Annotated in this window: 59 protein-coding genes and 1 tRNA gene (1 of these 60 cut by a window edge); 37 read left to right on the top strand and 23 right to left on the bottom strand. The window is 69.5% G+C overall.

Features of this window, described 5'->3' with window-relative positions; translation table 11 throughout:
• A protein-coding gene (locus ACWDUD_RS21535; protein ID WP_197252470.1) for an alpha/beta hydrolase crosses the window boundary here: on the bottom strand, positions 1-848 show its 5' portion. It extends 112 nt beyond the left edge of the window; only the first 848 of its 960 coding nucleotides appear in the window; it begins with the start codon at positions 846-848; its stop codon lies beyond the left edge, outside the window.
• 142 nt (positions 849-990) lie between these two features.
• Entirely contained in the window at positions 991-1,581 is a 591-nt protein-coding gene (locus ACWDUD_RS21530) for a DUF4126 domain-containing protein (RefSeq protein WP_197252469.1), read from the bottom strand.
• Between the two features lie 100 nt (positions 1,582-1,681).
• On the opposite strand from ACWDUD_RS21530, the gene ACWDUD_RS21525 reads away from it, so the two are divergent.
• Together ACWDUD_RS21525 and ACWDUD_RS21520 are read left to right on the top strand one after the other, a co-directional pair.
• Positions 1,682-3,070: an ATP-binding protein gene (locus tag ACWDUD_RS21525; RefSeq protein ID WP_248675957.1), complete on the top strand. Its 1,389-nt coding sequence runs from the start codon at positions 1,682-1,684 to the stop codon at positions 3,068-3,070.
• A complete protein-coding gene (locus ACWDUD_RS21520) occupies positions 3,067-5,004 on the top strand; it encodes a vWA domain-containing protein (protein WP_248675958.1) in 1,938 nt (645 codons plus the stop codon). Before ACWDUD_RS21525 ends, ACWDUD_RS21520 begins: the two co-directional genes overlap by 4 nt.
• 24 nt (positions 5,005-5,028) lie before the next feature.
• On the opposite strand, the gene ACWDUD_RS21515 is transcribed toward ACWDUD_RS21520, so the two are convergent.
• From ACWDUD_RS21515 to rpmB, 8 genes are all read right to left on the bottom strand, one after another.
• The gene (locus ACWDUD_RS21515) at positions 5,029-6,222 is read right to left on the bottom strand and encodes an MFS transporter (RefSeq protein WP_197252466.1); all 1,194 of its coding nucleotides are present in this window, start codon (positions 6,220-6,222) and stop codon (positions 5,029-5,031) included.
• Positions 6,223-6,225: 3 nt separating this feature from the next.
• On the bottom strand, positions 6,226-6,615 hold the full coding sequence (locus ACWDUD_RS21510; RefSeq protein WP_197252465.1) for a hypothetical protein: 390 nt from the start codon (positions 6,613-6,615) through the stop codon (positions 6,226-6,228).
• A gap of 20 nt (positions 6,616-6,635) precedes the next feature.
• Positions 6,636-7,562, bottom strand: a complete 927-nt coding sequence (locus tag ACWDUD_RS21505; protein ID WP_450110597.1) for an AEC family transporter — start codon at positions 7,560-7,562, stop codon at positions 6,636-6,638.
• 62 nt (positions 7,563-7,624) lie between these two features.
• Complete coding sequence (locus tag ACWDUD_RS21500; RefSeq protein WP_197252463.1) at positions 7,625-8,815, bottom strand: RtcB family protein; 1,191 nt, start codon at positions 8,813-8,815, stop codon at positions 7,625-7,627.
• 223 nt (positions 8,816-9,038) lie between these two features.
• Entirely contained in the window at positions 9,039-9,296 is a 258-nt protein-coding gene (gene rpsR / locus ACWDUD_RS21495; protein ID WP_068161411.1) for a 30S ribosomal protein S18, read from the bottom strand.
• A 10-nt stretch (positions 9,297-9,306) separates the two neighbouring features.
• Positions 9,307-9,612 carry a 30S ribosomal protein S14 gene (gene rpsN / locus ACWDUD_RS21490; RefSeq protein WP_450110596.1) on the bottom strand — a complete coding sequence of 102 codons (306 nt, stop codon included), beginning with the start codon at positions 9,610-9,612 and terminating at the stop codon, positions 9,307-9,309.
• A 3-nt stretch (positions 9,613-9,615) separates the two neighbouring features.
• Positions 9,616-9,780 (bottom strand): 50S ribosomal protein L33, encoded by a 165-nt coding sequence (rpmG, locus tag ACWDUD_RS21485; protein ID WP_197252461.1) that lies wholly within the window; start codon positions 9,778-9,780, stop codon positions 9,616-9,618.
• Positions 9,780-10,016, bottom strand: a complete 237-nt coding sequence (gene rpmB, locus ACWDUD_RS21480) for a 50S ribosomal protein L28 (RefSeq protein WP_197252460.1) — start codon at positions 10,014-10,016, stop codon at positions 9,780-9,782. Before rpmB ends, rpmG begins: the two co-directional genes overlap by 1 nt.
• A 116-nt stretch (positions 10,017-10,132) precedes the next feature.
• On the opposite strand from rpmB, the gene mrf reads away from it, so the two are divergent.
• The 11 genes from mrf to ACWDUD_RS21425 all read left to right on the top strand — a co-directional run bounded on the left by mrf (position 10,133) and on the right by ACWDUD_RS21425 (position 18,921).
• Entirely contained in the window at positions 10,133-11,350 is a 1,218-nt protein-coding gene (mrf, locus tag ACWDUD_RS21475) for a ribosome hibernation factor-recruiting GTPase MRF (protein WP_450110595.1), read from the top strand.
• On the top strand, positions 11,347-11,604 hold the full coding sequence (locus tag ACWDUD_RS21470) for a type B 50S ribosomal protein L31 (protein ID WP_450110594.1): 258 nt from the start codon (positions 11,347-11,349) through the stop codon (positions 11,602-11,604). Before mrf ends, ACWDUD_RS21470 begins: the two co-directional genes overlap by 4 nt.
• A gap of 13 nt (positions 11,605-11,617) precedes the next feature.
• A complete protein-coding gene (rpmF, locus tag ACWDUD_RS21465; RefSeq protein ID WP_450110593.1) occupies positions 11,618-11,791 on the top strand; it encodes a 50S ribosomal protein L32 in 174 nt (57 codons plus the stop codon).
• Between the two features lie 76 nt (positions 11,792-11,867).
• Complete coding sequence (locus ACWDUD_RS21460) at positions 11,868-12,482, top strand: trimeric intracellular cation channel family protein (RefSeq protein WP_450110592.1); 615 nt, start codon at positions 11,868-11,870, stop codon at positions 12,480-12,482.
• A 45-nt stretch (positions 12,483-12,527) separates the two neighbouring features.
• On the top strand, positions 12,528-13,217 hold the full coding sequence (locus ACWDUD_RS21455) for a response regulator transcription factor (RefSeq protein ID WP_231610610.1): 690 nt from the start codon (positions 12,528-12,530) through the stop codon (positions 13,215-13,217).
• A gap of 52 nt (positions 13,218-13,269) precedes the next feature.
• On the top strand, positions 13,270-14,679 hold the full coding sequence (locus tag ACWDUD_RS21450; RefSeq protein WP_197252454.1) for a HAMP domain-containing sensor histidine kinase: 1,410 nt from the start codon (positions 13,270-13,272) through the stop codon (positions 14,677-14,679).
• A 94-nt stretch (positions 14,680-14,773) separates the two neighbouring features.
• Positions 14,774-16,045 (top strand): trypsin-like peptidase domain-containing protein, encoded by a 1,272-nt coding sequence (locus ACWDUD_RS21445; protein ID WP_450110591.1) that lies wholly within the window; start codon positions 14,774-14,776, stop codon positions 16,043-16,045.
• 68 nt (positions 16,046-16,113) lie between these two features.
• Complete coding sequence (locus ACWDUD_RS21440) at positions 16,114-16,611, top strand: MogA/MoaB family molybdenum cofactor biosynthesis protein (RefSeq protein ID WP_197252453.1); 498 nt, start codon at positions 16,114-16,116, stop codon at positions 16,609-16,611.
• Between the two features lie 5 nt (positions 16,612-16,616).
• Positions 16,617-16,844, top strand: a complete 228-nt coding sequence (locus tag ACWDUD_RS21435; RefSeq protein ID WP_450110590.1) for a hypothetical protein — start codon at positions 16,617-16,619, stop codon at positions 16,842-16,844.
• A 580-nt stretch (positions 16,845-17,424) separates the two neighbouring features.
• Positions 17,425-18,207 carry an MspA family porin gene (locus ACWDUD_RS21430; protein ID WP_450110589.1) on the top strand — a complete coding sequence of 261 codons (783 nt, stop codon included), beginning with the start codon at positions 17,425-17,427 and terminating at the stop codon, positions 18,205-18,207.
• Positions 18,208-18,261: 54 nt separating this feature from the next.
• The gene (locus ACWDUD_RS21425; RefSeq protein WP_450110588.1) at positions 18,262-18,921 is read left to right on the top strand and encodes an MspA family porin; all 660 of its coding nucleotides are present in this window, start codon (positions 18,262-18,264) and stop codon (positions 18,919-18,921) included.
• 96 nt (positions 18,922-19,017) lie between these two features.
• Here ACWDUD_RS21425 and mscL (ACWDUD_RS21420) read toward each other — a convergent pair whose 3' ends face one another.
• From mscL (ACWDUD_RS21420) to ACWDUD_RS21405, 4 genes are all read right to left on the bottom strand, one after another.
• Entirely contained in the window at positions 19,018-19,440 is a 423-nt protein-coding gene (gene mscL, locus ACWDUD_RS21420) for a large conductance mechanosensitive channel protein MscL (RefSeq protein ID WP_420750863.1), read from the bottom strand.
• A 129-nt stretch (positions 19,441-19,569) separates the two neighbouring features.
• Positions 19,570-20,292, bottom strand: coding sequence for an SAF domain-containing protein (locus ACWDUD_RS21415; protein ID WP_450110587.1), 723 nt, complete (start codon positions 20,290-20,292; stop codon positions 19,570-19,572).
• Between the two features lie 97 nt (positions 20,293-20,389).
• Positions 20,390-20,653: an FmdB family zinc ribbon protein gene (locus ACWDUD_RS21410; RefSeq protein ID WP_197252449.1), complete on the bottom strand. Its 264-nt coding sequence runs from the start codon at positions 20,651-20,653 to the stop codon at positions 20,390-20,392.
• Positions 20,654-20,735: 82 nt separating this feature from the next.
• Positions 20,736-21,311: a 5-formyltetrahydrofolate cyclo-ligase gene (locus ACWDUD_RS21405; RefSeq protein ID WP_450110586.1), complete on the bottom strand. Its 576-nt coding sequence runs from the start codon at positions 21,309-21,311 to the stop codon at positions 20,736-20,738.
• 61 nt (positions 21,312-21,372) lie between these two features.
• Here ACWDUD_RS21405 and ACWDUD_RS21400 point away from each other — a divergent pair, with 61 nt between their 5' ends.
• The 4 genes from ACWDUD_RS21400 to sepX all read left to right on the top strand — a co-directional run bounded on the left by ACWDUD_RS21400 (position 21,373) and on the right by sepX (position 25,280).
• On the top strand, positions 21,373-22,284 hold the full coding sequence (locus ACWDUD_RS21400) for a UTP--glucose-1-phosphate uridylyltransferase (RefSeq protein WP_450110585.1): 912 nt from the start codon (positions 21,373-21,375) through the stop codon (positions 22,282-22,284).
• A gap of 36 nt (positions 22,285-22,320) precedes the next feature.
• Complete coding sequence (gene glp, locus ACWDUD_RS21395; RefSeq protein WP_450110584.1) at positions 22,321-23,583, top strand: molybdotransferase-like divisome protein Glp; 1,263 nt, start codon at positions 22,321-22,323, stop codon at positions 23,581-23,583.
• On the top strand, positions 23,583-24,218 hold the full coding sequence (locus ACWDUD_RS21390) for a GNAT family N-acetyltransferase (protein WP_248675979.1): 636 nt from the start codon (positions 23,583-23,585) through the stop codon (positions 24,216-24,218). The genes glp and ACWDUD_RS21390 overlap by 1 nt, the downstream gene beginning before the upstream one ends.
• Positions 24,219-24,464: 246 nt before the next feature.
• Entirely contained in the window at positions 24,465-25,280 is an 816-nt protein-coding gene (gene sepX / locus ACWDUD_RS21385; protein ID WP_450110583.1) for a divisome protein SepX/GlpR, read from the top strand.
• Here sepX and ACWDUD_RS21380 read toward each other — a convergent pair.
• The gene (locus tag ACWDUD_RS21380; protein WP_450110582.1) at positions 25,274-26,068 is read right to left on the bottom strand and encodes a methyltransferase domain-containing protein; all 795 of its coding nucleotides are present in this window, start codon (positions 26,066-26,068) and stop codon (positions 25,274-25,276) included. The genes sepX and ACWDUD_RS21380 overlap by 7 nt on opposite strands.
• A 99-nt stretch (positions 26,069-26,167) precedes the next feature.
• Here ACWDUD_RS21380 and ACWDUD_RS21375 point away from each other — a divergent pair.
• The 3 genes from ACWDUD_RS21375 (at position 26,168) to ACWDUD_RS21365 (ending at position 27,092) form a co-directional block, all read left to right on the top strand.
• A tRNA-Ala gene (locus ACWDUD_RS21375) sits at positions 26,168-26,243 on the top strand.
• A 168-nt stretch (positions 26,244-26,411) separates the two neighbouring features.
• Positions 26,412-26,828, top strand: a complete 417-nt coding sequence (locus tag ACWDUD_RS21370; protein WP_450110581.1) for a VOC family protein — start codon at positions 26,412-26,414, stop codon at positions 26,826-26,828.
• 120 nt (positions 26,829-26,948) lie between these two features.
• Positions 26,949-27,092 (top strand): hypothetical protein, encoded by a 144-nt coding sequence (locus ACWDUD_RS21365; RefSeq protein ID WP_197252478.1) that lies wholly within the window; start codon positions 26,949-26,951, stop codon positions 27,090-27,092.
• 15 nt (positions 27,093-27,107) lie between these two features.
• On the opposite strand, the gene ACWDUD_RS21360 is transcribed toward ACWDUD_RS21365, so the two are convergent.
• Both ACWDUD_RS21360 and ACWDUD_RS21355 read right to left on the bottom strand, forming a co-directional pair.
• Complete coding sequence (locus ACWDUD_RS21360) at positions 27,108-27,860, bottom strand: glycosyltransferase (RefSeq protein WP_450110580.1); 753 nt, start codon at positions 27,858-27,860, stop codon at positions 27,108-27,110.
• Positions 27,861-27,919: 59 nt separating this feature from the next.
• Positions 27,920-28,675, bottom strand: a complete 756-nt coding sequence (locus tag ACWDUD_RS21355; protein ID WP_450110579.1) for a glycosyltransferase — start codon at positions 28,673-28,675, stop codon at positions 27,920-27,922.
• A gap of 156 nt (positions 28,676-28,831) precedes the next feature.
• On the opposite strand from ACWDUD_RS21355, the gene ACWDUD_RS21350 reads away from it, so the two are divergent.
• Both ACWDUD_RS21350 and ACWDUD_RS21345 read left to right on the top strand, forming a co-directional pair.
• The gene (locus ACWDUD_RS21350) at positions 28,832-30,235 is read left to right on the top strand and encodes a cytochrome P450 (protein ID WP_450110578.1); all 1,404 of its coding nucleotides are present in this window, start codon (positions 28,832-28,834) and stop codon (positions 30,233-30,235) included.
• 55 nt (positions 30,236-30,290) lie between these two features.
• Positions 30,291-31,142 (top strand): SDR family oxidoreductase, encoded by an 852-nt coding sequence (locus ACWDUD_RS21345; RefSeq protein WP_197251647.1) that lies wholly within the window; start codon positions 30,291-30,293, stop codon positions 31,140-31,142.
• Between the two features lie 67 nt (positions 31,143-31,209).
• Here ACWDUD_RS21345 and ACWDUD_RS21340 read toward each other — a convergent pair whose 3' ends face one another.
• Positions 31,210-31,683, bottom strand: coding sequence for an FABP family protein (locus ACWDUD_RS21340; RefSeq protein WP_450110577.1), 474 nt, complete (start codon positions 31,681-31,683; stop codon positions 31,210-31,212).
• A 73-nt stretch (positions 31,684-31,756) separates the two neighbouring features.
• Between ACWDUD_RS21340 and arcA the strand changes: the two genes are divergently transcribed.
• A complete protein-coding gene (gene arcA, locus ACWDUD_RS21335) occupies positions 31,757-32,968 on the top strand; it encodes an arginine deiminase (RefSeq protein WP_450110576.1) in 1,212 nt (403 codons plus the stop codon).
• A 184-nt stretch (positions 32,969-33,152) separates the two neighbouring features.
• A complete protein-coding gene (locus ACWDUD_RS21330) occupies positions 33,153-33,806 on the top strand; it encodes a phosphodiesterase (protein ID WP_450110575.1) in 654 nt (217 codons plus the stop codon).
• A gap of 60 nt (positions 33,807-33,866) precedes the next feature.
• Here ACWDUD_RS21330 and arsC read toward each other — a convergent pair whose 3' ends face one another.
• Entirely contained in the window at positions 33,867-34,214 is a 348-nt protein-coding gene (arsC, locus tag ACWDUD_RS21325) for an arsenate reductase (glutaredoxin) (protein ID WP_197250007.1), read from the bottom strand.
• 156 nt (positions 34,215-34,370) lie between these two features.
• Between arsC and mscL (ACWDUD_RS21320) the strand changes: the two genes are divergently transcribed.
• The 6 genes from mscL (ACWDUD_RS21320) to ACWDUD_RS21295 all read left to right on the top strand — a co-directional run bounded on the left by mscL (ACWDUD_RS21320) (position 34,371) and on the right by ACWDUD_RS21295 (position 39,737).
• Positions 34,371-34,802, top strand: a complete 432-nt coding sequence (gene mscL, locus ACWDUD_RS21320; RefSeq protein ID WP_197250008.1) for a large conductance mechanosensitive channel protein MscL — start codon at positions 34,371-34,373, stop codon at positions 34,800-34,802.
• 83 nt (positions 34,803-34,885) lie between these two features.
• Positions 34,886-35,254, top strand: a complete 369-nt coding sequence (locus tag ACWDUD_RS21315) for a GntR family transcriptional regulator (RefSeq protein WP_197250009.1) — start codon at positions 34,886-34,888, stop codon at positions 35,252-35,254.
• Between the two features lie 110 nt (positions 35,255-35,364).
• Complete coding sequence (locus tag ACWDUD_RS21310) at positions 35,365-36,996, top strand: BCCT family transporter (protein ID WP_450110574.1); 1,632 nt, start codon at positions 35,365-35,367, stop codon at positions 36,994-36,996.
• Entirely contained in the window at positions 36,993-37,505 is a 513-nt protein-coding gene (locus tag ACWDUD_RS21305; protein ID WP_197250011.1) for a class I SAM-dependent methyltransferase, read from the top strand. Before ACWDUD_RS21310 ends, ACWDUD_RS21305 begins: the two co-directional genes overlap by 4 nt.
• Positions 37,506-37,550: 45 nt before the next feature.
• Complete coding sequence (locus tag ACWDUD_RS21300; protein WP_374068474.1) at positions 37,551-38,855, top strand: class I SAM-dependent methyltransferase; 1,305 nt, start codon at positions 37,551-37,553, stop codon at positions 38,853-38,855.
• A 60-nt stretch (positions 38,856-38,915) separates the two neighbouring features.
• Entirely contained in the window at positions 38,916-39,737 is an 822-nt protein-coding gene (locus ACWDUD_RS21295) for a T3SS (YopN, CesT) and YbjN peptide-binding chaperone 1 (protein ID WP_450110573.1), read from the top strand.
• Positions 39,738-39,758: 21 nt separating this feature from the next.
• Here ACWDUD_RS21295 and ACWDUD_RS21290 read toward each other — a convergent pair whose 3' ends face one another.
• Positions 39,759-41,312 (bottom strand): dolichyl-phosphate-mannose--protein mannosyltransferase, encoded by a 1,554-nt coding sequence (locus ACWDUD_RS21290; RefSeq protein WP_197250014.1) that lies wholly within the window; start codon positions 41,310-41,312, stop codon positions 39,759-39,761.
• 23 nt (positions 41,313-41,335) lie between these two features.
• On the opposite strand from ACWDUD_RS21290, the gene rsmI reads away from it, so the two are divergent.
• From rsmI to ACWDUD_RS21270, 4 genes are all read left to right on the top strand, one after another.
• Positions 41,336-42,184, top strand: a complete 849-nt coding sequence (gene rsmI, locus ACWDUD_RS21285; RefSeq protein WP_197250015.1) for a 16S rRNA (cytidine(1402)-2'-O)-methyltransferase — start codon at positions 41,336-41,338, stop codon at positions 42,182-42,184.
• A gap of 22 nt (positions 42,185-42,206) precedes the next feature.
• Positions 42,207-43,664, top strand: a complete 1,458-nt coding sequence (cycA, locus tag ACWDUD_RS21280) for a D-serine/D-alanine/glycine transporter (protein WP_450110572.1) — start codon at positions 42,207-42,209, stop codon at positions 43,662-43,664.
• Positions 43,665-43,879: 215 nt separating this feature from the next.
• Entirely contained in the window at positions 43,880-44,335 is a 456-nt protein-coding gene (locus ACWDUD_RS21275) for an SPW repeat protein (RefSeq protein WP_450110571.1), read from the top strand.
• 464 nt (positions 44,336-44,799) lie between these two features.
• Positions 44,800-48,774, top strand: coding sequence for an nSTAND1 domain-containing NTPase (locus ACWDUD_RS21270; RefSeq protein WP_450110570.1), 3,975 nt, complete (start codon positions 44,800-44,802; stop codon positions 48,772-48,774).
• Here ACWDUD_RS21270 and ACWDUD_RS21265 read toward each other — a convergent pair.
• A complete protein-coding gene (locus ACWDUD_RS21265; protein ID WP_450110569.1) occupies positions 48,716-49,996 on the bottom strand; it encodes an aminodeoxychorismate synthase component I in 1,281 nt (426 codons plus the stop codon). The genes ACWDUD_RS21270 and ACWDUD_RS21265 overlap by 59 nt on opposite strands.
• A gap of 64 nt (positions 49,997-50,060) precedes the next feature.
• On the opposite strand from ACWDUD_RS21265, the gene ACWDUD_RS21260 reads away from it, so the two are divergent.
• Together ACWDUD_RS21260 and ACWDUD_RS21255 are read left to right on the top strand one after the other, a co-directional pair.
• Positions 50,061-51,851: a dynamin family protein gene (locus tag ACWDUD_RS21260; protein ID WP_450110568.1), complete on the top strand. Its 1,791-nt coding sequence runs from the start codon at positions 50,061-50,063 to the stop codon at positions 51,849-51,851.
• A complete protein-coding gene (locus tag ACWDUD_RS21255) occupies positions 51,848-53,281 on the top strand; it encodes a GTPase (RefSeq protein ID WP_450110567.1) in 1,434 nt (477 codons plus the stop codon). Before ACWDUD_RS21260 ends, ACWDUD_RS21255 begins: the two co-directional genes overlap by 4 nt.
• A gap of 24 nt (positions 53,282-53,305) precedes the next feature.
• On the opposite strand, the gene ACWDUD_RS21250 is transcribed toward ACWDUD_RS21255, so the two are convergent.
• Together ACWDUD_RS21250 and ACWDUD_RS21245 are read right to left on the bottom strand one after the other, a co-directional pair.
• On the bottom strand, positions 53,306-53,662 hold the full coding sequence (locus ACWDUD_RS21250; protein ID WP_450110566.1) for a hypothetical protein: 357 nt from the start codon (positions 53,660-53,662) through the stop codon (positions 53,306-53,308).
• A gap of 166 nt (positions 53,663-53,828) precedes the next feature.
• Positions 53,829-54,371, bottom strand: a complete 543-nt coding sequence (locus tag ACWDUD_RS21245) for an RNA polymerase sigma factor (protein WP_420750894.1) — start codon at positions 54,369-54,371, stop codon at positions 53,829-53,831.
• Positions 54,372-54,638: 267 nt separating this feature from the next.
• On the opposite strand from ACWDUD_RS21245, the gene ACWDUD_RS21240 reads away from it, so the two are divergent.
• On the top strand, positions 54,639-55,388 hold the full coding sequence (locus ACWDUD_RS21240) for a hypothetical protein (protein WP_450110565.1): 750 nt from the start codon (positions 54,639-54,641) through the stop codon (positions 55,386-55,388).
• The last annotated feature ends 233 nt before the right edge of the window (positions 55,389-55,621 follow it).

Below are 55,621 nucleotides of genomic sequence, written 5' to 3'. Positions count from 1 at the left end.
TGGTTGGCGTTGCGCAGCCGCAGCGACGTCAGCTTGGTGTGCACGAGCGCTTCGTCGAGGGCGTCGACGTCCTCGACGCGCAGCTGGATGTCCTTGTCGGAGACGCTGGTGAGCACCGGTAGTGCGCTGTCGATCTGCGCGGCGAGCATGCGCGGATCCAGCGAGTCCTCCTCGGCGAGCGCCTTCGCGTTCGTCGGGACCAGGCCCGCGTTGCGCAGCGGCTCGGGCAGGCGGTCGCTGAGGGTGCCGTCGGCGCGCAGCGACTCCACCGCCCCGGTGAGCGCGACACGCAGTTCGTCGGCGACCTGGACGGCCAGCTGACCGGCCGCGACGACCGCGTCGAGCTGCGCGTCGATCTGGGCGGTCAGCAGGTCCAGCAGACGGACCGCCAGCGGTTCGAGCAGGGCCAGACCCGCGACCCGCTCACCGGCGTGCGCGAGCGACAGGGCGATGAGCGCGCCCTCGCTGTGCCCGACGACGTACACGCGCTCGGGGTCGACGCCGGGCTGGTCCGCGAGGAACTGCAGGCCGTCGCGGGCGGCGTCGATGAACGTGGAGAAGCCGAGGTCGGCGACGTCCTCGACCGCGTACGGGCCGAGCCCGGTCAGGCCGCTGCCGAGCTTGTCGTAGCGCAGGCTCGCGAATCCGTTGATCTCGAGGATGTCCGCGAGGTGGCGGAGGGTGCCGATCGGGCCGGGCAGCAGCGCGCTGTCGCCGTTGCGGTCGGTCGGGCCGCTGCCGGCCAGCAGCAGCACGGCCGGAACCGGGGTGTCACCGAGAGCGGGTACTCGCAGGCTGCCGTACAGCGTCACGTCGCCGCTGGTGAAGGTGATCTCGGTTTCCGACATGACATGTGTCTATCAGAAGTTCCGGACGTCGCGGCCACCGGAGGGCTGTGTCGCCGGCGTGTTCGATGTGCATGCGGTGTTCGACGTGCATGCGGTGTTCGATGTGCATGCGGTGTTCGATGTGCATGCGATGGGCGCGGATCTACGCGGCCGGCCTCGTGAACGCTCCGCGGACGCGGCGGAAGCGGCGGTAGCCGCGGTATCCGAACCACGTGAGCAGCGCGAGCAACGGGATGACCAGCAGCGGCAGCACCATCGAGATCAGCGACGTCACGAACGAGGTGACGCTGTCGATCACCGACATCACCGGGTTCCCGAGACCCGCCGTCGTCGCCGTACTCACCGCGCGGGTGCCCGTCTGCGCGGTGCTCACCGCCAGCGCGGTCGGGGCCCCGATGACGATGCCCGCGATCGCCGCCATCGCCGGATCGAGGTTGGCGAACGCGGCCCACGCCGCGACCGCACCCGCGACCGGCCGGGTGACGGTGCCGATCGCCGACATCGCGTTGTCGACCAGCGGGACGAGATCCGCGACGACCTCCACGACGGTCGCGATCGCCAGCGCGATCAGAGCGGCGGACGAGCCGATCCACTGCATCGACTCGTTCAGGACGATCCCGAACCATCCGAAGTGGACGGCGGCGCTGAGCATCAGCAGCGGCAGGAAGGTGCGCAGGCCGGTGGCGGCCGCCAGGCCGAGGCCGAGCAACGCCGCGAGGATCCAGATCTCCACGGCCCGAGTGTAGGGCGGTGCGGACGGGAAACGGTTGCGCACGCGAGAGGCTCGCCGCGAGCAGATGCCGAATCCGGCGGATCCTCGTACCTTGGGTGAGGTGACGTCAACCACAACCAGGCCGTCCACCCTCGGTGAGCTGCGCGCGTCCGGGCACGTGCAGCGATCGGTCAAGGACGAGATCCGGCAGAACCTCCTCGCCGCCCTGCGCGACGGCATCGACCCGTGGCCCGGCATCGTCGGATTCGACGACACCGTCGTCCCGCAACTCGAACGGGCCCTGCTCGCCGGCCACGACGTGGTTCTGCTCGGCGAGCGCGGACAGGGCAAGACCCGGCTGCTGCGGACGCTGCCGTTGCTGCTCGACGAATGGACCCCCGTGATCGCCGGGTCCGAACTGGGTGAACATCCCTACGAACCCATCACCCCGGCGTCGATCCGTCGAGCCGCCGAACTGGGCGACGACCTGCCCGTCGACTGGCGGCACCGGTCGCTGCGGTACGCCGAGAAGCTCGCGACCCCGGACACGTCCGTCGCCGACCTCGTCGGCGACGTGGACCCGGTGAAGGTCGCGGAAGGCCGCAGTCTCGGCGACCCCGAAACGATCCACTTCGGGCTGGTGCCGCGCGCGCACCGCGGCATCGTCGCGATCAACGAACTGCCCGACCTGGCCGAACGCATCCAGGTGTCGTTGCTGAACGTCATGGAGGAGCGCGACATCCAGGTTCGCGGCTACACGCTGCGGCTGCCGCTGGACGTGCTGCTCGTCGCCAGCGCCAACCCGGAGGACTACACCAACCGCGGTCGCATCATCACCCCGCTCAAGGACCGGTTCGGCGCGGAGATCCGCACCCACTACCCGGTCGAACTCGACGACGAGATCGCGGTGATCGAGCAGGAAGCCGTACTGCAGGCGCGGGTTCCGGATTTCCTGCTCGAGGTGCTGGCCCGCTTCACCCGGCTGCTGCGCGAGTCGACGTCGATCGACCAGCGGTCCGGGGTGTCCGCGCGCTTCGCGGTCGCGGGGGCGGAGACGGTCGCGGCCGCGGCCATGCACCGCGGCGCCGTTCTCGGGGAGGACGACCCGGTCGCCCGGCCCGTGGACCTCGGCACGGTGGTGGAGGTGCTGCGCGGCAAGGTCGAATTCGAATCCGGTGAGGAGGGACGCGAATTCGAGGTGCTCGAACACCTGCTTCGCCGCGCGACCGCGGACACCGCGCGGGAGCGGCTCGCCGGTGTCGACCTGGCGACCCTCGTCGAGGCGATCGAGCACGGGCGCCCGGTCACGACCGGGGACCGGATCACGGCGAAGGTGCTGCTCGACGAACTGCCGGAGCTTCCGGTGCTCGACGTCGTCGCCGACCGGCTCGGCGCCGACGATATCGGAACCCGCGCTGCCGCAGTCGAGTTCGCTCTGGAAGGTCTCTATCTGGCCCGGCGCATCGCCAAGCACGACGCCGACGACGGAACCGCGGTGTACTCGCGATGAGCAGAGGCGCGCAGTACGGGCCGTACGACGGCGGTGATCCGCTGGCGGCGCCGGTGGATCTGCGCGACGCGCTCGCCGCGATCGGTGACGACGTGCTCGCGGGCAGTTCACCGCGGCGGGCGCTCCGGGAGTTGCTGCGCCGCGGGCGTGGCAACATCCGAGGTCTGGATCAGCTTGCGGCGCAGGCGAACCGGCGCAAGCGGGAGTTGTTGAACCGCACCAATCTCGACGGCACCCTGAGGGAGGTGCGCGAGTTGCTCGATCGCGCGGTGCTCGCCGAACGCAAGGAACTCGCGCGTGCCCTCGACGACGATGCGCGGTTCGCGGAGATGCGGATCGAGGAACTCCCGTCGTCGACCGCGCAGGCCGTGCAGGAACTCGCCGACTACGACTGGCGCAGTTCCGAGGCGCGGGAGGACTACGAGAAGATCCGCGACCTGCTCGGGCGGGAGGTCCTCGATCAGCGCTTCGCCGGGATGAAACAGGCGCTCGAGGGTGCCACCGACGAGGACCGGCGCCGCGTCAACGAGATGCTGGAGGACCTGAACGACCTGCTGGACAAGCACTCTCGCGGCGAGGACACGCCCGAGGACTTCGAGCAGTTCATGGCCGAGCACGGCGACTTCTTCCCGGAGAACCCGCGCAACGTCGAGGAACTGCTCGATTCGCTGGCGCAGCGTGCGGCGGCGGCGCAGCGGCTGCGCAACTCGATGACGCAGGAGCAGCGCGACGAACTGGATGCGCTCGCGCAGCAGGCGTTCGGGACGCCGTCGCTGATGCAGCAGCTGAACCGGCTCGACGCGCACCTGCAGGCCGCGCGGCCCGGCGAGGACTGGTCCGGGTCCGAACGGTTCCGCGGCGACCAGGGGATGGGTCTGGGCGAAGCCACCGGGGCGTTGCAGGACATCGCCGAACTCGACGCGCTCGCCGAACAACTGTCGCAGCAGTATGCGGGTGCCGCCCTCGACGACATCGATCTGGACATGCTCGCACGGCAGCTCGGCGACGAGGCCGCCGCCGACGCGCGCACCCTCGCCGATCTGGAGAAGGAACTGCAACGGCAGGGTTTCTTCGACCGCGGCGCGGACGGGCAGTGGCGGCTGTCGCCGAAGGCGATGCGTCAGCTCGGGCAGACCGCGCTGCGGGACGTGATGAACCGGTTGTCGTCGCGGGGCGGGCAGCGCGAGACGCGTCGCGCCGGTGCGATGGGTGAACCGACCGGGGCGTCGCGGCCGTGGGAATTCGGGGACACCGAATCCTGGGACGTGGTACGCACACTCACCAACGCGACGTTGCGCGATCCCGGCCGGGTACCGGTGCGGATGGCGGTCACGGATGTGGAGGTCGTCGAAACCGAGCAGCGGGCGCAGGCGGCGGTCGCTTTGCTGGTGGACACGTCGTTCTCGATGGTGATGGACGGTCGCTGGGTGCCGATGAAACGCACCGCGCTGGCCCTGAACCACCTGGTGTCGACGCGGTTCCGCGGAGATGCGCTGCAGCTGATCGCGTTCGGGCGGCACGCGCGTGTGGTCACCCCGACGGAGCTGGCGGGCCTGGACGGTGTGTACGAGCAGGGCACCAATCTGCATCATGCGCTGATGCTCGCCGGCCGGCACCTGCGTCGGCATTCGAACGCGCAACCGGTGGTGCTCGTGGTCACCGACGGGGAACCGACCGCGCACATCGAACCCGAGGGATACGCGATGTTCGACTACCCGCCGAGCCCCCGCACCCTGGGGCTGACCGTCCGGGAACTGGACCATCTGGCGCGGCTGGGTGCGCAGATCACGATCTTCCGGCTCGGCGACGATCCCGGCCTGGCCCGGATCGTGGACCGGATGGCGCGCCGCGTCGGCGGTCGCGTCGTCGCCCCCGATCTCGACGGGCTGGGCGCGGCGGTCGTCGGCGACTACGTGCGGTCGCGGAGGCGCTGACGCGCCGGTGTGCCTTTGTGGCGGTCAGGGCCGCCGGAAAGGCACACGGGCGCGGGTCGCGCGCCACGTGCTGGTGGCGGCGGCGGACAGCAGGGCGGCGGTCACCAGGAACACCGACGCCGTGCCCGCCACCCCCGCGACCGCGCCGGCCGCGAGCGGGACCGCGACCTGACCGAGGCGGTTGCCGGTCAGGCGGACCGCGAGGGCGGAGGCGCGGTCCTGCTCCGAGACCAACTGGACCACCCACGTCATCGTCAGGGGCTGGCCGACACCCCAGAACATGCCGCAGATCGCGAGGAGCGCACCGATCACCCACGGGTTCGGAACGAGTGGGATCAGCGCGACGGGGACGATCGTCGCGGCGGTCGCGGAGATCAGCAGCGCCCGACGCGATACCCGGCGCAACGCCCACGGCAAGAACGCGCGCGACGCGATGGACGCGACCGTGCGGGCGGTGAGCAGAGCTGACACGAGCAGCACCCCGAACCCGAATTCGGCGCCGAGCAGCGGCAGGTATGCGACCACCAGATCCACGGCCGCGAGCACCACGAGACTCGACAGCATCGCCGGTTTCATGCCGGGGGTGCGCAGCATCGACAGCACCGACTGCGGTGCGTCGTCGCCGCTGCGGCGTCCGGACTCGGGGGGTTCGCGCAGTCCGACGACGAACGGCAGCGCCACCGCGGAGATCGCGGTCATCACCAGCAGCGCCGGGGTGGTGTTCACGGCCGTCGGATCGTCCCCGCCCGCCGCGGCGATCGCCCCGGCGAGGGGCACGCCCGCGGCCTGCCCGACCGACACCCCGAGGGTGAGCCAGGCGAAGCCGCGGTCGAGGCGGTCCGGTGGCGACAGGATCGACACGAAAGCTTGTCCCGACACGGTGACCAGCAGCTGGCCCAGCCCGAGTACGACGTTGCCGACGCCGAGCACCGGCAGGTTCGGGCTCAGGGCGATCACCGCGACACCGGCCGTCGTCAGGACGACACCCGAACGCAGGATGCCCGCGGCGTGATGTCGATCCACCGCCCGTCCGAACTGGACGGCCGCGACGAGCGGCACGATCGCGTACAGCGCGGTGATCGCGCCGATGGTGGTGGCGTCCCCGCCGAGCGCGAGCACCCGATAGGACACCAGCACGCGGACGGACTGGAACGCGGCGTGCAGCAGCGCGGTCGCGGTGCACAGGTGGATCAGCCAGTGGCGGGATACGGAAGGCACGGCTCAACCGGCCGTCACGGTGCGGCCGGCGAGCGGTGCCCGCAGCGGCAGTTCGAGGACGCCGGTCACGGCGATCTGGATGCACATGCGGTCCGCGGCCTCCGGGAGCGTTCCGCCTTCCAGCGTGACCGCGACCGCGCTGTCGGTTTCGGTCAGGGTCGCGTCGACGCCGTAGCACTCGGGCGTTCCGGTTTCGAAGTGCACGGCGATGCCGTCGCCCGCCGGAGACCACGACGTGATCGCCAGGGGATGCGGGTCGAGCAGGTCGGGGCGTGCGGTGAACACGGTCGCCCCGGCGGGTGTCGGCGCCTGCGGCAGCGGCGGCGCGTCGGCGTCGCCGGCAGCGCACGCGGCAATCGTCAGGGCGCAGGCGAGGATCGACGGCAGACGCACGGACCCCACGTTATTCGCCCTCATGCGAGCAGGAGGGCGACGAGGCCGATGGCGGGGATCGATGCGAGGGTGGTCACGAGTGCTGCGTCGCGGGCCAGCACCATCCCGCGGCCGTAGCGGCTCGCGTAGACGAACACGTTCTGCGCGGTCGGCAGGGTCGCGACCACGACGATCGCGAACAACTCGTGACCGTCGAGCCCGAGCAGGCAGCGCGCCATGAGATACGCGAGCACCGGCTGCACACCGATCTTGAGGACCGAGGCGAGCGCGACGTCGCGGCGAGGGCTCTGGCCCTTCTCGAGGACCTTCACTCCCTGCAGGGACAACCCGAACGCGAGCAGCGCCCCCGGGACGGACGCGCCGCCGAGCAGGTGGAACGGTTGCTGCACAGCGGCGGGCAGCGTCACCCCGGTGACCGCGACGATCAGGCCCGCTGCGCCGGCCAGCACGATCGGGTTCTTGAACGGCGCGGTCACGGTCTCCATGCGGGACGCACCGGCCCGCATCGTCGACAGGTCCAGGATCGTGAGCGCGATCGGGGAGAACAGCACGATCTGGAACAGCAGCAGCGGCGCGACGAACGACGCGTCGCCGAGGACGAACACCGCGATCGGAATGCCCAGATTCGCGGAGTTCACGTACGACGCGGCGAGCGCCCCGATGGTGAGTTCCGGCAGCGGTCGCCGCAGCCACAGTTTCGCGATCACCAGGTACAACGCGGCGATCGCGAACGCGGTAGCTGCGGCGACGTACAGCGTGGGGGAAAAGATGACCGAAAGATCGGAGGTGGCGAGTGCGTCGAACAGCAGCGCCGGGGTCGCGACGAAGAACACCAGGCGGCTGAGCACCACCTGACCCTCGGGACCGAGCGTTCCGGTGCGGCCGAGGACGAATCCGATCGCGATGATCACGAAGATGACACTGAACCCCGCAACCACGCCAGACACGACGGCCGAGTCTAGAGATCACACCCCGATGACCCAGGTCACACCCGGTGTCCGCCCGGATTTCAGCCCTTCACACACAGAACCGTACGCAGGTGGGTCACCACCTCGACGAGGTTGTCCTGCGCCGCGATCACCTCGTTCAGGTCCTTGTAGGCACCCGGGATCTCGTCGACCACACCGGAATCCTTACGGCATTCGACTCCGGCGGTCTGGGCACGCAGATCGTCGACGGTGAAGGCGCGCTTCGCGGCGCCCCGGCTCATCCGGCGGCCTGCCCCGTGCGACGCCGAGTACAGCGACCGCGGGTTGCCGAGGCCGCGCACCACGTACGAGCCGGTCCCCATCGATCCGGGAATCAGCGCCAGGTCGCCGGAGCCGGCCCGGATCGCGCCCTTGCGGGTGACGACGTACTCGACTCCGTCGACGGTCTCGGTCCCGACATAGTTGTGGTGGACGTTGATCTCGTCGGTGAACCGCACCTGCGGAAACGCCTCGGTCACCACGTCGCGGAACAGCGCGACCATCACCGCGCGGGACAGGGCCGCGTAGTCCTGGGCCCAGCGCAGATCGAACAGGTACGCGTCCATCTCGGGGGACCCGGCGAGAAAGTAGGCCAGGTCGCGGTCGGGAAGGTCACGGTTGTGCGGCAGGTGCTTGGCGACGCTGATGTGGCGTTCGGCCAGTTCCTTGCCGATGTTGCGCGACCCGGAGTGCAGCGTCAGCCACACCGCGTCGTCGGCGTCGAGGCACAACTCGATGAAGTGGTTGCCGCCGCCGAGGGTGCCGACCGCGCACGGTGCCTTGGCCAGTGCACGCGCAACCGGGGCGCGCAGTTCCTTCGAGCGCTCCCACAGCCGGGCGGACCGGCTCTCGATCGTCCCGCCGAGCCGTCGGGTCTCGACCGGGCTCTTGTGGACGGAGAAGCCGACGGGGATGGCCTTCTCGATCGCCGCGCGCAGGGGACCGAGATCGCCGGGCAGGTCGGCCGCGGTCAGCGATGTCTTCACCGCGGCGACCCCGCAGCCGATGTCCACGCCGACCGCCGACGGCGCCACCGCGTCGTGCATGGCGATGACCGAGCCGACGGTGGCGCCCTTGCCGAGGTGCACGTCGGGCATGACCGCGACAATGCGCACCGGGTCGAGCCGCGCGATGTTGCGCAGCTGGGCCAGGGCCTGCGGTTCGATCTCGTGCTCGTGCGCCCACAGCCGGACGATGGGCTGACCGCTCAGTGAGAGCGGGAACTCGGACATGACTGCTGCTTCCTCCTCGGTCGTCGGTGTACCGCGACGGACCGTAGACGGCGCCCACCCCTATTGTCGTCCGATTTTTCGTGCCCGAATTCGGTGTGAGTGTGCACAAATGGTGGTCGGTTGCCAGGCGGATTCAGGAGGTCGACGACAACTGCACACTCGTGCCCGGGAACGACGACGCCGCCCCGTCCGAATGTGGACGGGGCGGCGTCGGAATGCTGTCCTACTTGCTGCTGACGTAGGGGAGCAGTGCCATCTCGCGGGCGTTCTTCACCGCGACGGCAACCTGACGCTGCTGCTGCGGGGTCAGGCCGGTGACGCGACGGCTGCGGATCTTGCCGCGGTCGGAGATGAACGTGCGGAGCAGGTTCACATCCTTGTAGTCGACGTACTCGATCTTCGCCGCGAAGAGCGGGTTCTTCTTGGGGCGGCGGCTTTCCTGCGCGCGTGCCTTCTTGGACGGTCCTCGCCTGACTGCCATTCGGTGCTCCTCACCAGCTCGACTTGTGGACGCCGGGTAATTCCCCGCGGTGGGCGAGCTCGCGCACACGCACGCGTGAGAGCCCGAACTTTCGCAGGTGGCCGCGCGGGCGGCCGTCCGCAGCGTCTCGATTGCGCAATCTTACCGGACTCGCGTCCCGGGGCAGTCTCTGCAGTGCGGCCTGCGCGGCGCGGCGTTCGTCGTCGGTGCTCGACGGCCGCCTGACGACGTCCTTCAGTTCGGCGCGGCGCTGCGCGTAGCGGGCGACGACGAGCTTGCGCTGCTCGTTGCGAGCGATCTTCGATTTCTTGGCCACGCGCTATTTCTCCTCGCGGAAGTCGACGTGCCGGCGCAGCACCGGGTCGTATTTGCGCAGGACGAGACGGTCGGGGTCGTTACGGCGGTTCTTGCGGGTGACGTAGGTGTATCCGGTGCCGCCGGTGGAGCGGAGTTTGACGATGGGGCGGATCTCGTTGCGGGCCATCAGAGCCGCACTCCCCGTGCTCGCAGCCGGGCGACGACTGCGTCGATGCCGTCGCGGTCGATGGTCTTGATGCCCTTCGCGGAGACGGTGAGGGTGACGCGCCGGCCTTCCGAGGGCACGAAGTACGTCTTGCGCTGGATGTTCGGGTTCCAGCGGCGGTTCGTTCGGACGTGGGAGTGGGAGACGGTCTTCCCGAAGCCGGGAGCGCGTCCGGTGACCTGGCAGTGCGCCGACACGATATGTCCTTCCTCGCCGACACGCTGAGCGTAACGACAATCATTTTCGACAAATGGCCTATCCGACTGTACGCTGCCGTCCAGCTAATGACAATCGTTATCGAAAGGTGGATTCGGTGGACACCAGGACACCGCTGATCGTCGTGTCCGGCCTGCGCGGTCCGACCCACCGCGCCGCACGAGCACTGCTGCGGCCCGGCACCGTCGTCGTGCACCACGACCTCGATCACCTCGGCGAAGGCGTCCTGCGGCGCACCCTCACGACCGTCGACAGCGAACAACTCGACGTTCTCGAACTCGCCCACGGATGCGTCTCCTGCACCCTGCGCGAAGATCTCCTGCCGTTGCTACGCCGCCTCCACACCCGCAGCACCGTCGACAGGATCGTCCTGCACCTCGATCCGCAGCTCGAACCCGAGGCGCTGTGCTGGGCCGTCGAACACGTCGTGGTCGCCGGGGTGGTCGGGCAGATCGACGGGCCGGCCGCCCGCGACGTGCGCGTCGAGGCCGTCGTGACCTGCATCGACGGGCGGACCTGGCTCGACGACGCCACCGGCGACGTCGACCTGCGGCCCGGCACCGACGACGACCGCACGGTCGCGCAGGTCGTCGTGGGTCAGGTCGAGTTCGCCGACGCACTCGTAGTGGCACCCGGCGCAGACGACCGGCAGCAGGCCCGGCTGAAGGCCGTGCTCGCCCGCCTCGCACCCGGTGCGCCCATCGCTTGGACGGACCGGCCCGACGTCGAAGCCCTGCTTGCGCAGGTCCCGGCGACCGCGCGTCGCGGGCGCGTGGACGACGCACACGCCCCACTGCTGCGCGGGCAACCGCCGCTCGGGGAGGAGTGGGGAGTGCGACTCCTCGAATTCACCGCGGCCCGGCCGTTCCATCCGCAGCGGCTGCACGAGGCGATCGACGTGCTCCTCGACGGGGTCGTACGGGCGCGAGGTCGCGCATGGGTTGCCACCCAACCGGGCAACGCGCTGTTGCTCGAGTCCGCCGGTGGCGGCCTGCGGGTCGCGCATGCCGGGCCGTGGCTCGTGTCGATGACCCCGGACCAGCAGGAACGCGTGCCCGCGACGCGACGGGCCATGGCCGCGCTGCGCTGGGACGACAACTACGGCGACCGCGACAGCTCACTCGTCGTCCTCGTTCACGACGCCGACCCCGACGAGATTCTGGGTGCGCTGCATGCGGCACTGCTCACGGATGCCGAGTTCGCCGACCCCGCGAGCTGGGCCACCTGGGAAGACCCGTTCGGCGACTACCACCGCGAGCCCTGCGAGGACTTCGCGATCGAACCGTCAGCACCGAGGAAAGAAGGACAGGCATGAAAACCGGCCTCCACCCCGACTACCACCCGGTCGTGTTCCAGGACGCGAATACCGGATCGATGTTCCTGACGCGCTCGACTCTCACCTCGGACCGGACCGTCGAATGGTCCGACGGCAACACCTACCCGCTGGTGGTCGTCGACGTCACGAGCGAGTCGCACCCGTTCTGGACGGGAACCGCGCGGGTGCTCGACGCCGCGGGAAGGGTCGAGAAGTTCGAACGCAAGTACGGCAAGCGGCAGCGCCGCGCCTGAGACGGAGGAAGACATGGCAGTTCCGAAGCGCCGGATGTCCCGGTCGAATACCCGCGCCCGGCGGTCCCGGTGGAACGCGCAGGCACCCGAGCTGGTCCCGGTCAGCGTCGGCGGGGTGACCCACCGCGTGCCCCGACGGCTGGTGCGCGCGGTGGCCCGCGGCCTCCTCGATCCGCGCGACCTCTGATCGACCCCGCGCCCCCGGGTGACGGCACCCGCGTCGACCTGATCCCGGAGGTGCGGGGGGATGGGATGGTTACCGGGTGCTTCTGAAAATCCTCGAGCTCGTGGGCATCGTGGCGTTCGCGATGTCGGGTGCGCTCGTCGGCGTCGTCAAGCGGCTCGATCTGTTCGGGGTGTGCCTGGTCGGGGTGTTCACGGCGGTCGGCGGCGGTATCGTCCGCGACCTGCTGCTCGACATCCACCCGCCGTCGTCGCTGAGCAACTGGCGGTACCTGGGGTCGGCACTCGCCGCGTCGGTCCTCGTGTTCTACCTGCACACGGTGGTGTCGAAGCTGAACCGGGAGATCCTCGTGCTCGACGCGCTGGGCATGGGCCTGTTCGCGACGACCGGCGCGACCATCGCCATCGAGGCCGGAGCGCAACCCCTCGCGGCTGCGCTGATCGGCGCGACCTCCGCGATCGGCGGTGGCATCCTGCGCGACGTCCTCGTCAACGAGGTGCCGCTGCTGCTGCATCGCGACCTCTACGCGATCCCGGCGCTGCTCGGCTCCGCGGCTCTCGTCGCTGCCCGCGAGCTGGGCTTCGGACAGAACATCGCGCTGGTGCTCGGTACCGTCCTCGCGACCGGTCTGCGACTGCTCGCCCTGTGGCGCGGCTGGAGCCTGCCGCAGGCGCGGGTGCCACGCGAGGACTGACACCTCTCAGCGAGTTCTCAGCCGGTTCGGGCCACACTGGTGGGCATGCGGATTCTGGTGGTCGACGACGATCGAGCAGTGCGGGAGTCGCTGCGTCGATCCCTCAGTTTCAACGGCTACACCGTCGACCTGGCCACCGACGGGCAGGACGCCCTCGATCAGGTCATGGTGAGCCGGCCCGACGCGATGGTGCTGGACGTGATGATGCCGCGCGTCGACGGGCTCGAGGTGTGCCGTCGACTGCGCAGCACCGGCGACGACCTGCCGATCCTCGTGCTCACCGCCCGGGACTCGGTGTCCGAGCGGGTCGCCGGGCTCGACGCGGGCGCCGACGACTACCTGCCGAAACCGTTCGCGCTCGAGGAACTGCTCGCGCGACTGCGCGCGCTGCTGCGGCGTGCGGGGCCCGACCCGAGCCGCACCACCGAGGAGACGCTGAGCTTCGAGGACCTGACGCTGAACCCGGAGACCCGCGAGGTCACCCGCGGCAACCGATCGATCAGCCTGACCCGTACCGAGTTCGCCCTGATGGAGATGCTCATGGCGAACCCGCGCCGGGTCCTCACCCGCAGCCGCATCCTCGAGGAGGTGTGGGGCTACGACTTCCCGACCTCCGGCAACGCCCTCGAGGTGTACGTCGGGTATCTGCGTCGCAAGACGGAGGCCGAGGGTGAGCCGCGTCTGATCCACACGGTTCGCGGGGTCGGCTACGTCCTGCGCGAGACGCCGCCGTGATCGGGCGCGACGCCACCGTGATCTGCGACGGACGGTCGCGGTGAAGCGACCCATGCGCCCTCCGATGCTGCTGACCAGCTCGGTGCCCCTGCGCGTCCGGGTGACGCTGCTGGCAGCGGGCGCGGTCGCGCTCGCGGTGGCCGTGACGTCCATCGCCGCGTACGCGGTCGTCGCGCGGGCGTTGTATTCGGACGTGGACCAGCAGTTGCGGGCGCGTGCGTCCGCCCTCGTCGAGTCCAGCACCCTCATCACCTACGACCCCCGCTACATCGGCGGCGCCAAGCTCTACAGCTCCGTCATCAGCGTCGCGCTCATCTATCCGGATCTCGGCCGGTACGTGCCGCCGGGTTCGACGGTGCCGATCGGCGAACCCGAACTCGCGGTCGCGGAAGGCAAGGCCGAATCGTCGCTGCGGACGGTGTCGCAGCAGCGGGTGCTCGCGCAGCGCATCCCCGACGGCAGCACCGTCGTCATCGCCCAACGCCTCGAACCGACCGCGCAGATCCTCAATCGCCTGGCCAGCGTGCTGTTCGTCGTCGGCGGCTGCGGGGTCGTGCTGGCCGCCGCGGGTGGCGCGACCGTGGGCCGCACCGGCCTGAGACCGGTCGCGCGGCTCACGGCCGCCGCCGAACGCGTCGCCCGCACCGACGACCTGCGACCCATCCGGGTGACCGGTCACGACGAACTCGCCCGCCTGACGGAGAGCTTCAACACGATGTTGCGGGCGCTGGCCGAGTCCCGGGAACGGCAGAGCCGCCTCGTCGCCGACGCCGGGCACGAACTGAAGACCCCGTTGACGTCGCTGCGCACCAACATGGAACTGCTCATCGCGGCGAGCCGGCCCGGGGCGCCGCAGCTGCCGGACGAGGACATGGCCGAACTGCGTGAAGACGTGATCGCGCAGATCGAGGAACTGTCGACACTGGTCGGCGACCTGGTGGACCTGGCCCGCGAGGACGCCCCGGAGACGGTGTTCGAGCCCGTCGACATCGCCGACGTCGTCGAACGCAGCCTGGAACGGGCCCGGCGTCGCCGCACCGAGATCGACTTCACCGCGACCACCGAACCGTGGTTCGTGTACGGCGATCATGCGACGTTGTCGCGCGCCGTCCTCAACGTCCTCGACAATGCCGCGAAGTGGAGCCCGTCGGGCGCCGAGGTGCTCGTGGGGATGCGTCAGATCGGCACGGGCCTGATGGAACTGACCGTCGACGACGCCGGCCCGGGCATCCCCGAGGAGGAACGCGAGCTCGTGTTCGAACGGTTCTACCGGGCGACCACCGCGCGTTCGATGCCCGGCTCCGGGCTGGGCCTGGCGATCGTGCGACAGGTGGTGATGAAACACGGGGGCACGATCGCGGTCGACCGGTCCTCGCGCGGCGGTGCGCTGATCCGCATCGTGCTGCCGGGAACCCCCGAACTGTCGGACGAGGTTCCTGACAGCTATTCCGCAGGGGACTGACAGCAAATTCCTTTGCGTCTTCTAAGTGACTTCTCAGCGATCGGGTCCAATCTGGAATATGTAGGAATCCGGAAGTTGGACGAACGGGGACGAGATGAGCGACGACCAGAACCCTGGACAGCCGTACCAGCCGCCGACCACCCCATACCAGGGATACGGTCGGACCGAACCCTTCGGCGCGACCCCGCAGCAGGGACCGCACCAGCCGGGCACGCCACACCCCGGTATTCCGCAGTCCGGGTTCACAGCCCAGCCTCCCCATCAGACGGGGCACCAGCAGCCCGCTCGACCCGGCCGGGGTGTACTGGCCGCGGGCGCGATTGCGTTGGCCCTGCTCAGCGGCGGTGTCGGCGGGGTCGTCGGTGCGCTGGCGGTGGGCAACAACGACGCACCGGCGGTCGTCAACTCGCTCGACGCATCGAAACCGGAAACCACGACGATCGCGAACGCGCCGGCCGGATCGGTGCAGGCGGTCGCGCAGAAGGTCGTGCCCAGCGTCGTTCGGATCGGAATCGTCGGACGCACCACGCAGGGGGAGGGCTCGGGCGTGATCCTCTCGTCCGACGGGCTCATCCTCACCAACAACCACGTCGCCGCCGGGGGCGGCCCGGGCGCGCAACTGACCGTGTATTTCGCGGACGGCAGTTCCGCGCCGGCCACGGTCGTCGGTGCCGATCCCATCTCGGACCTCGCGGTCGTACGCGCCGAGGGTCGCACGGACCTGACCCCGATCGAGCTCGGCTCGTCCGACGGGCTGCAGGTCGGACAGGCCGTCGTCGCGGTGGGTTCGCCGCTCGGCCTCGAGAGCACTGTGACCTCCGGCATTGTGTCCGCCCTGGACCGGCCGGTGTCCACCAGCGGGGAGACGGGTAACCAGAACACCGTGATCGACGCCATCCAGACCGACGCCGCCATCAACCCCGGTAACTCCGGCGGTGCCCTCGTGAACATGGACGGTCAGCTGGTCGGTATCAACACGGCCATCGCCACATCCGGAGGGCAGTCCGGATCCATCGGTCTGGGCTTTGCCATCCCCATCGATCAGGCTCGCCGGATCGCGCAGGAACTCATCGACAACGGTTCGGCGACCCACGCCATCATCGGTGTGCAGGTGCCGTCGCAGGACAACGCGCGCGGCGCGACCGTCATGGAGGTCACCGCGGGTGGCCCGGCGGAGAAGGCCGGCATCCCGCGGGGCTCGATCATCACGAAGGTCGACGACCGGCTCGTCACCGACGGGGATTCACTCATCGCGGCGATCCGGTCCCATGCGCCCGGCGACACCGTCCGCATCACCTACACCGATGCCCAGGGCAAGAACGAGAAGAGCGTCGACGTGCAGCTCGTCGCCGCCGAGGAGCGCTGACGGTGTACGACAGGCCGCCGGTGACCGATACCGCTCTTCTCCTCGACTTGGGAACTACCGTGGGATCCATGGAACTCGAAGCGCCCAGGACCGGCCGTGCACTCGTCGTGATCGTCGACGATCGTGTTGCGCACGGAGACAATCCCGATTCCGCAGGCCCGCTGGTGACGGAGCTGCTGCAGGAAGGGGGCTTCGTCGTCGACGGCGTCGTGACGGTCGCGGCCGACGAGGTCGAGATCCGCAACGCGCTCAACACCGCGGTGATCGGTGGCGTCGACCTGGTGGTGTCGGTCGGCGGTACCGGGGTGTCGCCGCGCGACGTGACGCCCGACGCGACGGAGGAAGTCCTCGATCACGAACTGAAGGGCATCAGCGAGGCGCTGCGGTCGTCGGGACTGTCGGCCGGCGCCCTCGATGCCGGACTGTCGCGGGGGTTGGTCGGTGTGTCCGGCTCGACGCTCGTCGCGAACCTCGCGTCGTCGCGTGCCGCGATCCGCGACGGCATGGCGACCCTGACGCCGCTGGCCGCGCACGTCATCCAGGAACTGTCCCGGCTGGAGGAGTGACCGCTGTGGCCGACGAAGTCGAGGGTGCCGACACCGGTAAGGACACCGCCCGGGGTGAAACGAAGGGTGAAACCCCAGGTAGGAAGGGTCGGATCGACCGGGCCCGGCTCGCGCGCATCTTCGGCGAGGTGCTCCCGGAGACGACGCGAGACGAGCGGGAGCCGGGTGAAGAGCGGTCGGAATCCGACGAATGGCTCCGCAGACAGGTCCCTCCACACCACGGCAGAGTGTGATCTCGGACACTCGTCCACATCGGGTCCGCTTCGGACTTCAGCTCGGATTCGCCTTTGCGAAACCTTTCCGAAACATTCGCAAATGCCACATGGTGGGAATCGTGCGCGCGTACGCAAGGAATGCGATCCTGCCCGGCTGTCACGCCCGGGCCCTCCGGCCTCCCGCCGATAGGGCCCGACCAGCGCCTATGTCTGAATTGCCCCGACTGTGAAGGACCTGCGACCCGATCCCCTGTCGTGACGGATGTCATACCATGACCTGATCGTTATCGTTCACGTCCACGAAACGTTGCCCGAATGGCCCCGCACCGCCTCCTGCCAGGGCATGTGAGGGTAGCCATTGCCCGCGTTTAGGTCACCGTCTAATCTCTGCACAGGTTCGAAAGAGTAAAGACCCGGGCATCAATTCCGGGTCTTTTATCACGAATCGGTAACACAGCTACCGTGCGGATGATGTGCGCATCGGCATCGACGGGGGATCTGCCTCGGCGGCGCTCGGTGTGACACGCCTCGCGGGCGACACGACAACTTGTCGGACGCGGGTGCTGAACCCGGCACGCAGAGAATGGATGAGGCATTCATGAAGATTCAGACGCGACGCGGCCTGAAGGCTGCCCGCAACGCCGTGGTGGCCGGGGCCGCCGTGGCTGGTCTGGTCCTCGGATCGTCGGGTGTGGCCAGCGCCGACGTCGACGACCAGAACCGGATCGTGTCCGCCGGTAACGAGGTGATCGTTACGCAGAAGGACACGTTCATTCAGGGTGTGCCTCCGATCGGCGGCAGCCCGCTGAGCCGTCAGTGGTTCCACAACGGCATCGGTGTGGCCAACATCGTCGGCCCCGACGCGGCCGATTTCGAGGGCTCGACCTTCCAGTTCGGCTACCAGTTCGCGTGGGCCGGCAGCATCGACGGCTCGGTCGGCGTCAGCTGGACCTCGCCGGGCCTGGGTGCCGATACAACGAGCGAACGTACCCCGCGTTTTGTGCCTGTCTACGAGAAGGACGAAGCCGGGAACATCGTCAAGGATGCCGCTGGCAAGCCGGTCCCGGTCAAGCAAGACGGCAAGGATGTCTTTGTCGAGGATCCGGACGGCGGCGATATCGAGCTCACCGATATCGAGCTCGGCGTTTCCGACATCCTTCCGCAGGCCACCGCGGGTGTCGAGCTGACCGCGGCCCCGGGTATCGACGAGCTCGTCGTCGCCGAGGGCGAGTTCGACGGCGACTTCAAGGAAGTCCAGTTCGCGAACGTCCACGGTGCCGCCACCGGCGTCATCGGGCCGGTCCAGATCCGTCCGTTCGTCCGCGTGATCACCGCGAACGGCGACAACGTCACCACCTACGGCAAGGTCTGGACCATCTAGGTCGGCTTCCGCCACCCCTCGCAGTACATCCCCACCACGAAATACGGAGTAATCATGGGAATCAAGTCGCGTGGCTTCAAGGCCGCCCGTAACGCCGCCGTGTCCGGTGCCGCCGTTCTCGGCCTCGTCCTGGGTGCGACCGGCACCGCGCAGGCCGCTGTCGACGACCAGAACCGCATCATCTCCGATGGCCTCGAGGTCGTCGTGACGCAGGAGGACACCAACATCCAGGGTGTTCCCGCGCTCGGTGGCAGCCCGTTCAACCGTGAGTTCTTCCACAACGGCCGCGGCACCGCGAACCTGATCGGCGAGGGCGCTGCCGACGCCGAGGGCACCACCTTCCAGTTCGGCTACCAGTTCGCGTGGGCCGGCAGCATCGACGGCTCCATCGGGGTGACCTACTCGACGCCGCAGCTCGAAGCAGCTATGAACCTGAATCCGACGAATCTCGCCGAGCTCACCGATTTCGAGCTCGGAGTCACCGACATCCTCCCGCAGGCTCACGCCGAGCTGGCCCTGACCCCGGCTCCGGGCATCGAGGAGCTCGTCGTCGCCGAGGGCGAGTTCGACGGTGATTTCAAGACCGTCCAGTTCGCCAACGTCCACGGTGTTGCTTCCGGCGTCATCGGCTCCGTCCAGGTCCGTCCGTTCGTCCGCGCGATCACCGCGAACGGCGACAACGTCACCACCTACGGCAAGGCTTGGACCGTCTAAGAACGACAGTCCGGCAACCGCCGAACAAAGGCTGGGCCCCTCGGAATCTCCGAGGGGCCCAGTCCTTTTCGTGCCAGGCCCACGGAAAGAGGAGCATTACGACTTCGGGGCGTCCTTCGCGTGCGCACCGGCCTGACCCGCCTGCGCCTCGAGAATGTCGCGGATCTGGATGAGTAGGTCCTCCGCGCTGGCCTTCTCGTCGGACTTTTCCGTCGCGAACCGCTTTTTGGCGGCATTCGCCGGAACGATGAGCACGAAGTACACGACCGCCGCGATGATGACGAAGTTGATCGCCGCGGAGATGACCGCGCCGATGTTCACGAACGTCGCCGGGTTGTTCGCAAGGATCTGGAAGCCCCAGCCCATGTCGTTGTCGCCGCCGATGGCAGCGATGAGCGGGTTGATGATGTATTCGGTGAAGGCCGTCACGATGGCCACGAACGCGGTGCCCACGACCACCGCGACGGCGAGGTCGAGGACATTGCCTCTCAGCAGGAAATCCTTGAAGCCCTTCAGCATGGTCCGCTCTCCTCGTGTATGTGGTGCCGATCACATGTAGCTTCGAGGGAACCCTAAACCAACTCCACGGTTTGCACAGCGGCTCAGTGCATCCGGTTCGCAGGGCTCGGTGCATCCGGTTCGCACAGCTCAGTGCAACGTCACGGTCAGCGCGCTGACCAGCGACGCCGCCGCGACCGCCGTTGCCTGATCCGGCGCCAGGGCCAGCAGAACCACGCGTTCACGCTGGTCACGAGCACCTTCTGCGGAATGTGCGAGCACGACGGTCGCGCCCGTCGCCAGCACCTGCGCGTCGGGGGACCGGTCTTCGGATCCCGGCGCGACCGTGAGCACGTCGACGAGGTCGCCCTCGCGCAGCAGATCGCCGACACCCGCGTCGGCCAGCCGGATCGGAACCACGCGCGCATCCGGATTCCCCGTGGCCGCACTCGCCAGGCGTGGACCGAGCATGCGCACCGAGACGAGGATTTCGCCGGCGGGGACAGGGCCGGACAGGGTGTGGCCGACCGCGTCGGAGAGAAGGGTGAGCGCGCCGGACGGCACCGCCGCGGATTCGCGGTCGACGAGTTCGACGTCGTCGAGGGTGAGTGTGTGCCCGGGGCTCAGGTCGCGCACGGCGACGACGGCGGGGGAGCGGTCGCTCGAAGGCCCGTCCCGCAGCGCCGCGACGACGGCGATCAGCGCCAGAAGTGCGGCCGCGCCGCGCCGGGCCGCGACCGTGCGCGCCCAGCCCGGTCGCAGCAGCGTGCTCGCGCGATCGACGAGTGTGGGCTGCAGGGAGGTCGTGGCCCGAGGCCCGCCGGAGGGACGGAGGCGCGATCGGGGCGGGAACGGAAAAAGACCGGCAGGCATGGCCGAACCCTACGAGTTCGGCCATGCCTGTCGGCCTCGTGAAGCGCGAATTCGAGGCGATCTGTGGATGAACAGCCCGCCTGTGGACAACTCGCGATCAGCTCGCGGCGGCCGCCGGAGTCGAGCTGGACGAGCTGCTGCTCGAGGAGTCGGACTTGGCCGGCTCGCTCGCGGTGCTGCTGCCACCGCGCGAATCGGTGCGGTAGAAGCCGCTGCCCTTGAAGACGACACCGACGGAGTTGAACAGCTTGCGCAGCTTGCCGGTGCACTCCGGGCACTCGGTGAGGGAGTCGTCGCTGAACGACTGCACGATGTCGAAGCGGTTGTCGCAAGCCGTGCAGGCATATGAATAGGTGGGCACCGGTGAATCCTCCGCGCGTTCGAAAATAAATCGCAGCTTTAGCACTCTACAGTCGACAGTGCCAACGGCGCCAGTGTGAGAACTATTCCACCAGTGCGGTCAGCCCGCGGCTCGGCGTCAGGGCGTGCGTCATCCGGATGTCGTGCGGATCCTCGGGCAGTTCGTCGACCAGCTCCTCGTCGCGCACCACGGCGATCAGCCGGGCCGACGGGTCGGCAAGGTGCAGGGTCCGGTCGTAGAACCCGGCACCCCGGCCCAGGCGCACTCCGCGCCGGTCGACTGCCAGCGCCGGCACCAGCACCACCGACGCCTGCGCCACGGTTTCGGCGGCCAGCACCGGACCGCGAGGTTCGCGCAGACCGTAGTCCGCCGCCACGAGGTCGTCCTCGCCGGTGTACTCGGCCCACTCCAGGATGCTGTCCTTGCTGGTGAGTGGCACCAGCACCCGGATTCCGCCGTCCCGCAGGGCGTCGAGCAGTGCCAGGGACCCGGGTTCGGTACCCACCGGAATGTACGCGCAGACCGTCGCCCCGGATGTGGCCAGTGCGCGCGCCGACGCGGTCAGCGCATCGTCCTCGACGCGACGCTGGGCGTCGCTGCGGTCGCGCCGGGCGGCGAGGACCGATGTTCGCCAGACGGCCTTGGATCGTGCCTGCACACCGGCCACCTTAAGATCGTGAGGGGCTACCGCGTGGTAGCGAACGTTAGGGTGGGAGTCTATGACGAACAATACGACCGACGGCGTCCGACATTTCCGGACGGCAGTCGTGCCGGCGGCAGGAATGGGTACCCGGTTTCTCCCGGCGACCAAGACCGTGCCGAAGGAACTCCTTCCGGTCGTGGACACCCCGGGCATCGAACTCGTGGCCGGGGAGGCTGCCGATTCCGGTGCCGAACGGTTGCTGATCGTCACGTCCCCCGGCAAGGACGGCGTGGTCGCGCACTTCGTCGAGGATCTCGTGCTCGAGTCGAAGCTCGAGGAGAAGGGCAAGTACGAACTGCTCGCCAAGGTCCGCAAGGCTCCGGGCCTGCTCGAGGTCCAGTCCGTCGTCCAGGAACAGCCGCTCGGCCTCGGCCACGCCGTCGCCTGCGCGGAGAAGGCCCTCGACCCCGACGAGGACGCGATCGCGGTGCTGCTGCCCGACGACCTCGTGCTGCCCGTCGGCGTCCTCGAAACGATGCAGCGGGTGCGCGCCAAGCGCGGCGGCTCGGTGCTGTGCGCGATCGACGTGCCCAAGGAACAGATCAGCGCGTACGGCGTGTTCGACGTCGAGGTCGTGCCCGACGCCACGAACCCCGACGTGCTCAAGGTCCTCGGCATGGTCGAGAAGCCGGCCGTCGAGGACGCGCCGTCGACGTTCGCCGCCGCCGGCCGCTACCTGCTCGATCGCGCGATCTTCGACGCCCTGCGCCGCATCACACCCGGCGCCGGCGGCGAACTCCAGCTGACCGACGCGATTGCCCTGCTCATCGAGGAAGGGCACCCCGTGCACGTCGTCGTGCACCGCGGCACTCGACACGATCTCGGAAATCCCGGGGGCTACCTGCGCGCTGCGGTTGACTCTGCGTTGAACACCGAGGAATACGGTCCGTCTTTGCGTGAATGGCTCATCGAGCGCCTCGAGCGCTGACGGTCCACGGGTCGCGGCTGGAGGACGAGAGACGCTATGCGGTCGGTTGAGGAACAGCAGGCACGGGTCACGGCGGCAGCCGTCGCACCCAGGCCGGTTCGGGTGGCGATCTCCGAGGCGCAGGGCCTGCTCTGCGCCGAGGAAGTGGTCACCGAACGGCCGCTGCCGGGCTTCGACCAGGCCGCGATCGACGGATACGCGGTGCGCAGCGTCGACGTGCAGGATGCCGGGGTCACCGCCACCGAGGAGGACGGTGAACCGGCGGCCGAGCTGAGCCTGCCCGTCGTCGGGGAGGTTCGCGCCGGCTCGCGCCAGCCCATCCGGCTGCAACCCCGGCAGGCGGTGCGTGTCGACACCGGCGCACCGCTGCCCACCCTGGCCGACGCGGTGCTCCCGCTCGAGTTCACCGACGGCGGCACCGCCCGCATCAAGGTGCACAAGGCGGTCCGCAGCGGCGACTACGTGCGCCGCACCGGCGACGACGTGCAACCCGGGGACGTCGCGGTCCGCGCCGGGACCATCATCGGGTCGGCGCAGGTCGGCCTGCTCGCCGCGGTCGGACGCGACAAGGTGCTCGTGCACCCGCGACCGCGGTTGTCGGTCATCTCCGTCGGTGGCGAACTGGTCGACGTGGACCGCACGCCCGGACCGGGACAGGTGTACGACGTGAACTCGTACGCGCTGGCCGCCGCCGCGCGGGATGCGGGCGCCGACGTCAACCGTGTCGGCATCGTCGGCACCGACCCGAAGACGCTGCGCGAGGTCGTCGAGGGACAGCTGATCCGCTCGGAGATCGTCGTGATCGCGGGGGCGGTCGGCGGCGGTGCCCTCGAGGACGTGCGCGAAGCGCTGTCCGAACTCGGCCCACTCGAAGTGGACCGTGTCGCAATGCATCCCGGGTCCGTGCAGGGCTTCGGTCAGCTCGGCCGCGACGAGGTGCCCACATTCCTGTTGCCCGCCAACCCCGTCGGCGCGCTCGTCGTGTTCGAAGTGATGGTGCGGCCGCTGATCCGCATCGCACTCGGCCGTCGGCACCCGATGCGGCGGGTCGTCCCGGCACGCACGGTCTCGCCGATCACGTCCATCCCGGGCCGGAAGGGATTCCTGCGCGGCCAGCTGATGCGCGACGAGGCGACCGGCGACTACCTGGTGCAGGCGCTCGGTGGGGCGGCGGGCGCGTCGTCGCATCTGCTCGCCACGCTCGCCGAGGCGAACTGCCTGGTGTTGATCGATCCCGATGTCTCCGAGGTTCGCACCGGCGACCCCGTCGACGTGGCGTTCCTCGGGCAGCGCGGTTGATCGGGGCTCATCCGGGCTGGCCGGCGGATCTGGGTCCGTTGCGGGTCCGCGGCGGTCTGGTGACGGTGCGGTCCGTGCGGTTGCGCGACGCTGCCGCGTGGAGCCGGCTGCGGATCGCCGACCGCAATCACCTCGAACCGTGGGAGCCGACGGGCGATGCGCCGTGGGATGCGCGGCACCACATCTCGGTGTGGCCCGGGATGTACCGGAGTCTGCGTGCCGAGGCCCGCAAGGGGCACATGCTGCCGATGGCCATCGAACTCGACGGACAGTTCTGCGGGCAGCTCACCGTCGGCAACATCGTCCGCGGCGCTCTGCGGTCCGCCTGGATCGGTTACTGGGTCAGCAAGGACGTCAACGGGATGGGTGTCGCGACCGCGGCGGTCGCGCTGGGGCTCGACCACTGCTTCGGCCCGGTGGGTCTGCACCGTGTGGAGGCGACCGTGCGCCCGGAGAACGCGGCGAGCCGCGCGGTGCTCAGCAACGTCGGATTCCGTGAGGAAGGGCTGCTGCGGCGCTATCTCGACGTGCACGGCGCCTTCCGCGACCACCTGCTGGTCGCGATGACCGTCGAGGAGGTGCCGGGTTCGGTGTCGGACCGGCTCGTCCGGAGCGGTCGCGCCAGCTGGGCGTGAATCGGCGGATCACTATATCCACCTGTAACGGAGATTACGGTCATACCGCGTAGTAATACCCATGCGGACATATATTCGTGTGACTAGAGTGAAGGAAGTGTCACATGATTCGGCGTGACTCGTGTTGCAGTAGTTATCACATGAGTCCGGCGTTTCTGTCGGGGTGACCGAGCGGATGCCATTAGCCTGACTAGGTCAGTGGCGTCGACAGGCTGGTAGGCGACAACTGGGAGGAGGGCCGCCGGTATGCCGAACTCGCTCCTGTGGATCGGACTCGTTGCCGTGTGGCTGTTCGTCCTGGTGCCGATGCTGGTCACGAAGCGCCCCCGTATCCGCCAGACGACCGACGCCGCGCTCGCTACGCGTGTACTGCACCGTGGTGACGACGACCCGATCACCCCGCGTGGTCCGGCCGCCGGTCACCGCAGCGACCCGAACTGGCGTCCCAGTCGCGACCGTCGCCGCGCACCGCTGGCAGCCGGTCGGGTGGACCGCCCCGCGGAGGACAGCATGGACACTCAGGAACTCGTCGATCTCGACGAGCGGCCACCCGAAGAAGCCGATCGAGCTCCCGCCCGCGAGTTCGTGCCCGCACGTCGCGGTCGCGGCGGCTTCGATCCGCACGCCGACGCGGTCGCCCGGGCGGCGCGGTACGAGTTCCGGCAGCGCGCCGTGCTCGGACTGCTGTTCGCGGCGATCATGACCGCGGCGCTCGCCCTCATCGCCTCGCCGGCCCTGTGGTGGCTGTGCGCGCTGGCGACGGCTGCGCTGATCGGCTACCTGTTCTACCTGCGCCGGCAGGTGCGGCTCGAGCAGGAGATCCGTCGTCGCCGTATGGCCCGTCTCGCGCGGTCGCGGCTCGGCGTCGAATCGCGCAGCGACGAGGAACTGCGCCTGATCCCGTCGCGGCTGCGGCGCCCCGGTGCCGTCGTCCTCGAGGTGGACGACGAGGACCCGGTCTTCGAACATCTCGACACTTACGCCGACGAGGTCGACACCCACGAACCTCGCGAACCCCGCGAGGAGTCGGACTACGAAGTGCGCCGCGCGTCCGGTCAGTGACCGCGTCGGCCCGTGACGACATGGGCCACCAGGGGTGCCGACACCGTTCCGTCCGCCTCCACGTACCGGGCCAGTTCGGTCCTCACGTCGCGGCGGATGGCCTCGCGGGTTACAGGTTCGATCCGCTCGGCGAGCGGGCTCCCGTCGATTTCCGTGTCCACGAACGTCTCCGGTGACGAGAAGCGGGCGGTGCCGGTGTGTGTCGTGCACCGGTCGACGCTCGCGCCCGCCTCGCCGACCAGCGCAGTCAGTTCGTCGCGGTCACCGCAACTCCAGTAGGTGTTCAGCAGCGACACCGCGTCGGGACCGGCGTGACGCGCCGCCACCTCGACGAGCAGCCGGTAGGCGGGCTGATCCGGCAGGGCCGCCGGCACGCACACGGTGAATCCGCGTGCGACGCGGTTCATCTCGGTCAGTGCTCGCCGACGGTCGGGGAAGAACATCAGCGCCATCTGGCACAGCGCGGCGTCGAACGTGTCGTCGGGAAACGGCAGTGCGCCGGCGTCGCCGAGGCACCACCCGAGGTCGGGACGGATGCGCCGGGCCACCGCGAGCATGCCGGCGTTCAGGTCGAGGCCGACGGCCCGGCCGTGCGGTCCGACCCGGTCGGCGGCTACGCGGGCCACCACCCCCGTCCCGCAGGCGACATCGAGGATCCGCTGACCCTCGGCGACCGCGGCCTGTTCGACGACGAGTGGAGCCCACTGGGCGAACAGCGCCGGCACGAATCGGGATTCGTAGACTTCGGCGGCATCGGACGAGACCTGGAACGTTTCACGCCTGGTCATGTCCTTCATCCTTGTCCCTGTTACCGCATTTGACCAGGCGATTTCGTGCATGGGCAATCGGTTTGCTAGAGTTTGCGAGCGGTTCCGAGAGGGACCGATGGGGCTGTGGCGCAGTTGGTAGCGCGCTTCGTTCGCATCGAAGAGGTCAGGGGTTCGATTCCCCTCAGCTCCACCATCTCGACGAGGTTTCAACCCTGCGCCCGATACGGGCGCAGGGTTTCTTCGTATTCGGCCCAGTCGGACCGGTGCGAGGTATTTGCCCGGAACGGCGGATATCGTGCGCCGCTGTCTCGACCGGGGTGTACTGGGTGGCACCCGAGACCCCGATCGAGGAGGACACGTCGTGAGGCCCATAACCGTTGTCGTCTCCGTGCCGGTCACCGATCTGACGCGCACGCTGCGGTTCTACCGCGACGGACTGGGGCTCGAGACGCCGGGCATCGACGAGGGGATCATCCCGATCGAGTTGCCGAACCTCTCCCTGTTCCTGATCGAACGGCAGGAGTACGCGCTGTACGCCGTCCGCGGAGGCGTCGAGTACGGCGGACAGCCGGTGCCGGGTACCTGCATCTTCTCCTGCGCGATCGCCGACAAGGAGGAAGTGGACCGAACCATCGAGCGGGCGCGAGAGGCCGGCGGCTCGGTGCCCGGCCCCGCCGAGGAGCAGGACGGCTCGTACACCGGATACGTCGCCGACCCCGACGGCCACCTGTGGGAACTCGTCTGGAACGCGCAGACCGAAGCCGCCGCCGCCGAGTAGTCCCGGCCTCGCGCTCGGCGTCCCGATCCGTGACCGCCGGCTGGACCGTTATCGCAACGGCATCCGATCCGGTGGCAGGTCACAACGAAATTGGGAAGACTGGGTGACATGGAACACAGGATGAGTGACGACGAACTTCGGCGTGCGATTCGGGTGCTCCGCGAACGCGCCGAGACAGCACGGCACGAGAACCGAACGGACGACGCCGAGCAGATCGAGGAAACGATCCGCCAGTACCAGGAGGAGATGGCGCAGCGTCTCTGACGGCCACCGCGCACCTCACCGGATGTCCACGTGCTCCGGGCGGAAGCGGTGGTCGTAGTACCACAGGAAGGTGTTGCGGTACCCCCACGCCGCGATGCGGCGGCACGACCCGTAGACGACCGCCCCGCGGCGTTTGCCGTATTCCGAGGTCAGCGTGCGCACCCTGCCGTGCAGGGCCTTGTCCTCGTGCTCGTCCTCGATGCGGGTGCGCGGAAACCCGCCGGCGGCCTCGTACAGCTCCGCGGTGATCGCCATGTTGCAGCCCGGGGTGAGGATGTACGGCCCGTGGAACTGCGGGCCGCGAAAGTCGGGGTTCAGCTTGCCGAGGTAGGTACCGAGCACGAACATCGTGCGCATCCCGAGCATCTGTGACCACGACAGCCCCTCGTCGGTGCGGGGACGCATCCGGCCGGCGATCATCCGCAGTCCCGCGTCGAACCCCGCGGTGAGTTCCGCGGTCCAGTTCGTATCGGGGAGGCAGTCGGCGTCGGTCCGCGCGAGGCGGGTCGCGCCGCGTGCCGCGGCGAAACGCATCCCGGTGTCGGCGGCCGCCCCGGTGCCCTTCTCCGGTTCCTCGACGACCTCGACGGACATGTCGGGATGGGCGGCGGAGAACTCCCGTACCCGCTGCACCGTGCGGTCGGTGGACATGTTGTCCACGACGACGACGTCGAAGTCCCGGTACCGTTGCGCGGCCAGCGCGCTCAGCGTCTGCCCTATGCGGGCTTCCTCGTCGAGGGCCGGGATCACCACGCACAGATCGGCCACGCCACTTCCCGAACGGTTATCCGTCATCGGATGCCCCCCTCATCGGATGTCCCCCCTTGTCACCGGATGTCCACCGCCTCCGGCCGGAACCGATGCTCGGCGTACCAGCGCAGCGTGTTGCGGATTCCCCAGGCGGAGAACCGTCGCGTGGACATGCGGACGCGGACCGAGCGGCGCAGACCGTAGTCGGTGGTCAGGGTGCGCACCCGGTTGTGCAGGTACCGGTCCTCGTGCTCGTCCTGGATCCGGGTGCGCGGAAAGCCCCCCGCGGCCTCGTACAGCTCCGCGGTGATCGCCATGTTGCATCCGGGTGTGAGGACGTAGGTTCCGAGGAACTGCGGGCCGCGGGTGATCCTCCGGACCTTGGCGACGAGCGATCCGATCTCGATGACGATGCGCATGAGCACCAGCCGGGCGGGGGACAGGCCCTCGTCGGTGCGGGGCAGCAGTTGTCCTGCGATGCTGCGCAGGCCGTCGTCGAAGGCCACCTCGATCTGCTCGGTCCAGTCGGGTTCGGGCACGCAGTCCGCGTCGGTCCGTGCCAGCCGCACGGCCCCCGCCTCGATGGCGTAGCGCATGCCGGTGTCCGCGGCGGCTCCGGTGCCCTTCTGCGGTTCGTGGATCAGGGTGAGGTCCAGGTCCGGGTGTGCGGAGGCGAATTCGTCGACGATCTCGACGGTGGAGTCGGTCGAGCCGTTGTCGACGACGACCACGCGGAACTCGCGATTGCGCTGGTGCCGGAGTGCGGTGAGGGTGGCTGTGATGCCGGGGGCCTCGTTGTAGGCCGGGATCACAACCCACAGGTCTGACGCCATGTGGCCGTCCTCGGATGGCAGGGGCGAAGGTGGGCCCAGGCTACCGGCGCCGGGGGCGAATTCAGGACGAAATGGCGGAATGCGCCTCTCTGCTCTTGGAAAGCCGCGTACCGTCCTCGAGAGCCGGGTCCGGATTTGCAGGGGGAAGGGGCTCCGATGGTCGCACTGACCATGGAATCGACCGGTCTGCCGCACCCACGGTGGCGGGTGCCGATACTGGGGGACGTGCTCGTGGTGTCACCGCACCGAGCCATCCAGGATTCCTGGACGATGAGTCGCCGGCTCGGGCCGATCTTCGAGCGACGCGCCCTCGGGCACCGCTTCGTCCTGGTGTCGGGAGTCGACCTGGTCGCCGAGCTGTCCGACGAGACGCGATTCGCCAAGCACGTCGCGCCGGGTGTGGAGGCGCTACGCGGGATCGGTGGCGACGCACTGTTCACCGCCTACAACCACGAAAAGAACTGGGCCCGTGCCCATGCGCTGCTGACGCCGGCGTTCACCCGGTCGGCGATGCGCAGCTATCACGCGGTGATGTGCGATGTCGCGTCCGACCTGGTCGGGTACTGGAACCGGAGCGCCGGCCGGCCGGTCGACGTGGTCGAGGACATGATCAAGGTCGCGTTCGAGACCGTGGGGCGGGCAGGACTCGGGCACTCGTTCGGCTCGTTCGACCGTGCCAGTGCCCATCCCGCACGCGCGGCGATGGCCCGGAGCCTCGTTCATGCTCAGCGCCGGACGCTGCGGAACGTCCCGGGGCTGCGCCGCATCGCCTACGGGTTCGCGGATCGCAGGAACGCCGCCGATCTGGCGTTCCTGCACGACTCGATCGACGAGATCATTCGCGCGCGAGTCCGGTCCGGTCCCGCGCCGGACACCGATCTGCTCGAGATCATGCTCGACGCGGCCCGCCGGGACGACCCGAACCGCCTGGACCGCGACAACATCCGCTACCAGGCGCTGACGTTCCTGCTCGCCGGGCACGAGACCACCGCCGCTCTGCTCGCGTTCGCGTTGCACTATCTCTCGCAGGATCCGGAGTTGTATGCGTCGGCCCGTGCCGAGGTCGACGCGGTGTGGGGCAGCGGGACCCCCGAATTCGAGCAGGTGCCCAAGCTGAGGTTGCTCCGACGGATCGTCGACGAGACACTGCGGTTGTGGCCCCCGGTTCCGGCGTTCGCCCGCGAGGCTCGCACCGACACCGTGCTCGGCGGCCGGTACAGCATGCAGGCCGGCGACTGGGTCGTGGTTCTCGTGCTTGCGCTGCACCGTGATCCGGTGTGGGGCGACGACCCCGACCGATTCGATCCGGACCGGTTTCTTCCCGATCGGATCCGGCTGCGCCCACCGCACGTCTACAAGCCGTTCGGCACCGGTGCCCGGGCCTGTATCGGACGGCAATTCGCAGTGCACGAAGCAGTTCTCGTGCTCGGCACGATCCTGCGCGAGTACGACCTCGTGCCCGATCCCGGCTATCGGCTGCGCATCCACGAACGGCTCAGTCTCTCGCCCGCGGGCCTCTCGCTGACGCCGCGCCCACGGCGTCCGAGCGGTCCTGCGTAGCGCTCGGGGGTCACGTAGGCTGGCGACTCCGCACCTTCGTGACTGAGGAGACGAGTTGGGGATCAAGTCGTTCAAGGGGGCACTGACCGTCGTCACCGGTGCTGCGAGCGGTATCGGCAGGGCGGTCGCGATCGCCGCCGCGGACGAGGGCGCTCGTCTGTTGCTCACCGACATCGACGAGGCGGGCCTCGACGACGTGGTGGCGCTCATCGGTTCCCGCGGCGGAGAGGTCCTGCACCACAGCGCCTTCGACATCACGGATTTCGAGGCCGTGCGGGCCTTCGCCGACGAGGTCCACGAGCGGTTCGGCAGCGTCGACGTCGTGATGAACATCGCCGGCACGTCGGTGTGGGGCACCGTCGAAAACCTCGAGCACCGGCACTGGAAGAAGATGGTCGACGTCAATCTGATGGGGCCCATCCACGTCATCGAGTGCTTCGTACCGTCGATGATCGAGGCGGGCCGTGGCGGGCAGCTGGTCAACGTGTCCTCCGCGGCCGGACTGCTCGCGCTTCCGTGGCACGCCGCGTACAGCGCCGCGAAGTTCGGGGTGCGCGGTGTCTCCGAGGTGTTGCGCCACGACCTGAAACGGCACCGGATCGGGGTGAGCCTCGTGGTGCCCGGTGCGGTGCGCACGCCCCTCGTCGACGCCGCCGAGATCGCCGGGTTCGACCGCAAGGATCCGCGCATCCAGGCATTCACCCGCAGGTTCTCGGCGCACGGGATCACCCCGGAGCTGGCGGCGAAGCGGATCCTCGCCGGTGTCAAGCGCAACCGATTCCTCGTCTACACGTCGTTCGACATCCGGTTCGGCTACTGGTGGGCCCGCAAGTTCGCGCCCCCGTACGAGTACACGATGCAGAAGGCCAACGACTACTTCAGCAAGGTGCTGCTGCCGCCGGTGTGAGCGGCCGGGCGCTTCGCGCCCCGTGTGCCTTTGTGGCGCCTCCCACCGCCACAACGGCACACCGGGTCTAGCTCGTCGTGTGCCGCGTGAGTTGTGCGTGCAGATGATGGGTCAGCGGCGTCGAGTCGTGCGCCATCCACAGGTCGTAGGTGAGGGTGTCGCCGTCGAGGACGAACCGGCGGCGCAGCTCGTGCACGGGCTTCGCGTCCGGTGACCGCTCGAGATGCACGGCGGTGAAATCGAGGACGCCGTGCGTGAGCCGCGACCGCTGGATCTCGACGAAGCCGGTGGGCTGCGACACCAGAAGTTCCACTTCGTGACCACTGCGGCGCAGGTAGCCGTTCTCGGTGTGCAGCGGGCGCCCGTCGTCGCGGGCACGGGTGCGGCTGACGTACATCAGGAACGGTTTTCCGGGAATCGACGTGAACTCGATCGTCTCGTCGTAGGCGAAGTCGTCGATGGTGGGGTAGTGGCCGTCGCCGCCGCCGACCCATCGGCCGACGAACGGTGCAAGTTCGCCGAGCGGGTCCGAATCCGTCACGTGTGGTGCTCCTCGCTCGCGTATGGGCACGTCGATCCTCCCACCCGCCGGGCAGCGGCACTACCGTTGACGCATGAATGCGCAGTTGTGTGTCGATTCCGAGGTCGGGGCCCTCACGACGGTCCTGCTGCACCGGCCCGGTGCGGAACTCGAGCGGCTGACGCCCCGCAACAACGACCAGTTGCTGTTCGACGCGTTGCCGTGGGTGGCGCGCGCCCAGGAGGAACACGACGCCTTCGCCGAGCTGCTGCGCAGCCGTGGGGTCGAGGTGCTGCTGCTCGCAGATCTGCTCCGCGAAACCCTCGAGGTCAGCGGCGCCGCGCGCATCCAGGGGATTTCCTCGGCCGTCGACCCGCGCAGGCTCGGGCACGCGCTCGCGCAGGACCTGGCCGCGCACCTGCGGACGCTGCCGGCCCCGGAACTGACCCGGATTCTGGTCGCGGGAATGACGTTCGACGAACTGCCCGAAACCGGCACGGCCGGCCCGCCGTCGCTGGTGCGGCTCATGCACCACGGCGGCGACTTCGTGATCGATCCCCTGCCGAATCTGCTGTTCACCCGCGACTCGTCGTTCTGGATCGGGCCGCGCGTCGCGATCCCGACGCTCGCGCTGCCCGCCCGTCGGCGCGAGGCCTCGCTCACCGACCTCATCTACGCGTTCCACCCACGGTTCCTCGGGGTGCGCCGCGCCTACGAATCGCACACCGCGCCCGTCGAAGGCGGCGACGTGCTGCTGCTCGCGCCGGGGGTCATCGCCGTCGGCGTGGGGGAGCGCACCTCACCGGCCGGTGCGGAAGCATTGGCGCGCAGTGTGTTCGAGGACGGCCTGGCACACACGGTGCTGGCGGTGCCGATCGCGCAGCAGCGGGCGTCGATGCACCTGGACACCGTGTGCACGATGGTCGACATCGACGCGGTCGTCATGTATCCGGCGATCCGGGACACGCTCGAGGCCTTCACGATCCGCCGGGACGACGGCGACGCCCGCATCGACGGGCCGCGACCGTTCCTCGAGGCCGCGGCCGAGGCGATGGGTATCGACAAGCTCCGTGTCATCGACACCGGCTTGGACTCGGTCGTCGCCGAACGGGAACAGTGGGACGACGGCAACAACACCCTCGCGGTCGCGCCGGGAGTGGTCGTCGCCTACGAGCGGAACGTCGAGACAAACGCGCGGCTCGAGGCAGCGGGTATCGAGGTGCTGCGGATCGCCGGGTCGGAACTGGGATCGGGCCGGGGCGGGCCGCGGTGCATGTCGTGCCCGCTCGCACGGGCCGTGCTCTGACCCTCCGCCCCTTTACTTCTTCCGAGCGAATGTATCGCTCGTCTCCTTCAACCGACCGAGCGGTACATTCGCTCGGGAAGAGGGGGCGGGCGCTCGGGAAGAGGGGGCGGGCGCTCGGGAAAAGGGGGGCGCTCGGGACAAGGGGCGGGTGATTGAAACCGCGTCGGGTGGGTATCTGGGTGGGATGAAACAGCTCGACGCGGTCCTCGAGGCGCCGTTCGCGGCGGCCTCGGCGGTGCGGCACGCGCGCATCTTCCATCCGCACGGCGTTCTCGCTCGGGGGCACGCCGAGCTGGTGTCGAGCTGGTGGCCGACGCAGGGGCAGGTGCCGGTCACTGTCCGGTTGTCCCGCGGAATCGGGCTTCCCGCAATGCTTCCCGACTTCCTCGGCGTGGCGGTGCGGCTGCACCTGAGCGTCGGGCTGTGGGACATCCTGCTGGTCACCGCACACGGGCGTGTGCCCGTGCTGTTGTCGCCGGCGCGGAGCTGGTCGGGCGCCCACTACAGCAGCGTCACCGCGTTCCGCACGCGCGAGCACCCGGATCTGCGATGGGTGGTGGCGGAACCGGAAGCCGGGCTCCCGGAGTCGGCGGATGCGGACGCGCTGGCCGACAGCGGCACGTTGCGCTTCGGGTTGTCGCTGAAATCTGCGGGAGGCGAGGTGGCACCCGCCGGGCAGCTCGTCGTGGAGACACTGCCGGGTGACGGTGAGCGACCCGCGTTCGATCCGGTGCTCAACTGCCCGGCCGAGGTGGACATGTGGCCGGGGTGGATCGCTGCGGCGCGCCGGGCCGCGTACCGGGGCAGCCGGGCGGGCCGGCACGCACAGTCCGAGTAGAACGACGCGTAGTCCGAGAAGAACGCCCACGTCTCCGGCCGGAGACGTGGGCGCGTGCCGTCAGAGGATCTCGCGGACCTTGTCGACCGGGCGCGCGAGCACGGTGCCCTTGTCGGTGACGACGATCGGCCGCTCGATGAGGATCGGGTTGTCGACCATCGCATCGATCAGTTCGTCCTCGGACGCGTCGGCGAGGTTCAGTTCGGTGAACAGCGCTTCCTTCCGGCGGATCGCCTCGCTGGGCTTCAGGCCCGCATCGTCGAGCAGCTTGCGCAGGCCGTCGCGGGACGGCGGGGTCTCGAGGTACTTGACGACGGTCGGTTCGAGGCCGGCCTCCTGGAGGACCTTCAAGGTGTTGCGGGACGTGCTGCAGCGCGGGTTGTGGTAGATCGTCGCGGTCTTGGCCATGGCCGTTATTGTGCCGCGTGCCGCATCGGGCGTCCCTGCAATGCTTGCCGTGTTCGCCGTCACCCGTGGCATGTCCCGTTTGAAGGTTGCCCGCCCGCCCCCTACGATTTTCCGCCGTCAATACATGCGTAATGCCGATTGGGAGGAGCCGGGTACATGCTCAAGGGGTTCAGGGATTTCCTGCTGCGTGGGAACGTGGTGGAACTGGCGGTCGCCGTCGTCGTCGGTGCCGCGTTCACCGCGATCGTCACCGCGTTCACCAACAACATCGTCAACCCGCTCGTCGCGGCGGTCGGTGGTGCCAACGAGTACGGCTGGGGATTCCAGATCACTTCCAGCCCTGAGACTTTCATCAACATCGGTGCGGTCGTCACCGCGGTGATCAACTTCGTGATCATCGCCGCGGTCGTGTACTTCGTGCTCATCGTCCCGGTCAACGCCGCGAAGAACCGTTTCGCTCCGCCGAAGGAGTCCGAGGACAAGCCGCTGAGCGAGACGGACCTGCTCATCCAGATCCGCGACCTGCTCGAGAAGGGCACGTACGCGAAGGGTTCGGACGACGACGATCACGACAAGGCGCGTGTCTGATCGGTCACACTCCATACGCACTTCCCACCGGCCCCGGGCAGCATGCCCGGGGCCGGTGCGTTGTGCGCTGGTACATTGCTCGCGTGCTCGACATCGCCATCGACCAGAGCTCTCAGACCCCACCGTTCGAACAGTTGCGCCGTCGCATCGTCGAGCTGGTCCGCCGCGACGAACTGATCGCCGGCACCAAACTCCCGACCGTGCGCGCTCTCGCCGAGCATCTCGGGATCGCGCCGAACACCGTCGCGAAGACCTATCGGGAACTCGAACAGGCCGGGGTCCTCGAGACGCGCGGGCGCGCGGGCACGTTCGTCGCGACGGCCGCGTCGGGTGATCCGACGCTCACCCTCGCCCAGCGCGCGACCACCGCCTACGTCGCGGAGTTGCGGGCCCTCGGCATGTCGGACGACGAGATCCTCGAGTTCGTGGTCGCCGCGGTCCGCGGAGCCTGACACCTCCCGAGTGTCCGATTCGTTCCCCGAGTCGGAAACGACCGGTTCGGGAGGACCTTTCCCGGTCGCAGGTGCTTGCGCCGCACCCGTTCGAGGGCGAGCGTTGATCCATGGCCGTGCCTGCGGATCGAACCGGTTCGACTGCTGCGCCCGGGACGCCCCGGCCGCAGACACCACCCGGCGTCGGCCCACCCGGTCCGGCGTCACCCGCGGCGGACCGGGACCGGCGACCCTCGACGGACCGCGTCGTGTTCGGTGTCGCCGCGGCCCTGGTCGTCGCGATCGTCGTGTGGGGCCTGACCGCCCCCGAGAACCTGAACACGGTGACCGGCCGGGTACTGGACTGGCTCGTCGTGGACCTCGGCTGGCTGTTCGTCCTCACCGCCAGCGGATTCGTGATCTTCGCGCTGTGGCTCGCGATGAGCAGGTACGGGACGATTCCGCTCGGCAAGGACGGCGAGAAGCCCGAGTTCCGCACGGTGAGCTGGATCGCGATGATGTTCAGCGCCGGCATGGGCATCGGCCTGATGTTCTACGGGGTCGCCGAACCGCTCTCGCACTTCGTGACGCCGCCGCCCCGCAGCGCCGGTGGCGCCGGACCGGCGATGGCCACGACCATGTTCCACTGGAGTCTGCACCCGTGGTCGATCTACGCGGTCGTGGGTCTGTCGATCGCGTACGGCACCTACCGCAAAGGCCGGAAGCAGCTGATCAGCTCGGCGTTCGTGCCGCTGCTCGGCAGCCGCGCGGAGGGCCCGCTCGGCAAGGTCATCGACATCCTCGCGCTGTACGCGACGTTGTTCGGCACCGCCGCCTCGCTCGGGCTCGGAGCCCTGCAGATCGGTTCCGGATTCGAGGTCACGGGCTGGATGGAGGAGACCGGCGTCCTGCTGCTCGTCGCGATCGTCGCGATCCTGACGTGCGCGTTCATCGCCTCGGCGGTGTCCGGCGTCGCCAAGGGCATCCAGTGGCTGTCGAACATCAACATGGTGCTGGCGCTGAGCCTCGCGCTGTTCGTGTTCGTGCTGGGGCCGACGGTGCTGATCCTCAACCTGATCCCGACGACCCTCGGCGCCTACGCCTCGGACCTGGCTCGCATGTCCGCACGCACTGCCGCCTCGAGCGCCGAAGCGGGCGAATGGCTTTCGTCGTGGACGATCTTCTACTGGGCGTGGTGGATCTCGTGGACCCCGTTCGTCGGCATGTTCCTGGCCCGCATCAGCCGGGGCCGGACCATCCGCCAGTTCGTCGTCGGTGTCATCATCGTGCCCAGCATCGTGAGCCTGTTGTGGTTCGCGGTGTTCGGCGGGGCGGCCATCGGCCAGCAGCAGGACGGCCACGACATCGCCGGCGCAGGCAGCCTCGAGGGGCAGTTGTTCGGGATGCTCGGCAACCTGCCGCTCGTCGGGGTGTCGACGTTCGTCGTGATGCTGCTCGTCGCGATCTTCTTCGTCTCGGGTGCCGATGCCGCGTCGATGGTGATGGGCACCCTCACCCAACGCGGGACGCTCTCGCCCGGCCGATGGATCGTCGTGTTCTGGGGCGCGCTCACCGGCGGGGTGGCCGCGCTACTGCTGTGGACCGGCGGGTCGGAAGCGCTCGGTGCTCTCCAGACCATGACGATCATCGCCGCGGCACCGTTCGTGGTCGTCATGGTCGGGTTGTGCATCTCCCTCTACCGTGACCTGTCGCGAGATCCGCTCCTCGGCGGGCGCCGGCCGACGCTGCGGCGCACCGGATGACCGCCGTCCCGGACCGTATCGCGTTCGCGGTCGAGGCGATGGCCCCGCGTCCCGGCATGCGGGTGCTCGAGATCGGATGCGGGGGAGGAGTGGCCGTGTCGCTGGTGCACGAGCGCATCGGCCCCGACGGCACGATCCTCGGGGTGGACGGTTCGGCGACGCAGATCGACCGCGCGCGTCGGCGCAACGAGGCGGCGGCCGGGGTCGAGTTGCGGGTGGCCCGGTTCCCGGACGTCGACGGCGGTCCGTTCGACCTGATCTTCGCGATCGATGTGCCCGCTTTCCGTTCCGGCGACCCGGCCGTGCCCGCCGCAGCGGCCGCGCTGCTGCGCCCCGGCGGTGAACTGTGGGTGTTCGACGAACCCCCGCCGGGCACCGCGACCGGACCGATCTCGATGCGGATCAGCGCCCTGCTGTCGGAGGCGGGATTCGCGATCGTCGACATGGTCGAGCGGGGCCGGACCGTGGGGGTCCTTGCGGCGCCGCCGGAGTCGGTCGAGAAAGGTTGATCGTTCACCGTGCGCCGCCGTGGCCGGTGCGCGACAGTGATGATCATGAAGTCGGCAGCACCCCGGCTCTTGTCGGCCTTCGAAGCCCTGATCGGTGTCGACCTACCCGTCCGTGTCCGCTGCTGGGACGGGTCCGAGGCCGGCCCGCCCGACGCGGCCGCGCGTGTCGTCGTGAACCGCCGTCGCGCCCTGCGTCGCATGCTGTGGGCGCCCAACGAACTCGGCCTGACCCGCGCCTACATCTCCGGTGATCTCGACGTCGACGATCTGTTCCCCCTGCTCGGCATCCCGGAAGTGGTCGACCGGATCGGGGACCATCGGCTCGCCGGCCTGCGCCCCCGCACCCTCGCGCGTGCCGCGGCGACTCTTGTGCGGCTCGGCGCGGTCGGGCCGCCGCCGCGACCACCCGCCGTCGAGATCCGCCGCCGCCGGGGGATCCGGCACAGCCGCGACCGCGACTCGCTCGTGGTGTCGCACCACTACGACGTCGGCAACGACTTCTACCGGCTGTTCCTCGGCTCGACCATGGTCTATTCGTGCGGCTACTGGGTGGACGACGACGCCCGGCTGGACACCGCACAGCGCGACAAGTGCGATCTGGTGTGCCGCAAGCTGGGACTCGCTCCGGGGATGCGGCTGCTCGACGTCGGCTGCGGCTGGGGTTCGCTGGCGATGCACGCCGCCCGCGACTACGGGGTCGACGTGGTCGGGGTGACGGTCAGCCGCGAACAGCGCGACCTGGCGACGAAACGGATCGCCGAGGCCGGATTGTCCGATCGGATCGAGATCCGGTTGCAGGACTACCGCGACATCGACGACGGTCCCTTCGACGCGATCGCGAGCGTCGGCATGTCCGAGCACGTGGGGCTGGTGAACCTGCCGCTGTACGCCGCGGAGCTGCACGCCCTGCTGCGGCCCGGCGGCCGGTTGCTCAACCACGCGATCGCGCGGGTGCGGTCGTTGCCGGACAAGCCCGGTCGTGCCCCGTCGTTCATCGACCACTACATCTTCCCGGACGGCGAGGTGCTGCCGCTCAGCAGGACGATCGACGCCTTCGAACGAGCCGGAATCGAGGTGCGCGACAGCGAATCGCTGCGCGAACACTATGCGCTGACCCTGCGCGCCTGGGTGTCGAACCTGCTCGGATCGTGGGACGAGGCGGTGCGGCTGGCCGGTGAGGAACGGGCCCGCACCTGGCTGCTGTACCTGACGGCGAGCGCCCTCGGGTTCGAAGCACCGAACCGGCTCACCGTCCATCAGGTCCTCGCGGTGCGTCCCACCGCGGACGGCGCCAGCGGGATGCCTCGTACCCGCGATCGGTGGCTCCGCGGCACGCGCGCCGCCACCTGATTGTCGGACCCTCGCAGTACCGTGACGCTGCCCGCGGTTTCACTGCGAGAGGAGATGTTCGTGAACGACATCGGCCACTTCGACGAATCGGTCGAGCTCGCCTGGGCCAGATTCCGGACCCAGATGGCCAGGAGCATCGCCGAACTGCCCCTCGGCGACGGTCTGGAGCTACGCGCGGACACGGCGCTGACACCGGCCGCGGGGGTGCGGATCGAGAACCGCCCCGGTCTCGGGGTCGGCGCCCGCATCCTCGCCCCGCCGTGGGAGTGCGGGTCGTCCGCGCCGCGACGGTGCCCGCCCGACACGCCGTCGACGATCGGCGACCCAGATGCCGTCGCGTCCTGGGTGGTGGGCGTGCTGCGCGACCGGTGGGACGTCGTCGAGCCGGCGTTCGTGCAGGTCGGGCCGTATCCGGGTGTCGACGGCGGGCAGTGGTACGACGAGCTGCGCGGCCGCGTGGGCGACGCGCTCGCCCACGTGCTGGGCCGGCCCGCCAGCATCGACGCCGACGGCGACTTCGTGCTGGTGCTCGACTCGCAGGTGATCTTCGTGATCGTCGACCGCACCGTTCCCGCGGTGCGGGTGTGGATCCCGCTGCTGCACCGGATCGCCGATCGGACCGGCGCCGCGCACTGGGTCGACGGGTTGCGCGGCGGGCCGGGCGTGCGCGCGCTGGTCGTCGAGGACCGGCTGGTCGGGACCGGGGAGATCCCGGCGGCGCCGTTCGACCCGGCCCACCTGGAGGAGCGGATCGATGCGATGCGCCGGCTCATGCCTGCGGTGGCCCGGCAGGTCGCCACGAACTTCGGGGGCGTCCACTACACCGAGGACGATCGCCGGCCCGGCACACCGGACACGGCGTTGTTCGACGACTGGTACTGAGCAAACCGGTACCGGGCGCGGTCAGCGCCAGCTCGGCAGCCACAGCTGGTCGTGCCACTCGGCAACCGTGATCGGCAGCGCCGTCAGGATCGGCCACAACCACACGAAGTTCGCGACCACCAGACCCACGTACAGGCACACGACGAGCAGGCCCGTCGAGCGTCTTTCCCGCGACGCCCGGGCCGGGCCGAGCACGTCTCCGAGCACGAGCGCCACGCCCATCACCAGGAACGGCGCCAACGGCACCGCATAGAAGTAGTACATCTGCCGGTCGAGGGTCGCGAACCAGGGCAGCAGTGCCGCGCCGTAGCCGGTGAGCACGGCCGCCCACCGCCAGTCGCGTCGCACCACGATCTGCCACAGCCCCCACGCGACCATCGCCAGCGACACCCACCACAGGGCGGGCGTGCCGATCAGCATCACGGCCTTGACGCATTGTTCCTCGCCGCACCCGCGGATGCGGTCGCCCTCGGCGAAGTAGTACAGCATCGGCCGCAGGCCCATCGGCCACGTCCACGGCTTCGACTCCCACGGATGGTGGTTGCCCGCCGAATTGGTCAGTCCGGAGTGGAACTCGAGCACGTTCGCGCTGTAGTACCACAGCGACCGCAGCGAATCCGGCACGAACGAGAACGGGCCGTCGGTGCCGATCTTCGTGCCCACCGCGTGCCGGTCCACCCCCGTTTCACTGGCGAACCACGCCCAGTAGCTCGCCAGATACACACCCAGCGGGATCAGCACCAGCGCGTACAGCGCCGGACCGATATCGCGCAGCGCGGTGCCCACCCACGGCCGCCGCACCCCGTAGGCGCGGCGCGCGGCGACGTCGAACGCCACCGACATCAACCCGAAGAACGCGATGAAATAGACCCCGGACCACTTGGTGCCGACGGCCAGGCCCAGCAGCACACCCGCGCCGAACCGCCACCAGCGGACCCCGAGCCGCGGACCCCAGGTACTGACCCCGATGCGGTCCTCCGCGGCCACCCGCGCCATGCGGGCACGCACGTCGTCGCGGTCCACGATCAGGCAACCGAACGCACCGACGACGAACATCGCCTGGAAGACGTCGAGCATCCCCATCCGGGACGAGACGAACGTGACCCCGTCGACGACGAGCAGCACCCCGGCGAGCGCGCCGAGCAGTGTCGACCGGGTCAGCCGCCGCACGATGCGCACCACCAGCAGCACCAGGATCGTGCCGGCGACCGCCGACGAGAACCGCCAGCCCCACCCGTTGTAACCGAACAGGGCCTCGCCGAGCGCGATGAGCTGTTTCCCGACCGGTGGATGCACCACCAGCCCGTAGCCGGGGTTGTCCTCGATCCAGCCGCCGGTGAGCACCTGCCAGCCCTGCGGCACGTAGTGCTTCTCGTCGAACACCGGCGTCTTCGCGTCGGTGGGGTAGTGGAGCATCGCGAACCGGGTGATCGCGGCGAGCGCGGTGACGAACAGGGTCACCACCCAGCCGCGGGCGCGGTCGGTGGGACCCGGATCGACCGGGGGCACCAGCGGCCCGGGACTCAGCAGGCGACGGTCGGGGGCCTCGGCGGGGCGCTCGTCCGTCACGGTCACGGTCCGATCGTAGGCTGATACGCATGCAGGCAGAGAACCCGGGACAAGGACGGCTCGTGCTGGCGGCCACGCCGATGGGCGACATCGGCGACGCCTCGAGCCGGCTCCGCGAAGCCCTCGCGACGGCCGACGTCGTCGCCGCCGAGGACACCCGCCGCACCCGGTCGCTCGCTGCGGCCCTCGGGGTGACCATCACCGGTCGCGTCGTCAGCTTCTACGACCAGGTGGAAGTCACGCGCGCCCCGGCGCTGATCGCGGACATCGAGTCGGGACTGACCGTGCTGCTGGTCACCGACGCGGGCATGCCGTCGGTCAGCGACCCCGGGTACCGGCTGGTGTCCGCGTGCGTCGCCGCGGATCTGCCCGTCACGTGCCTGCCCGGCCCGTCCGCGGTGACCACGGCGCTCGCACTGTCGGGGCTGCCCGTCGAACGGTTCTGCTTCGACGGTTTCCCGCCGCGCAAGTCCGGTCCGCGCCGCGCCTGGCTGCAGACGCTCGTGACGGAACCGCGCGCGGTGGTGTTCTTCGAAGCGCCGCACCGGCTGGCGGCGTGCCTGGCCGACGCGGTCGCGGTGCTGGGCGGCGACCGCCGCGCCGCGGTGTGCCGGGAGCTGACCAAGACCTACGAGGAGGTGCGGCGCGGCACACTCGCCGAGCTCGCGGACTGGGCCGTCGACGGTGCCCGCGGCGAGATCACCGTGGTGCTCGAAGGGGCATCGCAGCAGGTCGCCGACCCCGCCGATCTCGTCGAGGAGGTCGAACGCCTCGTGGCGAGCGGGATGCGCCTGAAGGACGCGTGCGGGCAGGCCGCGACCGCCGGTGTCTCGAAGCGCGAGCTGTACGACGCGGTACTCGCCTCACGGCAGGAATGAACCCGTCCGTAGACTCGTCGCAGTGAGTGCTCCACCCGAACCCCTGTCGACCGACGAACCGCATCTTTCGCGGCAGCTGTCCAACCGGCACATCCAGCTCATCGCGATCGGTGGTGCCATCGGAACCGGACTGTTCATGGGGTCGGGCAAGACGATCTCCCTGGCCGGTCCGTCGGTGATCTTCGTGTACATGATCATCGGGTTCATGCTGTTCTTCGTCATGCGGGCGATGGGCGAACTGTTGCTGTCGAACCTGCACTACAAGTCGTTCGCGGACTTCGCGGCCGACCTGCTGGGGCCGTGGGCCGGGTTCTTCACGGGCTGGACGTACTGGTTCTGCTGGATCGTCACCGGCATCGCCGACATCGTCGCGATCTCCGGTTACGTGCGTTATTGGTGGTCGGACGTGCCGCTGTGGATTCCCGCCCTGGCGGCGATCCTGGCGTTGCTGCTGCTGAACCTGCCGACCGTGCGAGCCTTCGGCGAGACCGAGTTCTGGTTCGCCCTCATCAAGATCGTCGCGATCGTCAGTCTCATCGTGGTCGGCCTGGTCATGATCATCGGCGGCTTCACGGCCCCCAACGGTGCGACCGCCGGTTTCGACAACCTGTGGAACGACGGTGGGTTCTTCCCGACCGGCCCGATGGGGTTCGTCGCCGGTTTCCAGATCGCGGTGTTCGCGTTCGTCGGGATCGAGCTGGTCGGTACCACCGCCGCCGAGGCCAAGGACCCGGAGAAGAACCTCCCGAAGGCGATCAACTCGATCCCGATCCGCGTGCTGTTGTTCTATGTCGCCGCGCTGGTCGTCATCATGGCGGTGACGCCGTGGCGGGAGATCGAGGCCGGTCGCAGCCCGTTCGTGGCGATGTTCACCCTCGCCGGTCTCGGTATCGCCGCGTCGGTCATCAACTTCGTCGTGCTCACGTCGGCGGCGTCGTCCGCGAACTCGGGCATCTACTCGACGTCGCGGATGGTGTACGGGCTCGCGCAGGAGGGTGACGCGCCGGCGGCGCTGGGCAGACTCAACCGGCGCCGGGTCCCGGCGAACGCGCTGATGTTCTCGTGCCTGTTCCTGCTGTCCGCGATCGTGCTGCTGTTCGCCGGTGACTCGGTCATCGAGGCGTTCACCCTCGTCACGACGATCTCGGCGCTGCTGTTCATGTTCGTGTGGTCGATCATCCTGGCGAGCTACCTGCGGTACCGGAAGCGCCGTCCGGACCTGCACGCGGCGTCGACGTTCAAGATGCCCGGCGGTGTGCCGATGGTGTGGGTCGTCTACGCCTTCTTCGCGTTCATCGTCTGGGCGCTCACCCAGGAGACGGACACCCGCGAGGCGCTGATGGTGACCCCGATCTGGTTCGTGGTGCTGGCGGTCGCGTGGGCGCTGATCCGTCGTCGTCCGGAGCATCGGGCCCGGTACGCCGCGTTCCGCAAGGACCTGGAGGACGAGGCCGCGGCCGAACACGCGGCGCGCGACTGAGCGGCGCCGCCGCATCGCCGAGCGGGACCGCGTACCCCTTTCGCTCGGGCGCAGTGAGGTGTGGAATTGAATTACCACACAACGGACTCCGGAGGCGTCTATGGGTGATCCGCTTCCTTCGCGATCCTCCTGATCGCTGAGCAATCTTCCCCGTCCAACGACCGATACGGCGCACAAGGGCGCGGTCCTGTGCGTCGGCCAGGGAGATGAGAACGATGTCGACATCTGCACACGATGCGATGCGCACCCACCCGGACATTCTCGAAATGCGCGCGCGCTACGACATGGCGGCCGAACAGCCCCCGGCGCAGGTGGCCGACGGACTGCTGATGATCGCCGGTCTCTACGCGGCGTGCTCCGCCTGGATCGTCGGCTTCAGCGGCGAGATGAACCTGACGATGAGCAACCTGTTCACCGGCCTCGCGGTCGCCCTGCTGGCAGTCGCATTCGGCTCGGCGCTCGCCCGCACCCACGGGATGACGTTCGTGGCACCGTTGCTCGGGGTCTGGCTGATCGTCTCCCCGTGGGTGGTCGCCGGCGTGACCACCACCACCGGGATGATCTGGTCCAACGTCGTCTGCGGCATCGTGGTCTGCCTGCTGGGTCTCGCGACCGCCGCGATGGGAACCGATCTCATGGGGCGCTCGCGTCGCATGACACCGACGCGCTGACCCGGATGCCCGGGTCTGTGTAAGGAGCCGAACCGGCTCCGAGACCCTCGTGTGCACCCCGCCCGGCAAAGGGCGGGGTGGCGCAGTTCTGCGCGCCTAGGCGAGCGCGAGTATCAGTACCACCGACGCAGCGACCGTACCTGCTACGACGAACGACGGGGGCACCCAGCCGGAAATCCGGTCGACGATTCTGATCATGGTCACCCTCAGGACCCGATCCACCGCTTCCCCACGCCGACAGGAACTACCCCTCGAACTTCAATTCCCACCGGCGTGGGGCCACGCTGGTAGCGAGACCGTTCTCGCTTCGGTGACCACTCTTCCGCCGAAATGCGACCCGACCAACTACCGGACCCTGCGGAACGGATATCATCCCAGGTCACAGTGGGTGAGGAAATTTTCCGCAGCGGAGTTTTCCTGGAATCCCAGGGGAATCTCCGACGAACCGGAAGGTGCGGAAGCGGATGGCAGAGGACGACGGCCGCGACGAACCCGACCCTCGGCAGTTCTTCGCGGACCAGTTGCGCATGCTCTTCGCCGCCGCGGGCCGGCCGCCCCTGAAGAAGGTAGAAACGGAATCCGCGGCCCTCGCCCGGGCCATGGGCAGCGACCGCACGGTGTCCGTGCAGCGGCTCAGCGACTGGCGTTCCGGGAAGCGTCTGCCCGCCAGCTTCGAGACCGTGCGTCCCGTGCTCGTCGCACTCGTCCGGGCGGCCCGCGCCCTGAACCCCGAACCGCCCACCCCCGGCCTCTACTCGCTGAAGCAGTGGCAGAACTGGTGGGACTGTGCCCGCGGAACGTCGTCGGGACCGGGCCGGACGGCCGAAACACCCGAGCCTGCACCGGTGCCCCAGGCCGGAGTGCGCCCGTACCGGGGACTGTCCGCGTACCGGGAGAAGGATGCGTGGCTGTTCTTCGGCCGCGCCGAGAGCGTGCGCACACTCGCCGACATCACCGTCGCGGCGCACGGGCACGGACCGGTGATCGTGACCGGGGCATCCGGCGTCGGCAAGTCGTCGCTCGTGCAGGCGGGGCTGATCCCGGAACTGTGCGGGGACGGTGACCAGCGCCCCGTCGTGCTCACCCCGGGGCGACACCCGCTCGGCCGTCTCGCCGAGGCGATCCCCGAACTCGCCGACCCCGCCGCGCAGCGTGCCGACGCCGTCGCCGTCCAGCGGGCGATCCGGGCGGCGGCCACCCGCATGGGGTGTTCGTCGCTGCTGATCGTCGTCGACCAGATCGAGGAACTGTTCACCCAGTGCGACGACCGCGACGAACGCTCCCAGTTTCTCGGGGTCCTCGAACGGGCCTCGACCACCGTCGAGCACGAGGACGCCCCGGCTACCGTCGTGGCGACGATGCGCTCGGACTTCTACGAGCAGGCGGTGTCCTATCCGGTTCTGGCCCGCGCGCTCGAACGCCGCACCAAGACGGTGCGACCGCTGCGCCGCGAGAACCTCGAGGAGGTGATCACCGAACCGGCCAAGCTCGTCGGGGTCAAACTCGAATCCGGCCTGGCCGATCTCATCCTCAACGACCTCGGAGTGCTCACCGGGGGTGAGCTCAGCGGCACGGAACTGCCGTTGCTGTCGCACCTGCTCGACACCATGTGGGATCGCCGCCGGGGCGGGAACCTCACCGTCGCCGGCTACCGCGCGACCGGAGGGGTGCGCGGTTCGATCGCCGCGAGCGCCGAGCGCGCATGGGAGGAGCTCGACGATCGAGGCAGGCAGCTGGCCCGGGAGATGCTGGTGCACCTGGTGTACGTCACCAACACCGGCACCGACGTGAAGATCGCCCGGCCGCTCGCCCAGCTGCTCGCTCTCGGCGACCGCGCCACCGCGAGCCGCGTCCTCGACCATTTCGTGTCCGCCCGCGTGGTCGTCGTCGATGCGGGACATGCCGAGCTGATCCACGACGCCGTGATCGAGGCGTGGCCGCGCCTGAAGTCCTGGATTCAGGAGGACCGCTCGTCGGCGGCACTGCGTCAGCAGCTCGAGGCGGACGCCGCGAACTGGGTGGAGACCGGCCGCAACAAGAGCATGCTCTACCAGCGCGGACGCATGGATCTGGTCCGTGAGCAGGACGCGCGGCTGACCCGCGTCGGCAACGGCCGAGGGGAAGTGGGCTCGGCCCTGAGCCCCACCGCCGTCGATTTCCTCGCCGCCTCCCGGCGGGAGATCGAACGGGCCGCGCGGTGGCGGCGGATGGTTCTCGCCGGTCTCGCGATCTCGACGATCGTCTCGTTCGTCACGGGCACGCTGGCGTGGACGGCGAAGAACCGGGCCGAAGAGGAACGCAGCGCCGCCGAGTTCCAGCAGATCATCGCGCTCGCCGACGCCATGCGCGACGACGATCCGACGACATCGGCGGACCTGTCGCTGGTCGCGGCCCATCTGCAGCCCGACAGCGATGTCGCTTATTCCCGACTCGTCGCCACCCAGGGGACCCCGCTCGCGCGGACCCTGGACGGGCACACCGGACCCGTGTACGGGGTGGCGGTCTCATCGGACGGAGCCACCCTCGCCTCGGCCAGCGACGACGGTTCCGTCCGGTTGTGGGACCTGTCCGACCGCGCCGACCCGAAACCGATCGGGGAGCCGCTGACCGCGCTGCCCGACTACATGGCGTCGGTGTCGTTCAGTCCCGACGGCCGGCGCCTCGCCGCCGGTGGTGGCGACGGCAGCGTGTGGATCTGGGATGTCACCGACCGCGCCCGTCCGGTCCTGCTGCTCGAACACCACGGGCCCGAGGGCCTCGCCGTGCACAACGTGCGGTACTCGCCGACCGGCCGGCTGCTGGCGGTACCGTACGACGACGGCACCGTCGCGCTCATCGACACGACCACCCCGGATTTCCCGGTGACCGTGCTGAACGCCCACGACGGCGCCGTGCGCACCGCGGTCTTCCGGACCGACGGCTCGGTCCTCGCGACCACCAGCGACGACCGCAGCGTGCGGCTGTGGGACGTCAGCGACCCGACCGACCCCACTCCGATCGGAGCGCCGCTCACCGGGTTCGGCGACGTCGCGCACTCGGCGGACTTCGACCCCACCGGCACGAGACTTGTCGTGAGCAGCGACGACGGCATGCTCCACCTGTTCGACACCACCGTCGTCGCGGCGCCGCGACTGCTGGGCGCCCCGACCCGCGCGCACACCGGGGGCGTGTGGAGGGTGACGTTCCTGCCCGACGGGCGCACGGTCGCGTCCGCGTCGTGGGACGGCACCGCGAAGTTGTGGTCCGTCGACCCGGTCGCCGGGATCGTCGACGAACTGAAACCGGGACTGACCGGCAACGGCGGCGGATTGCCCGTGTTGACCGTGACACCCGACGGCCGGACCGTCGTCACCGGCGGGCAGGATTCCAAGATCCGGATGTGGACGTTGCCGCGCGAACGCGTCGGTGTCGCCGATGCCGCCCTGACCCTGCCGTCCGTCGACCGGTCCGGCAGGCTCGCCGCGACCGGGGGCTACGACTCGGTGGTGAACCTGTGGCGCATCGACGACGGCGGCCGCTGGAGCCAGGCCACGGCGATCGACCTGCCGCGTCCGCTCGGCGGCGCGAACGTCGTCGCATTGTCACCGGCCGGGACGATCCTGGCGACCGCTCCCACCTCCGGGGGCAGTGTCCGCCTGTGGGACGTGGCCGACCCGGAACGCCCGCGGCCGCTCGGCGAACCCGTCCGGCTCGGTACCCGGTTCACTTCGGAGCTGGCGTTCACCCCGGACGGCAGGACGCTGGTAACCGGCGCGGACGACCAGTCGGTGACCCTGTGGAATGTGACCGATCCGGTGCGTCCGGTGCCGCGCGGCGCTCCGTTGACCGGTCCGACGAACCTCGTGCGCAGCGCCGCGGTGAGCCCGGACGGCCGCAGCCTCGTCGTCGCGAGCGCGGACGGAGAGATCTACGCGTGGGACATCGCGGACCCGGACCGGCCGGTCGCGGTGCCGGTGACCGGTGGGCACACGGCCGGTGTCAACGGCGTGGCGTTCGGTGCGGACGGTTCGGTGCTGGCGACCGGCGGCGACGACCACACGGTGATCATCTGGGACCGCGGCGACGACGGCGGTTTCACCGCGCGGAGCACACCGCTGCGGGGACACACCGGGACCGTCTATTCGGTGTCGGTGGCACCCGGCGGTGGCGTGGTGGCCAGCGGCAGCGACGACGGCACCGTCCGGTTGTGGGACGTGGCGGCTCCGCGGGCGATGCACGCGATGGGCGGTCCGATCACCGACACCGGCGTCGGCCGCTGGCAGGTGCGGTTCCTGCCGGACGGCACGGTCGCCGCGGCGGGTGGCGACGGCGTGATCCGGACGTGGGGTCTCGACGCGGACGAGATCACCGACCGCATCTGTTCGTCGACCACCGGAGAGATCAGCGCAGTGTTCCTGCAGTTCGAGCTGCCCGGGGGACTGGACGTGTGCGGGGACTGAGCTGCAGGATGCTCGCGGCCTTGTCGAGGCATTCCTGCCATTCGGCGTCCGGATCGGAATCGATGGTGATGCCGCCGCCGACGCCGAGCGCGCACTCGTTCCCGGCGAATTCGACGGTGCGGATGGCGACGTTCAGTTCGAGCCCGGCGACGGGACTCGCCATGCCGACGGTGCCGCAGTACACGCCGCGGGGCAGCTCTTCCCAGTCCTGCAGCAGGTCTCGCGCCCGGAGCTTGGGGCATCCGGTTACCGACGCGGGCGGGAAAGCGGCGTCGAGCAGCGCGTCGGCGGTGACGTCCGGCCCGAGAGTCGCAGCGACGGTCGACACCAGATGCCACACGCCGGGTGCCGGATGCACGCCGAGCAGGTCGGTGACGGTGACGGTGCCGGTCTCGGCGACCCGGCCGAGGTCGTTGCGCACCAGGTCGACGATCATCACGTTCTCGGCGACGTCCTTGACGGAGGCTCGTAGGTCGGCGGGGTCGCGGTGCAACGGGAGCGTGCCCTTGATGGGGGAGGACTCGACGCGGTCGCCGTGGCAGGCCAGGAACAGTTCGGGTGACAGGGACGCCACCGCGCCCCACGGTCCTTGCAGGTAGGCGGCCCGATTCGGGCGGGTGGTCTCGACGGCGTCGGCGAAGAACGCGAGCGGGTTCCCTGACCAGGTGCCGGTGAAGCGGGTGCACACGCACGCCTGGTACACCTCCCCGGCCCGGATCGCGTCGAGGCACTGTTCGACGCCGTGCCGGTGCGTCGCCCGGTCCGGTGGGGTCCAGTCGATCCGCCAGTCCGGCACCGTAGGATCCGGATCGTGCACGGCGGCGGCCAGATCCGGTGGGCACGGCTCGTCCGTCAGCGTTTCGTACCACCAGCAGCCGGAGTCGTCGAGCCGCAGCACGACGTCGGTCCACCCGCCCGCCGCGACCGGCAGTGCCGGGGTCGTCGGGACCCGGTCCGGATACGCGAGATAACCGATCCATCCGCCCCCGATCAGCGGCCCGTCTTCCCGGGCGATCCGACCGGTCGTCCGATCCGCCCGGGTGAAGGTGCCCCGGACCGGGGCGGGGGAGGTGGCGAGACTGGGCGCGATCACGGCGGCGGCGCCGAACCACAAGCCGGTCAGCGCAGCGGGCGGGGCGATTCCGAGGTCGCGGGCGCGGACGCCGAGCGCTCGGAGCACTCGTGCGGGGCTGCCTCCGTTGCCCAGTCGCTCCATCCGCATGGTCCCAGCTTTCCACGGGTACGCACCGCTGCCGAAACCGCGGGACTCGGTAGGGTCTTGATCCGTGTCTGCTGAATCGGGGGTGGCCGACCTTGTGACCGGGGCCGGCAAGGTGCTGCGGGCCTACGGCCGCAACGCACTTGCCGACCGTGCCGAACGCAAGCTGTCGGGCGAAGGGCGTACGCGATCGGTCGTGGTGGTCGGCGAGATCAAACGGGGAAAGAGCATGCTGGTCAACGCGTTGATCGGCCGCGACGGCATCACGGTGGACGACGTGGAGAACGCCACCGCCGTGTCCATCCGGTTCGTGCCGGCCGACGCCGAGAACCCGGAGGGCACAGCGGAACTGGTGTTCCCGGACGGCAACCGGCGGATCCCGCACGCCGAGCTCGCCGACTGGACGACCACGGGCGGGCGGTACGTCACCGATCCGGCGGTCGAGGCGCTGCCGGTCGCCGCGGTGGTGCCCGTCGCATCGCGGCGGCTCGAGACCGCCACCATCGTCGACACTCCCGGCGTCGGCGGCCTCGACCCCCGGCATGCGGGACTGGCCCGCCAGTCCGCCGATCAGGCCGCCGTGCTCGTGATGGTGTGCGACGCCTCGACCACCATCACCGAACCGGAGATGCAGTTCCTGCGCGAGAGCGCCGCCGGCGTCGAGAACGTCGTGGTCGCCGTCACCAAGACGGACAAGGCCACCACCCGCTGGGCGGATATCGTCGCCGAGAACCGGCGCTCGATCGCGAAGCACGTCGGCCGCGACATCCCGGTCGTGCCCGTCTCGAGCGTCCGCGCGCTCGCCGCGCAGGACGCCGGGCTCCCCGACGCACTGCGCGACCGGGCGGTGACGTTCTCCGGGATTCCCGCGCTGTGGTCGGCCATCGAGAAGAGCCTCACCGCCGCGGAACAGTCACCGGCAACCGACGCCCTGCGCATCTGCCTCGAAGGACTGCGGGAGGTCGAACGCGCCATCGAGGACGAACTCGCCGTCGTCAGGGCGGGGGAGGCCGCGATCCCGGATCTGAGCGCCGAACTCGAACGGCTCCGCAACCTCAAGGACGAGGCGCAGCACTGGGAGCAGCATCTGCAGCGCGACCTCACGCTGGCCCGGCAGCAGGCCGCGACCCGGCTCGACGAACACCTCACCCGGGTCCGCGAGGACTGGACCACCCGCATCAACAAGTCGTCGATGGAGGTGCTGCGCAAGTCGCCGCAGGTGTTCACCGCCCGCATCCAGACCGACCTGCTCGAGGCGATGGCCATGACCGCAGAAGGGTTCCTCACCGACCTCGAGCGGATCACCACCGAACTGTTCGACAGCACCGAGGAGTGGGAACGCATCCGCGAGATCGCGGTCGCGTCGATGCGCACCGACCCCCTCGTCACCAACGAGGTCACCTCGAAACGCCAGGGTCTGCTCGATCCGAGCGTCCTGTCGATGGGCATGATCGGCACCACCATGCTCGGTGCGGTGATCGGCGTCGGCGCGGTCGCCGGTGTGGTGTGGGTGGCCGTCAACCTCGGATTCCGGGCGATGCGGGCCGGCAAGACGAACCTGCTCACCTGGCTGCGGGAGACGATCGCGACCGCCCGGACCGCCACGACCCGCATGCTCGATGCGACGCTCGCCACGACCCGCCCCGAGATCGTGCTCGGCCGTCGCCGCAACCTCCAGGAGCGGATCACCGTGCTGCAGAAGCAGATCGAGGAGGCGAAGCGGTCCGCGCAGGCCGACGCCGCCGCGCGCGAGGCGAATGTCACCCGGTTGGAGAAGAACCTGCGCATCACGCGCGGGAAGATCACGCCCATCGAGGCTGCGCTCGGTGCCCCGTCGACCACGGCGGTCCCGGCATGAACGCGCCGGTCACCGACGCCACCGACCCGATCCACCACCGCATCGACGCCGCGCTGCACCGGCTCGCGTCGTTCGGCGGTGATCTCGTCGGGCACGCCGACCGGATCGGCGCGATCCTGTGGTCGCCGCCGCGCATCGTCGTCGTGGGCCGGCTCAAGGCCGGCAAGTCCACGCTGGTCAACGCGCTGATCGGGGCGCCGGTCGCCGAGACCGCGGCGCTCGAGGCCACCAGCGTCGTCACCGTGTACGAGAACGGTGCGCCCTCCCGCGCGGAGGTCGTGAAGCTCGACGGATCCCGCCGGCCGGTGCGGCTGACCTTCGGCGCGACCGCCGACCTCGGCGTGCCCGAGACCGAGGTCGCCTACGTGCACCGGCACCTGCCGTCGCAGGCGCTGACGCGGATCACGCTCGTCGACACCCCGGGCCTGGCGACGCTGACCGTCGCGAACGCCGCGGCGACCGAACGCGCCCTCATCGACGGGTTCGAACAGACCCGCTCGGCGTCCGTCGACGCCGACGCCGCGGTGTTCCTGTTCGATTCGATGCCCCGCGCCGACGAGATCTCGTTCCTGCAGCGACTCGGGTTCACCCCGTTGAACACGCTCGGGGTGCTGTCCCGCGCCGACGGCTTCGGGCGTGGCGTGCTCGGCCACCGCGACCCGATCGGGCATGCCGTCGAGCACGCCGGGGTGCTGTCACGCCGGCTCGCGGACGTGGTCGGCGCGGTGGTTCCGGTGGCCGGCCTGCTCGCCCAGACCTCGCACACCGGTGCGTTCACCGAGAACGACGCCCGGGACCTGGCCGCCCTGGCGCCGTTCGCGCCGCTCGAGCTGTTCGATCTGCTCGACGTCGGCGACGGTGCGCTTCCCGTTCCCCGGGACCGCGTGTTCCGGCTCATCGACATGGTCGGGGAGTACGGGCTCGTGCACGGCCGCGGTCCGGCGCGCGGCGGCGCCCATCAGGTCAACCAGTGGCTGACCGCGGCCTCCGGCATCGATCCGCTGCGCGCGGTGCTCGACCGGTCCCTGCGGCGTTTCGCGGTCCTGCACCGTGCCGGGCGGATCGTCGCCGAACTCGACGCGCTGGCGTACACCCATCCTGCCCGGGACGGTATCCGGCAGATCGTCTCCGAGCTGAAGTCCGATCCGGCGCTGGTCCAGGTGGGTCTGCTGCGGTCGTTGCGGTCCCTGCTGGAGACCGACCCGTCCGCGCCCGCGGTGACGGAGCTGACGCAGCTGCTGCGCGGCGCCACCGTCGCCGAGGCCCTCGGCGCCGATCCGTTGGCCCCGCCGGAGCAGCTGCGGGCGATCGCGCAGGAACGCCTCGTGTCGGTGCAGACGCAGAGTCTGAGCACCCGATCGGCGGCCGAGGACGCGGCGCTGGTGTCGCTCACCCAGGCCTACACGTCGATCGTCCGGTCCTGGAACTGACGGTGTGAACGGGCGGCCCGGCCCTCAGGCGAGGTCCGGGTCGCCGGGGTAGCCCGGCTCGGGGTGGGCGTAGGGCTCGTCGGGGTCGCCGGTGGCGGCGTCGTCGAGTGCGGTGTCCTCGGGGTCGAATGTCGATTCGTGGTGACCCTGCAGGTCCGGCACATCCTCGTCGGCGTCGAGGTCGACGTCGACCACCGCCGGATCGATGTCGAGATCGTCCGGATCGTCGGCCGGGATCAGATCGGCGCCGACGGGCGGGGTGTCCGGGTCGGTCGCGATCCGCACGGCACGATCCCATGCGTCGTCGGGCAGCGGGGAGACGGTCGCCTGCGGATCGAGGCCGAGGAGGTCCCACAGCGACGGCTCCCGGTCGTTCGTCATCGTCACCACGTCCTCCGATTCCCGACTCGCCCATGTGCAGGTGCAGTTGCACGCACACCGACGACGTTAGCGCGCGCCGAGCCCGGGCGGCGTACACCTGCCGAACCCGGCGCTGCCGCGGGCGTCGTCGGAGTCGATGCGCCGGGTGAGTGCCGGGGCAGCGGGCTCAGGGCTCGAGTGCGTCCGCGTCGAGCATCGACGGTGCCAGCTTCTCGACGAGTTGCGCCCGTGCCCGGTTGATCCGGCTCTTCACGGTCTGGACCGGGATGCCCTGATGCTCCGCTATCTCCGCGTAGCTCATGTCGGCGTACTCGCGCAGCACGATGGCGACGCGGAACTGCTCGGGCAGCGCTGCCAGGGCCTGCCGGACCATGTCCGTATCGGCGATGCTGTCGGCGACGGATCGTCCCGTGTGCTCGCCGTTGTCGATTTCGTCCTCGGGGGTTTCGCGGCGTTTGCGCACGATCGCCAGCGACGCGTTGGTGGCGATGCGGTACAGCCAGGTTCCGAAACGGGCGGTGCCCCGGAACGAGGCGAGGTTCTGCCATGCCGCGGTCAGAGTGTCCTGCAGGGCGTCCTCGGCGTCGTGCCGGTGACCGGTGATCTGCAGGCACACCGCCCAGGTCTGGTCGCGTGACCGTGCGACGAGTTCGGCGAAGGCAGCCTGGTCCCCTGCCCGGCTCCGCTCGATCAATTCCGCTTCACTCATGACGGCCCCCTCCGTAACTTTCCGGGTGTAACTTACTGGACGGTTCGCGTCTTGTGCGGGGCCAGGTGCGCGGATCGCGCGAATCTCCCGCCCGATCGGCTCGAATTCTGTGAGTTGCGACACAGCTTCGGCTGTTTTTCCTGCGCTGACCTGGGATTTCGTTGTGTGGTCCACGCCGCAGGAAATTTTCGGTGAACCGGCCGGGAACTTTCCGCCCTGCCGGCTGCTCCTATCCCCGATACCCGACGAGCGAAAGGCAGCACCGACATGGCAAACCGCGGATCCTTCTCCGACAGCACCAGCTCGAGCAACGCGAACCGCCAGGACTCGCAGTCCACTGCCGGCGCCAGCTCGGATTCCTCGTACGGCGACAACTCGTCGTACGACAACGACTCCTCCTACGGCTCGTCCTCGGCCGCTCAGGAAGGCTCGACCAGCTACGAGTCCTACGAGCGGTACGAGCGCTACGACTCGTCCGGCTCGTCCAGTTCGGACTCGTCCTACGGTTCCTCGGCGGCCTCCGGCGCGGATTCGTCGTACGGCCGCAACTCCTCCGCTTCCGATTCCTCCGACAGCGCGTCGTCGGCTTCCGCCTCGAACAGCAACGCCGTCAGCACGGGCTCCACCTCGACCGATGCCCTCGGTGCCGGTCAGCCGGTCGTCCTCGACGAGATCGTCAACGAGGACGGCAGCACCGTGCAGGTTCTCGACACCGACGGAGACGGGGTCGGCGACGCGGAGGTCATCGACCTCGACGGCGACGGCACCGTCGACATGATCAGCGCCGACACCGACGGCGACGGCTACATCGACGCCGCCGCGATCGACGTCGACGGCGACGGCACCTTCGACGAGGCGGTCTTCGATCTCGACGGCGACGGCGGAATCGATGCGACCGTGGATCTCGGCACCGGTGCCGTCGACTACGACGGCGACGGCGCCGCCGACGACTACATCGACACCAGCGCGTTCGATTCCGGTGCGTCCTCGGACGCGGACTACTCCGACCTGGCCTGACCGCCCTGATCGGGCTGTCGTCTCCGGCGCCGCCGGCACCTGCGGGCCCCGCGGGTACCGGCGGCGCCGCGTCCCATAGGCTGCCGCACGATTACGGCATCCGGCCCGAACCGGACATTCTCGAGGGGGAGAGCGCACGATGAGTTGGGTCCTGGCGGTCGACTTCGGCACCTCCAACACCTCCGCCGCACACCGCATCGGCCCGGACCGGGTCGAATCCCTGCCGCTGACCC

Source organism: Rhodococcus sp. NPDC003382 (genome assembly GCF_053589135.1).
This window is presented reverse-complemented; position numbering and strand designations above follow the sequence as displayed.

What these genes read in the sequence shown, in the direction of transcription:
- rsmI (WP_197250015.1), top strand. Translation starts at nt 41,336, where the DNA reads ATGCAGGCAGAGAACCCGGGACAAGGACGGCTCGTGCTGGCGGCCACG.
- rpmF (WP_450110593.1), top strand. Translation starts at nt 11,618, where the DNA reads ATGGCAGTTCCGAAGCGCCGGATGTCCCGGTCGAATACCCGCGCCCGG.
- ACWDUD_RS21330 (WP_450110575.1), top strand. Translation starts at nt 33,153, where the DNA reads ATGAAACAGCTCGACGCGGTCCTCGAGGCGCCGTTCGCGGCGGCCTCG.
- ACWDUD_RS21265 (WP_450110569.1), bottom strand. Translation starts at nt 49,996, where the DNA reads ATGCGGATGGAGCGACTGGGCAACGGAGGCAGCCCCGCACGAGTGCTC.
- ACWDUD_RS21440 (WP_197252453.1), top strand. Translation starts at nt 16,114, where the DNA reads ATGGAACTCGAAGCGCCCAGGACCGGCCGTGCACTCGTCGTGATCGTC.
- ACWDUD_RS21455 (WP_231610610.1), top strand. Translation starts at nt 12,528, where the DNA reads ATGCGGATTCTGGTGGTCGACGACGATCGAGCAGTGCGGGAGTCGCTG.
- ACWDUD_RS21425 (WP_450110588.1), top strand. Translation starts at nt 18,262, where the DNA reads ATGGGAATCAAGTCGCGTGGCTTCAAGGCCGCCCGTAACGCCGCCGTG.
- glp (WP_450110584.1), top strand. Translation starts at nt 22,321, where the DNA reads ATGCGGTCGGTTGAGGAACAGCAGGCACGGGTCACGGCGGCAGCCGTC.
- ACWDUD_RS21365 (WP_197252478.1), top strand. Translation starts at nt 26,949, where the DNA reads ATGAGTGACGACGAACTTCGGCGTGCGATTCGGGTGCTCCGCGAACGC.
- ACWDUD_RS21240 (WP_450110565.1), top strand. Translation starts at nt 54,639, where the DNA reads ATGGCAAACCGCGGATCCTTCTCCGACAGCACCAGCTCGAGCAACGCG.
- sepX (WP_450110583.1), top strand. Translation starts at nt 24,465, where the DNA reads ATGCCGAACTCGCTCCTGTGGATCGGACTCGTTGCCGTGTGGCTGTTC.
- ACWDUD_RS21310 (WP_450110574.1), top strand. Translation starts at nt 35,365, where the DNA reads ATGGCCGTGCCTGCGGATCGAACCGGTTCGACTGCTGCGCCCGGGACG.
- arsC (WP_197250007.1), bottom strand. Translation starts at nt 34,214, where the DNA reads ATGGCCAAGACCGCGACGATCTACCACAACCCGCGCTGCAGCACGTCC.
- ACWDUD_RS21245 (WP_420750894.1), bottom strand. Translation starts at nt 54,371, where the DNA reads ATGAGTGAAGCGGAATTGATCGAGCGGAGCCGGGCAGGGGACCAGGCT.
- mscL (WP_197250008.1), top strand. Translation starts at nt 34,371, where the DNA reads ATGCTCAAGGGGTTCAGGGATTTCCTGCTGCGTGGGAACGTGGTGGAA.
- ACWDUD_RS21350 (WP_450110578.1), top strand. Translation starts at nt 28,832, where the DNA reads ATGGTCGCACTGACCATGGAATCGACCGGTCTGCCGCACCCACGGTGG.
- ACWDUD_RS21450 (WP_197252454.1), top strand. Translation starts at nt 13,270, where the DNA reads ATGCGCCCTCCGATGCTGCTGACCAGCTCGGTGCCCCTGCGCGTCCGG.
- ACWDUD_RS21415 (WP_450110587.1), bottom strand. Translation starts at nt 20,292, where the DNA reads ATGCCTGCCGGTCTTTTTCCGTTCCCGCCCCGATCGCGCCTCCGTCCC.
- ACWDUD_RS21445 (WP_450110591.1), top strand. Translation starts at nt 14,774, where the DNA reads ATGAGCGACGACCAGAACCCTGGACAGCCGTACCAGCCGCCGACCACC.
- ACWDUD_RS21380 (WP_450110582.1), bottom strand. Translation starts at nt 26,068, where the DNA reads ATGACCAGGCGTGAAACGTTCCAGGTCTCGTCCGATGCCGCCGAAGTC.
- ACWDUD_RS21250 (WP_450110566.1), bottom strand. Translation starts at nt 53,662, where the DNA reads ATGACGAACGACCGGGAGCCGTCGCTGTGGGACCTCCTCGGCCTCGAT.
- rpmG (WP_197252461.1), bottom strand. Translation starts at nt 9,780, where the DNA reads ATGGCCCGCAACGAGATCCGCCCCATCGTCAAACTCCGCTCCACCGGC.
- ACWDUD_RS21500 (WP_197252463.1), bottom strand. Translation starts at nt 8,815, where the DNA reads ATGTCCGAGTTCCCGCTCTCACTGAGCGGTCAGCCCATCGTCCGGCTG.
- ACWDUD_RS21430 (WP_450110589.1), top strand. Translation starts at nt 17,425, where the DNA reads ATGAAGATTCAGACGCGACGCGGCCTGAAGGCTGCCCGCAACGCCGTG.
- ACWDUD_RS21520 (WP_248675958.1), top strand. Translation starts at nt 3,067, where the DNA reads ATGAGCAGAGGCGCGCAGTACGGGCCGTACGACGGCGGTGATCCGCTG.
- ACWDUD_RS21255 (WP_450110567.1), top strand. Translation starts at nt 51,848, where the DNA reads ATGAACGCGCCGGTCACCGACGCCACCGACCCGATCCACCACCGCATC.
- ACWDUD_RS21300 (WP_374068474.1), top strand. Translation starts at nt 37,551, where the DNA reads ATGAAGTCGGCAGCACCCCGGCTCTTGTCGGCCTTCGAAGCCCTGATC.
- ACWDUD_RS21270 (WP_450110570.1), top strand. Translation starts at nt 44,800, where the DNA reads ATGGCAGAGGACGACGGCCGCGACGAACCCGACCCTCGGCAGTTCTTC.
- rpsR (WP_068161411.1), bottom strand. Translation starts at nt 9,296, where the DNA reads ATGGCAGTCAGGCGAGGACCGTCCAAGAAGGCACGCGCGCAGGAAAGC.
- ACWDUD_RS21275 (WP_450110571.1), top strand. Translation starts at nt 43,880, where the DNA reads ATGTCGACATCTGCACACGATGCGATGCGCACCCACCCGGACATTCTC.
- ACWDUD_RS21305 (WP_197250011.1), top strand. Translation starts at nt 36,993, where the DNA reads ATGACCGCCGTCCCGGACCGTATCGCGTTCGCGGTCGAGGCGATGGCC.
- ACWDUD_RS21355 (WP_450110579.1), bottom strand. Translation starts at nt 28,675, where the DNA reads ATGGCGTCAGACCTGTGGGTTGTGATCCCGGCCTACAACGAGGCCCCC.
- ACWDUD_RS21470 (WP_450110594.1), top strand. Translation starts at nt 11,347, where the DNA reads ATGAAAACCGGCCTCCACCCCGACTACCACCCGGTCGTGTTCCAGGAC.
- ACWDUD_RS21400 (WP_450110585.1), top strand. Translation starts at nt 21,373, where the DNA reads ATGACGAACAATACGACCGACGGCGTCCGACATTTCCGGACGGCAGTC.
- arcA (WP_450110576.1), top strand. Translation starts at nt 31,757, where the DNA reads ATGAATGCGCAGTTGTGTGTCGATTCCGAGGTCGGGGCCCTCACGACG.
- mscL (WP_420750863.1), bottom strand. Translation starts at nt 19,440, where the DNA reads ATGCTGAAGGGCTTCAAGGATTTCCTGCTGAGAGGCAATGTCCTCGAC.